Source organism: Streptomyces sp. NPDC127097 (genome assembly GCF_042724075.1).
In the GTDB taxonomy this organism is placed as follows: Bacteria; Actinomycetota; Actinomycetes; order Streptomycetales; family Streptomycetaceae; genus Streptomyces.
This window is the reverse complement of record NZ_JBHXFI010000010.1, coordinates 57,116-111,843: the sequence shown is the minus strand read 5'-3', so window position 1 is coordinate 111,843 and position 54,728 is coordinate 57,116. Positions and strand designations below refer to the sequence as shown.

The 54,728-nt window shown below is 71.4% G+C and carries 55 protein-coding genes and 1 riboswitch (1 of these 56 cut by a window edge); of the genes, 33 read left to right on the top strand and 22 right to left on the bottom strand.

Translation table 11 applies throughout. From position 1 onward, the window contains the following. The first annotated feature begins 319 nt into the window (after positions 1-319). On the top strand, positions 320-1,249 hold the full coding sequence (locus ACFWJW_RS11380) for an SDR family oxidoreductase (protein ID WP_387238181.1): 930 nt from the start codon (positions 320-322) through the stop codon (positions 1,247-1,249). A gap of 256 nt (positions 1,250-1,505) precedes the next feature. On the opposite strand, the gene ACFWJW_RS11375 is transcribed toward ACFWJW_RS11380, so the two are convergent. Both ACFWJW_RS11375 and ctaD read right to left on the bottom strand, forming a co-directional pair. Then, the gene (locus ACFWJW_RS11375) at positions 1,506-1,856 is read right to left on the bottom strand and encodes a hypothetical protein (protein WP_387238091.1); all 351 of its coding nucleotides are present in this window, start codon (positions 1,854-1,856) and stop codon (positions 1,506-1,508) included. A gap of 12 nt (positions 1,857-1,868) precedes the next feature. Further along, a complete protein-coding gene (ctaD, locus tag ACFWJW_RS11370) occupies positions 1,869-3,602 on the bottom strand; it encodes a cytochrome c oxidase subunit I (RefSeq protein ID WP_387238088.1) in 1,734 nt (577 codons plus the stop codon). Positions 3,603-4,181: 579 nt separating this feature from the next. Between ctaD and ACFWJW_RS11365 the strand changes: the two genes are divergently transcribed. Together ACFWJW_RS11365 and ACFWJW_RS11360 are read left to right on the top strand one after the other, a co-directional pair. Further along, positions 4,182-7,637: a PQQ-binding-like beta-propeller repeat protein gene (locus ACFWJW_RS11365; protein ID WP_387238085.1), complete on the top strand. Its 3,456-nt coding sequence runs from the start codon at positions 4,182-4,184 to the stop codon at positions 7,635-7,637. Positions 7,638-7,780: 143 nt separating this feature from the next. Then, positions 7,781-9,121 carry a hypothetical protein gene (locus tag ACFWJW_RS11360; protein ID WP_387238082.1) on the top strand — a complete coding sequence of 447 codons (1,341 nt, stop codon included), beginning with the start codon at positions 7,781-7,783 and terminating at the stop codon, positions 9,119-9,121. 152 nt (positions 9,122-9,273) lie between these two features. Here ACFWJW_RS11360 and ACFWJW_RS11355 read toward each other — a convergent pair whose 3' ends face one another. Further along, positions 9,274-9,447, bottom strand: coding sequence for a CsbD family protein (locus ACFWJW_RS11355; RefSeq protein ID WP_387238079.1), 174 nt, complete (start codon positions 9,445-9,447; stop codon positions 9,274-9,276). Positions 9,448-9,729: 282 nt separating this feature from the next. Next, positions 9,730-9,900 carry a hydrophobic protein gene (locus ACFWJW_RS11350; RefSeq protein ID WP_190141448.1) on the bottom strand — a complete coding sequence of 57 codons (171 nt, stop codon included), beginning with the start codon at positions 9,898-9,900 and terminating at the stop codon, positions 9,730-9,732. Positions 9,901-10,093: 193 nt separating this feature from the next. Between ACFWJW_RS11350 and ACFWJW_RS11345 the strand changes: the two genes are divergently transcribed. The 7 genes from ACFWJW_RS11345 to ACFWJW_RS11315 all read left to right on the top strand — a co-directional run bounded on the left by ACFWJW_RS11345 (position 10,094) and on the right by ACFWJW_RS11315 (position 16,090). Then, entirely contained in the window at positions 10,094-10,981 is an 888-nt protein-coding gene (locus ACFWJW_RS11345; RefSeq protein WP_387238074.1) for a SigB/SigF/SigG family RNA polymerase sigma factor, read from the top strand. A 324-nt stretch (positions 10,982-11,305) separates the two neighbouring features. Continuing rightward, on the top strand, positions 11,306-12,130 hold the full coding sequence (locus ACFWJW_RS11340; RefSeq protein ID WP_387238071.1) for a HipA family kinase: 825 nt from the start codon (positions 11,306-11,308) through the stop codon (positions 12,128-12,130). Further along, a complete protein-coding gene (locus tag ACFWJW_RS11335) occupies positions 12,091-12,522 on the top strand; it encodes a DUF3037 domain-containing protein (RefSeq protein WP_387238068.1) in 432 nt (143 codons plus the stop codon). Before ACFWJW_RS11340 ends, ACFWJW_RS11335 begins: the two co-directional genes overlap by 40 nt. Before the next feature lie 245 nt (positions 12,523-12,767). Continuing rightward, a complete protein-coding gene (gene fabG / locus ACFWJW_RS11330) occupies positions 12,768-13,529 on the top strand; it encodes a 3-oxoacyl-ACP reductase FabG (RefSeq protein WP_042152294.1) in 762 nt (253 codons plus the stop codon). Between the two features lie 28 nt (positions 13,530-13,557). After that, the gene (locus tag ACFWJW_RS11325; protein ID WP_387238065.1) at positions 13,558-14,328 is read left to right on the top strand and encodes an SDR family oxidoreductase; all 771 of its coding nucleotides are present in this window, start codon (positions 13,558-13,560) and stop codon (positions 14,326-14,328) included. Between the two features lie 428 nt (positions 14,329-14,756). Continuing rightward, positions 14,757-15,425 carry a uracil-DNA glycosylase gene (locus ACFWJW_RS11320; protein WP_042153675.1) on the top strand — a complete coding sequence of 223 codons (669 nt, stop codon included), beginning with the start codon at positions 14,757-14,759 and terminating at the stop codon, positions 15,423-15,425. A 125-nt stretch (positions 15,426-15,550) separates the two neighbouring features. Next, a complete protein-coding gene (locus ACFWJW_RS11315) occupies positions 15,551-16,090 on the top strand; it encodes a hypothetical protein (protein WP_387238062.1) in 540 nt (179 codons plus the stop codon). Between the two features lie 37 nt (positions 16,091-16,127). Here ACFWJW_RS11315 and ACFWJW_RS11310 read toward each other — a convergent pair whose 3' ends face one another. Continuing rightward, positions 16,128-16,775 (bottom strand): TetR/AcrR family transcriptional regulator, encoded by a 648-nt coding sequence (locus ACFWJW_RS11310; RefSeq protein WP_387238059.1) that lies wholly within the window; start codon positions 16,773-16,775, stop codon positions 16,128-16,130. 86 nt (positions 16,776-16,861) lie between these two features. Between ACFWJW_RS11310 and ACFWJW_RS11305 the strand changes: the two genes are divergently transcribed. After that, complete coding sequence (locus tag ACFWJW_RS11305; RefSeq protein WP_387238056.1) at positions 16,862-18,106, top strand: FAD-dependent monooxygenase; 1,245 nt, start codon at positions 16,862-16,864, stop codon at positions 18,104-18,106. Then, positions 18,103-19,011 (top strand): Gfo/Idh/MocA family protein, encoded by a 909-nt coding sequence (locus tag ACFWJW_RS11300; protein ID WP_387238053.1) that lies wholly within the window; start codon positions 18,103-18,105, stop codon positions 19,009-19,011. The genes ACFWJW_RS11305 and ACFWJW_RS11300 overlap by 4 nt, the downstream gene beginning before the upstream one ends. Here the strand turns inward: ACFWJW_RS11300 and lnt are convergent. The 4 genes from lnt to ACFWJW_RS11280 form a co-directional block, all read right to left on the bottom strand. Next, positions 18,980-20,512 carry an apolipoprotein N-acyltransferase gene (lnt, locus tag ACFWJW_RS11295; RefSeq protein WP_387238050.1) on the bottom strand — a complete coding sequence of 511 codons (1,533 nt, stop codon included), beginning with the start codon at positions 20,510-20,512 and terminating at the stop codon, positions 18,980-18,982. The two genes, ACFWJW_RS11300 and lnt, sit on opposite strands and share 32 nt — an antisense overlap. A gap of 119 nt (positions 20,513-20,631) precedes the next feature. Continuing rightward, a complete protein-coding gene (locus tag ACFWJW_RS11290) occupies positions 20,632-21,114 on the bottom strand; it encodes a nuclear transport factor 2 family protein (RefSeq protein ID WP_387238047.1) in 483 nt (160 codons plus the stop codon). A gap of 60 nt (positions 21,115-21,174) precedes the next feature. After that, on the bottom strand, positions 21,175-23,121 hold the full coding sequence (locus ACFWJW_RS11285) for an ABC transporter ATP-binding protein (protein ID WP_387238044.1): 1,947 nt from the start codon (positions 23,119-23,121) through the stop codon (positions 21,175-21,177). 109 nt (positions 23,122-23,230) lie between these two features. Beyond that, on the bottom strand, positions 23,231-24,757 hold the full coding sequence (locus ACFWJW_RS11280) for a GAF domain-containing protein (protein WP_387238042.1): 1,527 nt from the start codon (positions 24,755-24,757) through the stop codon (positions 23,231-23,233). A 563-nt stretch (positions 24,758-25,320) separates the two neighbouring features. On the opposite strand from ACFWJW_RS11280, the gene ACFWJW_RS11275 reads away from it, so the two are divergent. Beyond that, complete coding sequence (locus ACFWJW_RS11275) at positions 25,321-25,740, top strand: STAS domain-containing protein (protein ID WP_387238039.1); 420 nt, start codon at positions 25,321-25,323, stop codon at positions 25,738-25,740. 58 nt (positions 25,741-25,798) lie between these two features. On the opposite strand, the gene ACFWJW_RS11270 is transcribed toward ACFWJW_RS11275, so the two are convergent. The 3 genes from ACFWJW_RS11270 to ACFWJW_RS11260 all read right to left on the bottom strand — a co-directional run bounded on the left by ACFWJW_RS11270 (position 25,799) and on the right by ACFWJW_RS11260 (position 28,442). Next, entirely contained in the window at positions 25,799-26,287 is a 489-nt protein-coding gene (locus ACFWJW_RS11270; RefSeq protein ID WP_235465713.1) for a glutathione peroxidase, read from the bottom strand. Beyond that, positions 26,247-26,558, bottom strand: a complete 312-nt coding sequence (locus ACFWJW_RS11265) for a hypothetical protein (RefSeq protein WP_042152329.1) — start codon at positions 26,556-26,558, stop codon at positions 26,247-26,249. The genes ACFWJW_RS11270 and ACFWJW_RS11265 overlap by 41 nt, the downstream gene beginning before the upstream one ends. A gap of 249 nt (positions 26,559-26,807) precedes the next feature. Further along, positions 26,808-28,442, bottom strand: coding sequence for an FAD-dependent oxidoreductase (locus tag ACFWJW_RS11260; RefSeq protein ID WP_387238177.1), 1,635 nt, complete (start codon positions 28,440-28,442; stop codon positions 26,808-26,810). 249 nt (positions 28,443-28,691) lie between these two features. Between ACFWJW_RS11260 and ACFWJW_RS11255 the strand changes: the two genes are divergently transcribed. The 7 genes from ACFWJW_RS11255 (at position 28,692) to ACFWJW_RS11225 (ending at position 33,972) form a co-directional block, all read left to right on the top strand. Then, positions 28,692-29,810, top strand: a complete 1,119-nt coding sequence (locus tag ACFWJW_RS11255) for a SchA/CurD-like domain-containing protein (RefSeq protein WP_387238036.1) — start codon at positions 28,692-28,694, stop codon at positions 29,808-29,810. A 68-nt stretch (positions 29,811-29,878) separates the two neighbouring features. Continuing rightward, positions 29,879-30,313 carry a cupin domain-containing protein gene (locus ACFWJW_RS11250; RefSeq protein WP_387238033.1) on the top strand — a complete coding sequence of 145 codons (435 nt, stop codon included), beginning with the start codon at positions 29,879-29,881 and terminating at the stop codon, positions 30,311-30,313. Then, entirely contained in the window at positions 30,310-31,578 is a 1,269-nt protein-coding gene (locus tag ACFWJW_RS11245; protein WP_387238030.1) for a beta-ketoacyl-[acyl-carrier-protein] synthase family protein, read from the top strand. Before ACFWJW_RS11250 ends, ACFWJW_RS11245 begins: the two co-directional genes overlap by 4 nt. Next, positions 31,575-32,825 (top strand): ketosynthase chain-length factor, encoded by a 1,251-nt coding sequence (locus tag ACFWJW_RS11240; RefSeq protein ID WP_387238027.1) that lies wholly within the window; start codon positions 31,575-31,577, stop codon positions 32,823-32,825. The genes ACFWJW_RS11245 and ACFWJW_RS11240 overlap by 4 nt, the downstream gene beginning before the upstream one ends. 15 nt (positions 32,826-32,840) lie before the next feature. Further along, positions 32,841-33,110: an acyl carrier protein gene (locus ACFWJW_RS11235; RefSeq protein WP_042152343.1), complete on the top strand. Its 270-nt coding sequence runs from the start codon at positions 32,841-32,843 to the stop codon at positions 33,108-33,110. 1 nt (position 33,111) lies between these two features. Beyond that, positions 33,112-33,585, top strand: coding sequence for an SRPBCC family protein (locus ACFWJW_RS11230; protein WP_042152345.1), 474 nt, complete (start codon positions 33,112-33,114; stop codon positions 33,583-33,585). A 54-nt stretch (positions 33,586-33,639) separates the two neighbouring features. Then, positions 33,640-33,972 (top strand): TcmI family type II polyketide cyclase, encoded by a 333-nt coding sequence (locus tag ACFWJW_RS11225; RefSeq protein WP_190841640.1) that lies wholly within the window; start codon positions 33,640-33,642, stop codon positions 33,970-33,972. 113 nt (positions 33,973-34,085) lie between these two features. Here the strand turns inward: ACFWJW_RS11225 and ACFWJW_RS11220 are convergent, their stop codons facing one another. From ACFWJW_RS11220 to ACFWJW_RS11210, 3 genes are all read right to left on the bottom strand, one after another. After that, positions 34,086-35,114, bottom strand: a complete 1,029-nt coding sequence (locus ACFWJW_RS11220) for a methyltransferase (protein WP_387238022.1) — start codon at positions 35,112-35,114, stop codon at positions 34,086-34,088. A gap of 7 nt (positions 35,115-35,121) precedes the next feature. Next, complete coding sequence (locus tag ACFWJW_RS11215; RefSeq protein WP_387238019.1) at positions 35,122-36,225, bottom strand: nitrous oxide reductase family maturation protein NosD; 1,104 nt, start codon at positions 36,223-36,225, stop codon at positions 35,122-35,124. A gap of 478 nt (positions 36,226-36,703) precedes the next feature. Beyond that, complete coding sequence (locus ACFWJW_RS11210; RefSeq protein WP_387238016.1) at positions 36,704-37,504, bottom strand: TetR/AcrR family transcriptional regulator; 801 nt, start codon at positions 37,502-37,504, stop codon at positions 36,704-36,706. 80 nt (positions 37,505-37,584) lie between these two features. Between ACFWJW_RS11210 and ACFWJW_RS11205 the strand changes: the two genes are divergently transcribed. After that, positions 37,585-39,894, top strand: a complete 2,310-nt coding sequence (locus tag ACFWJW_RS11205) for an ATP-binding cassette domain-containing protein (protein ID WP_387238174.1) — start codon at positions 37,585-37,587, stop codon at positions 39,892-39,894. Positions 39,895-39,932: 38 nt separating this feature from the next. Continuing rightward, positions 39,933-40,796, top strand: a complete 864-nt coding sequence (locus tag ACFWJW_RS11200) for a siderophore-interacting protein (protein WP_387238013.1) — start codon at positions 39,933-39,935, stop codon at positions 40,794-40,796. A gap of 7 nt (positions 40,797-40,803) precedes the next feature. On the opposite strand, the gene ACFWJW_RS11195 is transcribed toward ACFWJW_RS11200, so the two are convergent. Then, positions 40,804-41,178 carry a VOC family protein gene (locus ACFWJW_RS11195; RefSeq protein WP_387238010.1) on the bottom strand — a complete coding sequence of 125 codons (375 nt, stop codon included), beginning with the start codon at positions 41,176-41,178 and terminating at the stop codon, positions 40,804-40,806. Between the two features lie 423 nt (positions 41,179-41,601). On the opposite strand from ACFWJW_RS11195, the gene ACFWJW_RS11190 reads away from it, so the two are divergent. Together ACFWJW_RS11190 and ACFWJW_RS11185 are read left to right on the top strand one after the other, a co-directional pair. Further along, positions 41,602-42,000 (top strand): ArsR/SmtB family transcription factor, encoded by a 399-nt coding sequence (locus ACFWJW_RS11190; RefSeq protein ID WP_387238007.1) that lies wholly within the window; start codon positions 41,602-41,604, stop codon positions 41,998-42,000. A gap of 77 nt (positions 42,001-42,077) precedes the next feature. Continuing rightward, positions 42,078-42,473 (top strand): DUF6126 family protein, encoded by a 396-nt coding sequence (locus tag ACFWJW_RS11185; protein WP_387238004.1) that lies wholly within the window; start codon positions 42,078-42,080, stop codon positions 42,471-42,473. Here the strand turns inward: ACFWJW_RS11185 and ACFWJW_RS11180 are convergent. Next, positions 42,442-43,257, bottom strand: coding sequence for a CDP-alcohol phosphatidyltransferase family protein (locus tag ACFWJW_RS11180; RefSeq protein ID WP_387238171.1), 816 nt, complete (start codon positions 43,255-43,257; stop codon positions 42,442-42,444). The two genes, ACFWJW_RS11185 and ACFWJW_RS11180, sit on opposite strands and share 32 nt — an antisense overlap. Before the next feature lie 109 nt (positions 43,258-43,366). Between ACFWJW_RS11180 and ACFWJW_RS11175 the strand changes: the two genes are divergently transcribed. The 5 genes from ACFWJW_RS11175 (at position 43,367) to ACFWJW_RS11155 (ending at position 47,945) form a co-directional block, all read left to right on the top strand. Further along, positions 43,367-44,353: a zinc-binding alcohol dehydrogenase gene (locus ACFWJW_RS11175; protein ID WP_387238001.1), complete on the top strand. Its 987-nt coding sequence runs from the start codon at positions 43,367-43,369 to the stop codon at positions 44,351-44,353. 76 nt (positions 44,354-44,429) lie between these two features. Next, the gene (locus ACFWJW_RS11170; protein WP_387237998.1) at positions 44,430-44,828 is read left to right on the top strand and encodes a 6-pyruvoyl tetrahydropterin synthase family protein; all 399 of its coding nucleotides are present in this window, start codon (positions 44,430-44,432) and stop codon (positions 44,826-44,828) included. Further along, positions 44,825-45,943, top strand: coding sequence for a glycosyltransferase family 4 protein (locus ACFWJW_RS11165; protein ID WP_387237995.1), 1,119 nt, complete (start codon positions 44,825-44,827; stop codon positions 45,941-45,943). The genes ACFWJW_RS11170 and ACFWJW_RS11165 overlap by 4 nt, the downstream gene beginning before the upstream one ends. Then, positions 45,940-46,815, top strand: a complete 876-nt coding sequence (locus tag ACFWJW_RS11160) for an SAM-dependent methyltransferase (RefSeq protein WP_387237992.1) — start codon at positions 45,940-45,942, stop codon at positions 46,813-46,815. Before ACFWJW_RS11165 ends, ACFWJW_RS11160 begins: the two co-directional genes overlap by 4 nt. Further along, positions 46,815-47,945 (top strand): lysylphosphatidylglycerol synthase transmembrane domain-containing protein, encoded by a 1,131-nt coding sequence (locus tag ACFWJW_RS11155; RefSeq protein WP_387237989.1) that lies wholly within the window; start codon positions 46,815-46,817, stop codon positions 47,943-47,945. Before ACFWJW_RS11160 ends, ACFWJW_RS11155 begins: the two co-directional genes overlap by 1 nt. Positions 47,946-47,973: 28 nt before the next feature. Here the strand turns inward: ACFWJW_RS11155 and ACFWJW_RS11150 are convergent, their stop codons facing one another. Both ACFWJW_RS11150 and ACFWJW_RS11145 read right to left on the bottom strand, forming a co-directional pair. Beyond that, positions 47,974-48,813 carry a RibD family protein gene (locus ACFWJW_RS11150; RefSeq protein ID WP_387237986.1) on the bottom strand — a complete coding sequence of 280 codons (840 nt, stop codon included), beginning with the start codon at positions 48,811-48,813 and terminating at the stop codon, positions 47,974-47,976. Further along, complete coding sequence (locus ACFWJW_RS11145; RefSeq protein WP_387237983.1) at positions 48,806-49,561, bottom strand: creatininase family protein; 756 nt, start codon at positions 49,559-49,561, stop codon at positions 48,806-48,808. Before ACFWJW_RS11145 ends, ACFWJW_RS11150 begins: the two co-directional genes overlap by 8 nt. 140 nt (positions 49,562-49,701) lie before the next feature. On the opposite strand from ACFWJW_RS11145, the gene ribA reads away from it, so the two are divergent. Next, complete coding sequence (ribA, locus tag ACFWJW_RS11140; RefSeq protein ID WP_387238168.1) at positions 49,702-50,382, top strand: GTP cyclohydrolase II; 681 nt, start codon at positions 49,702-49,704, stop codon at positions 50,380-50,382. Between the two features lie 106 nt (positions 50,383-50,488). Here the strand turns inward: ribA and ACFWJW_RS11135 are convergent, their stop codons facing one another. Both ACFWJW_RS11135 and ACFWJW_RS11130 read right to left on the bottom strand, forming a co-directional pair. Continuing rightward, the gene (locus ACFWJW_RS11135) at positions 50,489-51,238 is read right to left on the bottom strand and encodes a CbtA family protein (RefSeq protein ID WP_387237980.1); all 750 of its coding nucleotides are present in this window, start codon (positions 51,236-51,238) and stop codon (positions 50,489-50,491) included. 15 nt (positions 51,239-51,253) lie between these two features. Next, on the bottom strand, positions 51,254-51,472 hold the full coding sequence (locus tag ACFWJW_RS11130; RefSeq protein WP_387237977.1) for a CbtB-domain containing protein: 219 nt from the start codon (positions 51,470-51,472) through the stop codon (positions 51,254-51,256). 64 nt (positions 51,473-51,536) lie between these two features. Beyond that, a riboswitch (cobalamin riboswitch) is annotated at positions 51,537-51,623 on the bottom strand. Positions 51,624-51,780: 157 nt separating this feature from the next. Between ACFWJW_RS11130 and ACFWJW_RS11125 the strand changes: the two genes are divergently transcribed. Beyond that, entirely contained in the window at positions 51,781-52,353 is a 573-nt protein-coding gene (locus ACFWJW_RS11125; protein ID WP_387237974.1) for a histidine phosphatase family protein, read from the top strand. Between the two features lie 136 nt (positions 52,354-52,489). Next, a complete protein-coding gene (locus ACFWJW_RS11120) occupies positions 52,490-52,930 on the top strand; it encodes an SPW repeat protein (RefSeq protein WP_387237971.1) in 441 nt (146 codons plus the stop codon). Between the two features lie 139 nt (positions 52,931-53,069). Here ACFWJW_RS11120 and ACFWJW_RS11115 read toward each other — a convergent pair whose 3' ends face one another. Continuing rightward, a complete protein-coding gene (locus tag ACFWJW_RS11115; RefSeq protein WP_387237968.1) occupies positions 53,070-53,366 on the bottom strand; it encodes a hypothetical protein in 297 nt (98 codons plus the stop codon). A 272-nt stretch (positions 53,367-53,638) separates the two neighbouring features. On the opposite strand from ACFWJW_RS11115, the gene ACFWJW_RS11110 reads away from it, so the two are divergent. After that, a protein-coding gene (locus ACFWJW_RS11110) for an alkyl/aryl-sulfatase (protein WP_387237966.1) crosses the window boundary here: on the top strand, positions 53,639-54,728 show its 5' portion. The gene runs 737 nt beyond the window's last position; only the first 1,090 of its 1,827 coding nucleotides appear in the window; the start codon lies at positions 53,639-53,641; the stop codon falls past the right edge of the window.

Here is a 54,728-nt window from a genome sequence, read left to right as displayed (position 1 = left end):
ACTCGGCGCGAATGCAGGGGGCTTCGGGGGTGGGGGCTTGCGGCCACCGAGCGACGGTGCGGGGGCGCTGGGCTCGGTGGCATCCGGACACGATCGTCTTGCCGGACCCGGACCCGGACCCGGACCCGGACCCGGACCCGGACCCGGACCCGGACCCGGACCCGGACCCGGACCCGGACCCGGACCCGGCCTCCCGCCGAGGGCGACTCGCGAGACCGTTGCCCGTACGTTCGCGGTCACACGAGCGGGGCTGACGTACGGTGGCCGTGGGCTTGGCCGCGTGCGGTGGCCGTGACCGAGGAGGTGGCTGGTGACGGCGATGTGGTCCCCCCGGCGCGACGCCCTTCGTGGCCGTGTCGCGCTGGTGGCCGGAGCGACGCGGGGAGCCGGCCGTGGAATCGCTGCCGCACTGGGGGAAGCCGGCGCCACCGTGATCTGTACGGGGCGCAGCAGTAGCACGGGCACCGCCGCGATCCAGTCGGACTACGCGCGTACCGAAACCATCGAGCAGACGGCCGGGCTGGTGAGCGGCCTGGGTGGGGTGGGGATCGCGGTCCAGGTGGACCACCTGGATTCCGCGCAGGTCGCACGTCTGGCGAAGCAGGTCCGCGATGAACACGGTCGCCTCGATGTGCTGGTGAACGACATCTGGGGCGGCGAGATCCTCAAGGGCCCGCCACCCGAGTGGAACACGCCCGTCTGGCAACACGACCTGGACAAGGGCCTGCGCATCCTGCGGCTGGCGGTCGAGACCCACCTGGTCACCTCGCATCACCTCCTGCCCCTATTGATCGACCGACCCGGCGGCCTGCTCGTCGAGGTCACCGACGGCACCACGGCCTTCAACGCGGACCACTACCGGATCTCGGTGTACTACGACTTGGCGAAGGTCGCCGTGAACCGCCTGGCCTTCTCCCAGGGCCACGAACTCGAACCCCATGGCGCGACCGCAGTGGCCCTCACCCCGGGATGGCTGCGCTCGGAAATGATGCTCGACAATTTCGGGGTCACCGAGGCCAATTGGCGGGACGCCCTCCAGGGCACGGTCGAGGGATACCCCGCCGCCCCCGCCGGATTCGCGCACTCCGAGTCACCCCGATACATCGGCCGCGCCATCGCGGCACTGGCCACAGACCCCGCCCGATCCCGCTGGAACCAGCACTCACTGACCTCCGCCGAACTCGCCCGCGAATACGGCTTTACCGACATCGACGGCTCCCAGCCCGACAGTTGGGCCCACCAGGCGTGACCGGACGCCCCACGCGCAGCTAGCTTCTGGAGCCGTGGTCATGGCGGAGCACCTCATTCGGCCACGGAATTTGCTCACGAGGAAGGTGAGCTTCATTCGGTTCGCCCGGCAAACGATGAGAAAAGCGACAGGCGTCGAGCGGGGGACTCTGCTCGTCGCGTCCAAGAACGCCACGCAGGCCCGCCGTGGTACGGCCACGTCTGTAATGCACTGCTGCGGCCGCTGCCGGCTTCGCGCCCGCGTATGAGGACACCGCTCAGCCCGCCAGCAGCAGTGCGTTCAGCAGCACCAGGGCGGTCAGCAGGGCCAACACGGTTGCCAGCGCACGGAGTTTGAGGACGTTATAGCGCTGCTGGTACTCCCCGCGGAGCTGGTGGGCGCGGGCGGCGATACGGGTGATGGCCATCCGTGAGACGTCGAGCTGACGGCGGGCCAAGAGGTCCACCAGCTCTTCCCGTTGGGCGGTGGTCGGCCAGTCGAGGGCGTCGACGGCGGCTTCGGCGTCGGCGCGGGCGCAGTCGACTTCCGCCTGCCACAGCAGATATCCCTCCATTCTGGCGATACCCGCCTGGACGGTGCGACTGTCCGGCGTTCGGCTCTCGGTCATCGCTCCACCCACTCAGCCCGGCTGGTCCCCTGAAGGGCGGTCGGTGCGACCTGGCTCTTCGGGTTCGACCGTATCGCGCCGTGCGCCCTTCCTGGCGAGCTCCAGGGCGGCGACGTCGGGGTGATGCAGGTCGAAGGCGGGCGACTCGGAGCGGATACGGGGCAGCGTGGTGAAGTTGTGCCGCGGTGGCGGGCACGAGGTGGTCCACTCGAGGGAACGCCCAAAGCCCCACGGGTCGTTGGCCGCTTCCTTCGGGGCGTACTTGGCCGTTTTCCAGACGTTGTAGAGGAACGGCAGCGCCGAGAGGCCCAGCAGGAACGCGCCGATGCTGGAGATCGTGTTCAGCGCGGTGAAGCCATCGGATGCCAAATAGTCCGCGTAGCGGCGCGGCATGCCTTCGACGCCGAGCCAGTGCTGGATGAGAAAGGTGAGGTGGAATCCGATGAACAGGGTCCAGAAGTGGATTTTTCCGAGACGCTCGTCGAGCATTCTGCCGGTGAACTTGGGCCACCAGAAGTAGAACCCGGCGAACATCGCGAAGACCACGGTGCCGAACACGGTGTAGTGGAAGTGGGCGACGACGAAGTACGAGTCGGAGACATGGAAATCCATCGGCGGCGAGGCCAGCAGAACACCGGTCAGCCCGCCGAAGAGGAAGGTCACCAGGAACCCGATCGACCAGAGCATGGGGGTTTCGAAGGACAGCGAACCGTGCCACATCGTGCCGACCCAGTTGAAGAACTTCACCCCCGTGGGGACCGCGATGAGGAAGGACATGAAGGAGAAGAACGGCAGCAGCACCGCGCCCGTCACGAACATGTGGTGCGCCCAGACCGTCACCGAGAGCCCCGCGATGGAGATCGTCGCCGCGATGAGCCCGATGTAGCCGAAGATGGGTTTACGGCTGAAGACGGGGAAGATTTCCGTGACGATGCCGAAGAAGGGCAGCGCGATGATGTACACCTCGGGGTGGCCGAAGAACCAGAAGAGGTGCTGCCACAACAACGAGCCCCCGTACGCGGGGTCGAAGACATGTGCACCGAATTTCCGGTCCGCCTCCAGCACCAGTAGCGCGGCCGCCAGCACGGGAAAGGCGAGCAGTACGAGCACGGCCGTCAGCAGGATGTTCCAGGTGAAGATCGGCATCCGGAACATCGTCATGCCGGGCGCCCGCATGCAGATGATCGTCGTGATGAAATTGACCGACCCCAGGATGGTCCCGAAACCGGAAAAGGCCAGGCCCATCACCCACAGGTCGCCGCCGATGCCGGGGGTATGGAGGGGACCCGAGAGCGGGGTGTACGCGGTCCAGCCGAAGTCGGCGGCCCCGTCCGGTGTGACGAAGGCGGAGACCGCGATCAGGGAGCCGAAGAGATAGAGCCAGTAGGCGAACATGTTGAGCCGCGGGAATGCCACATCGGGTGCGCCGATCTGCAACGGCATGATCCAGTTCGCGAAACCGGCGAACAACGGCGTCGCGAACATCAGCAGCATGATCGTGCCGTGCATCGTGAACGCCTGATTGAACTGCTCGTTCGAGAGGATCTGCACCCCCGGGCGGGCAAGCTCCGCCCGAATGGCGAGCGCCAGAATTCCGCCGACCATGAAGAACCCGAACGAAGTGCTCAGATAAAGCGTGCCGATGGTTTTGTGGTCAGTGGTCGTCAGCCAATCCACCACCACCCGTCCGGCATGCCGTCGCCGCTTGACTGGTTGCAGCGCTTCCGTCTGCTGAACGGCTGTCACGGTCCGAACTCCTCATCGCACGTGGTCGCCCCCTCGCCGGCTGACGGTACCGACACCTCCGAAAACGCCAAAGAGGCTCGCCGCCGCACACCATCAGTCACATCAAGGCCGCGGCAAAAGAATTTCCATTCAGGGTCGGGGCGGCAGCTGCCTGGTGTGCTCGGGTTCCTGCTCCGTCTCCGGCGCGATGCTGTGGCGCACTCAGCGCCCCGCGAACCGGTCCACCAGGACGTCGAGCCGTCGTGACGCTTCCTTCCGGGGGAGCCGGCCCGAGCGGGTGAGGGTGACCAGGCCGTGCAGGGCCGACCAGAAGACTCGACGAACAGGGCCGGTTCGGCGTCGCCCGCGATGTCGCCGAGCGTGTCCAGCAGCTGCGCGCCGGGGGGGGGCGCCTCTGGGGGCCGACTAGCGTGCTCCGGCCCCCACGGAGGTGAAGCATCCGCCGACAATACTCCACATCGTAACCATTTGCGCCGCCTGCCCCGTGTCTGCCGGTGACGAACCTGTTAGGTGTAGTGAGGCGGAACTTTCACGGATCGTTTCACTGTCGGCCTTGTGACGCCGACAGCGTTCCAGCGCATGAAACCAATTCGCGCAGCAGCCAGAGCCACTCTGGTGCTGCTGTTCTTCGTCCTGGGATTTGGCGCGCAGTCCGCGTCGGCGCATGTGTCGCCGCACCACGCCGAACTCGTCGTCTCCACCAAGAAGAACGTCACCAGCGGCAGGCTGATCGTCCACCGTGACGTGGTCTCGCCCGACAAGGCGGGCGCTTGGGCGTCGCGTCTTCTGGCCGCCTCCTGTCCGGCCGGCGGCTCCGGTGTCGCCGGCGACAGCGGCGGAGTGCCCGGGGGAGTGGTGGTCGAGCTGGCGTGGAGCTGTCAGGTCGGCGAACTCGACCTGACCGGGATGCTGAAGGAGGGCGGACTGACCCAGGCCGTCGTCGAGTTCGACGGCACTACGGTCAATGCGACCGCGGCGGCCCCGGTCGTCGATGCCCGGGGTGCCCATGAGGGCCCCGCGCACAGTGCCTTCCCGTGGCGCACCGTGCTGCTCGGCGCAGCCCTTGCCGTCGTGGCGCTCCAAGCCATCCGCTGGGCGCTCCGGCGCCGTTCACAGCACGGGCAGCACGGGCTGCACCAGCCCGCACACCCGCACCCGTGGCAGTCGCTGCGCCGCGCCCCTCGGCGCCGTAAGCAGCTGATCGCGGCCGGTGCCGCTGTGGTGGCGGGTCTGGTGCCGTCCGTCACCGCCGGTACGTCGTTCGCCGCGGACGAGACGGTCGCGGCGGCGACGGACGGCGACCCGGTGTCGGTCCAGGGCACGGTCTTCAAGGACGTCAACCGCAATGGCGTACGGGACGGGGGCGAGGCGCCGATGCCCGGCGTCGATGTCACCGACGGTGCCGTCTGGACGACGACCGGCGCCGACGGGTCGTACACCCTGCGGATGGATCCGAGTCGCCGGGAGACCGATCTCGTCAGCGTGGTCTCCCCCAACGGCTACACCCCCGCCTTGCGCAAGGACTTCATCCCGCAGTTCTTCCACAAGGTGCCCAACGGCGAAGGTCCGCACAACGGCATCGACTTCGCCCTGGTGCCGGACGAGAACGCCGCCAACCCCACCGAGAAGTGGGTGATGAACTCCGACGTCGAGGTGTCCAACACCTCGGACGAGGCGGCGCGCAGAACGCTGCCGCAGTGGACCGGCCAGGTTGAGGCGATGTCCGAGGTCGACGGCGCGACGATGGCCATCGCGACCGGCGATCTGACCGTCACCGACTACGCCCAGGAGCCGCGCCGTCAGGCCGGCTACGACATCCTGCGCAAGGGCTTGACCGACGGAAAACTCGGGATGCCCTTCTACCCGACGGTCGGCAACCATGACGTCGGCGGCACCGCCACTTCCCAGGGATACGGCGGCAGCATGGAGTACTACCGCCGGAATCTGGGTCCCGAGTGGTACAGCTTCGACCGCAACGGCCGGCACATCGTCGTCCTTGAGGACAACTACGACGCGAGTGGCCTCAAGCCGCAGCTGGAGTGGCTCCGGGAGGACCTGCGGCGCCACGCGGCCGGCAAGCAGGTGCTCCTCTTCGCGCACCGGTCACTGTTCACGCAGTGGGGACCGGGCGCCGGTATGCAGCCGACCATCGACGAACTCGCGAAGTACGACGTGCGGATGTTCGCCGCCGGCCACAACCAGCAGGCCGAGTACCGCCGTGGCGCCTTCGACCGCTCGGTCGAGATCAACAACCAGGGCACATACGGCATCGACGGCTCCCACCCGGACTACAAGATCCTGAGCTTCAAGGACATCACCGACAACCCGCGCACCCGCCGCAATGAAGACACCGGCTATGTGAGAGGTACGCACCGGCAGTTCGATATCGATGACGACGCGGCACTGGTCAGCCCCGCGCCAGGCAGTGTCCACAGAACCGGCGCCGCCCTCCCCGTCGAGCTGTACGCCGAGGACGACGGCCGCACACCGGCCACCGCAACCCTCACCATCCGCGACGGTCAGGGCCGTACGGTACGGCGCGAGAGCGGTCTGAAGTTCGGCGCCGGCAACGACCGGACGGGCAAGGAGAACTGCTACACGCCGCCCGGCGGCACACCGGAGCCCTGTCCTGACGCCCGGATCTCCTGGACCCGGGTCAGCGACCGGATCGACGGGCTGCGGCCGGGAACGTACACGGCGCAGATGACCGCCGTCGACACCCAGGGCAAGGCATGGCCCACTCTCAAGAACCCCTTCAAGGTCGTGCCCGACAAGGAGGCGGCGAAGCCGAAGAGCGGTCAGGACTGGACCCGTCAGGGCCGCGACGAAGCGGGGCGCGGCGCGAGTGCGGACAACCCGGGCACCGCTCTGGACCTGCGCTGGGCCGCGAGCACCGGTGAGCAGTTCAATCTCAATGGCTCCGTGATCGCCGACGGCCGGGTCATCGTCTCCTCCCGGGCGTTCGACTCCCCGTACAGCATGATGCTCGCCTACGACCTCGCCTCCGGCCGCGAGATCTGGCGCACCTACCTGGACGGCGACGCCGAATCGGCACCCACCCTCCACAACGGCAAGGTCTATCTGACCACCGCCGTCGGCCGGATCTACGCTCTCGACGCCAGGGACGGCCATGTCGTCTGGCAGACGATCGAGAACGAGGAGCGGCACGGCAACACCGTGCGCCGCTACGGCCGGGCCGGCGGTCCGGTCAGCGTCTTCGACATCAAGGGCGTGGACCGTACCGTCGCCGTCTACCAGGACTGGAACAAGATCCAGTGCCGCGATGCCAAGAGCGGTGACCTGCTGGGCGGCTTCAACGCGGCGACCAACTGGGGCCAGTTCCACAGCACGGCCGTGCGTCAGCCCGGCTCCAACACCGCTTACCTGCACACGGACTCCAGCAACACGCTCGTCGCCATGGACCTGGCAAGCTGCGGCCAACTATGGGTCCAGGACACCCAGGGCGGCATCGACAGCCACTCCTCGCCCGCGCTCACCGATCCGGCCCAGGGGGACCCGAAGCTGATCACCATGACCCAGAGCGGCGCCCGCGGTCATGACCTCAAGACCGGTGCGGTCAAGTGGCAGTCCCCGGTGGGCGGCAGCAGCACCTGCGAACCCGGGCAGGCTCCGCTGACCAGTCCCGCCGTCTGGGGCGACATCGCGTATATCGCCGGCCGTGACGGTGTCATCCGCGCCTACGACACCCGCGCGGCCGAGCCGGGCAAGCCGCTGTGGGAGACCCCCGCCGGACATCTGCCCGGGGAGAGCCCCCTGGACGACAAATGGCGGGTGGCCATGGGGTGCACCAGCGCGGGGAAGGGCTCGCCCACGATGCACGCCGTGGTGACCAAGGACCGTGTGTACGCGGGCACATGGGACGGGCGCCTGCTCGTCCTGGACCGCGCCACCGGCAAGCGGCTGACCGAGTACGACCTCGGCGGCGGAGTGGCCTCGGCACTGTCCATCAGCGGCGACTGGGTCATCGCCCTCACCGACGACGGGACGGTCCACGCACTGGCGGCCAGGCGCTGACCGGGGTGTGACCGGCGCCCGGCCGGCGCCTGACCGGCAACGGTCGCCGCAGCCGGCGGCCGGCCGGTACCTCTCTCCCGCCCTGCGGGTGCTTCCCCGGACAAGGGAGGCACCCGCAGGGCACTCGTGATCGGAACACCACTGTGCACACCCTCAGTCACGCCTGCGCCAAGGCGGCCCGCCTGCTCCTCATCGGCGTCCTGACGACGCTGGCGCTGCTCGGACTCGCGGGCACGGCGGACGCCCACCCCTTTGGAGCGCCTCCCGCTGCCCGGGTCACGGCCCATGGCAAGACCGCCGAGGTCATCTGGTCGGCCGCGAAGGACGATCTGGCCGTACTCCGCAAGGAAGCCCACGCTGCCGACGCGTCCGAAGCGCGATACCTCGGCTCGCACATCCGGCTGAGCCAGGACGGCCGCCCCTGTCGGCTGCGCCACACGGACACCGGGCGCCTCGTCCAAGACGGCGCCCGCCTCCGCTACCTCTGCCCCCGACAGGTGACCGCGCTCGCCGTCACCATCACCGCGCTCAACGACATCGACCCGAAATACCGCACCGTCTCCGTCTCACAGTCGGGCAGCGGCGGTCTGCACACGGCCGAAGAGCCGACGCAGACGCTTACGCTCGCCCCGTCCGGCAGTGGCGCCTCGGGTGCGGCGGCCGGGCCGCGGGGGCCTTTCAGCGTCTGGACGACGGACCTGTCCGGACTGCTCGCACACCGCGTCGTACTGCCCCTGGCGCTCCTCGTCGCGGCGGCCGTGGGAGCCTTCCACGCCTGCGCCCCCGGACACGGGAAAACCCTCGCCGCCGGCTTCCTCGTAGGCGGCCGGGGGAGGGCACGGGACGCCGTATGGCTGGGCGTCATTGTCGCCGTGATGCACACCGCATCCGTCGCCGCACTCGCCGTCGCATGGTGGCTCGCCGCGGACAACGCCCCGGACATCGCGGAACTGACCGGCTGGCTACAACTGGTCGCCGCCCTGGTCGTGGTCGCGGTCGGTCTCGGGCTGCTACGACGGCATCTGACCCACCGAGGTCATACGCACGGCCACGGTCATGAGCACGATCCCGGCCACGACAGTCACGGGCACGGGCACGGGCATCACCATGGGCGCGGCCACTCCCACTCCCACCCCCTCCCCGGCACCTCCCTGCTCACCTGGCGCGGCATCGCCCTCCTCGGCACGTCCGGCGGACTGCTCCCGTCCCCCTCAGCGTTCCTCGTCCTCCTCAGCGGACTGCTCACGGGCCGGGTGGGCGCCGCGGTGCTGATGGTGGCGGCGTTCGGACTCGGAATGGCCGTGACCCTGACCGGCGTCGGCCTCGTCGTGCTCCGGGGACGTGACGCGCTGCTGACCCGCGCCACCAACTCCCCGAAACTGCGCGCATGGACCCTGCGAGCCCCCGTCATCGGCGCCTCGGCCGTTGTGCTCGGCGGCGGACTGGCCTCGGCATTCGCCCTCACCCGCGTCCTGGCTCCGTAGGGGGCGTATCGCCTTCGTCTCTTCCGGCCCGGCGGGGCTGAGGGACAGCCGCGGCCGCGGTGTCGTCGGGGCCCTCGAAGTGGCGCCGGCGGACGGCCTCGCCGCCCACCGGCGCCGGCAGATGTGCGGCGCACTGCCCAAGGGCCACGCCGTCATTCCTTGAAGGCGTCCTTGGCCTTTTCCTTGGCGTCGCGCAGATCGCCCTTGGCCTCCTTGGACGACCCTTCTGCTTCCATACGTTCATTGCCCACGGCGCGGCCCACCGACTTCTCCGCCTTACCGGTGATCTGCTCGGTCTTGGCCTTCGCCTTTTCGTTGGCACTCATGGTGAAATCCTTTCGTCGCTTCATGAAGGGTTGATTCATGAAGAAGGGCTGATTCATGCAGGAGGCGGGGAGGGAATCCATCCGTATGGGGAGGGAACCCGCCCGTGTGCTGCCTTCCGTGGTCCTTCAGCTCGCGAGCCGGAGGGACGCCGGGAGGGGCCGACCGTGGGCCGCGCACGGTACGTCCTCTCTCGGGGAGCTCGGCACGGAGGTGCCGCTTACCGCCGATGATTGATGCAACGCCACGTCTCATCCATCCTTTCCGGCCGGTGGTTTCTGCGGTCACCAGCGGTACCAGCGGCCTCGCTTGCCGCTGGGGCCTGCCGAACGCAGTACAAAACCCAGCAGCCATGCGGCGAGTACGATCACCGCTACGACCCACAGTGCCTTGAGTGCGAATCCGGCACCGAAAAGAATCAGGGCGAGAAGAAGAACGAGAAGCAGGGGAACCATAGTTATCAACCTCCGACCACCGTGTGCCCGCACGCCCTTCCGGCACACCCCCGCTTTTCTGTGATTCTGCCGCGGCGGGCGGAGCGCGTCGATTCCCGAAGGGGCGGGGCCAGGCTTCAATCGGCGTGCATACCTCACTGGGGTGCGGGTACCGGACCTCGCGACCGGGGAAGACACAGGAGGGAGCACAACTATGCGTGCCGGCCTTGCGACATCCGCAGTCCACGCTCAGGATTCCGCTGCTGACGCTCGCACGGCTCAGGCTCCGGCTTCGTCGCCGGAGGACCTGCCGCACATCGAAGACCCGCAGAGCATCGCACCCCGGGACGCCCGGGAGCTGACGCAGCTGTTCTTCCGGCGACTGGAGACGCTCGAAGAGGGCACCCACGCCTACCAGTACGCGCGCAACACCCTCATCGAGATGAACCTCTCCCTGGTCCGCTACGCGGCCCGGCGCTTCCGCAATCGAGGCGACGAGATGGATGACATCCTCCAGGTCGGCACGATCGGTCTGATCAAGGCCATCGACCGCTACGACATCTCCCGTGACGTCGAGTTCACCACCCTCGCCATCCCCTACATCACCGGGGAAATGAGGCGGTTCTTCCGCGACACCACCTGGGACGTGCGGGTGCCGCGCCGTCTCCAGGAACTACGCGTCGACCTCGCCCGGGCCCATGAGAAGCTCTCCGGCCGGCTCGGGCGGGACCCGAAGATCAGTGAACTCGCGGCCGAATTGGGCATCAGCGAGGACGAGGTCGTCGAAGGACAGGTGGCCGCCAACGGCTACAACGCTTCCTCCATCGATGCCACCTTCAACGATGACGGCAATGACACCCCGCTCGCCGACCTGATCGGCGAACGCGACGCCGAGATGGACCTCATCGAGGATTTGCACGCCCTCGCGCCCCTCCTGCATCAGCTCGAAGAGCGTGACAGGCACATCCTCGAAATGCGCTTCGGCCAGGAGATGACCCAGGCGCAGATCGGCAAGGAACTGGGCGTCTCACAGATGCACGTCTCCCGCCTTCTGACCCGCGCCCTTGCTCGGCTACGCGCCGGAATGCTCAACGAGGAGTAGCCACGACCGCGTACGCCGGGATTCACTCCAAGACCACCCACACCAACGGCGGCGTCGAGTTCACGTTCCTCATCGGGGGCATCGGTACCCCCGCCCCGAACCCGGCGCGCGGCTCCACCGGATATTATGCCCACTTTATGCCGTAGGCCGGAGCCGGAAGTAAGGGCGCACGGCCGGCGACGGGATGCTGGGAATGGAGGGGGAGCAGCATGCCCGTCGAGACTCCCCAAATGCTTCCCAGGGCTGATCGCGACTGTCCCTTGGGTTGCATCTGCGCGGGTTGACCATTGGTTGCAAGGCAGAATAACCGTGGAGCCTTGAAAAATGCTGACAGAAGTCATCGCGACTCGTTATGTCACGCCGTTGCGTGAGGGCGGGTCGCTGCCGGGGATCGTCGAGGGGGACGACCTCGGTACCTACATCATGAAATTCACCGGTGCCGGGCAGGGGCGCAAGACGCTCGTGGCCGAGATCATTTGTGGCCAGCTCGGGCGCCGGCTCGGGCTGCGGGTGCCGGAGCTGGTGCAGATGCAGCTCGACCCCGTCATCGGGCTGAGCGAGCCCGACGAGGAGGTTCAGGATCTGCTGAAGAGCAGTGGCGGGCTCAACCTGGGCATGGATTACCTTCCCGGATCGCTGGGCTTCGACCCGCTGGCCTTCGAGGTGAGTGCCCGCGAGGCGGGGCGTGTGGTGTGGTTCGACGCGCTGATCAACAACGTCGACCGGTCCTGGCGCAATCCCAATCTGCTGGTGTGGCACGGCGAATTGTGGCTGATCGACCATGGTGCGGCGATGATCTGGCACCACAACTGGCCCACTGCGGAGAAGGCTTCGGTCCGCCCGTACAACGCCTCCGACCATGTGCTCGCCACCTTCGGGCCGGATGTCGCCGCGGCGGCCGAGGAGTTCGCGCCGCAGATCACCGAAGAGCTGCTGACCGAGATCGCGGCGGACGTCCCGGACGAATGGCTGGCCGACGAGCCGGGCTTCGACTCCCCGGACGTGCTGCGCCAGGCGTATGTGCGTACCCTGCTGGCCCGCTCCCGGACGGTGAGCGAGCACATCACGCTGGGGGAGCCCTCCGGGGGCAAGCCCTCGCAGGCACCGGAATGGCTGGCGGCGAAGCTGCCGCGGAGGGCAGTGAAGTGACCGGACCGCACAACGGCCGCGATGTTTTCGAGTACGCCCTGCTGAAGGTCGTGCCCCGGGTGGAGCGCGGCGAGATGATCAATGCCGGGGTGGTCGTCTACTGCCGCGCCCGGCGCTTCGTCGAGGCCCGGACCTATCTGGACGAGGCCCGGCTGCTGGCCCTCGACCCCACGGTCGATGTGGCCGGAGTACGGGCCGCGCTCGGCGCCGTCGAGGGGATCTGCGAGGGCGGCGAGCGGGCCGGACAGGCGGCGGGGGATGACGCGGGACGCCGCTTCCGCTGGCTGATCGCACCGCGCAGCACCATCGTGCAGCCGGGCCCGGTGCACACCGGACTGACCGCCGATCCCGCCGCCGAGGCCGAGCGGTTGGTGGAGCTGCTGGTGCGCTGAGGATCACCGGGGCCGTCGTTCGGGCGCCCGGCGCCGCCTGCGGGCGGGCCGGGCGCTTCGTCATGGAGCGCCCCGGGCCCCGGCCGGTCTCACAGGTGAGGTGGGCAACGGCGCGGTGGTGGGGCGTTGACAGCGGGTGGCCGGGCTTCTAGCGTCAGCCCTGCTCAGGCTACTAAGCGGTTGCTCACCCACGGGATCGGTGCGGCGGACCGCTTGTCGAGGTTTCGAGGGTGAGGAGAACCCGCATGTCCACCACCGAGCAGCGCGTCGCCATCGTCACGGGCGCGGCCCGCGGTATCGGCGCGGCCACCGCCGTACGCCTGGCCGCCGAGGGCCGTGCCGTCGCCGTACTCGACCTCGACGAGGCGGCCTGCAAGGACACCGTCGAGAAGATCACCGCGGCTGGTGGCAAGGCCATCGCGGTCGGCTGTGATGTCTCGGACGCGGAGCAGGTCGAGACGGCGGTCGCCCGGGTCGTCTCCGAGCTCGGTGCGCCGACCGTCCTCGTCAACAACGCCGGTGTGCTCCGCGACAACCTGCTGTTCAAGATGAGCGAGAGCGACTGGGACACGGTCATGAACGTGCATCTGCGCGGCGCGTTCCTGATGTCCCGCGCCTGCCAGAAGCACATGGTGGACGCCAAGTTCGGGCGGATCGTCAACCTCTCCTCCAGTTCGGCGCTCGGCAACCGCGGACAGGTCAACTACTCGGCGGCCAAGGCCGGTCTCCAGGGCTTCACCAAGACCCTCGCCTTCGAACTCGGCAAGTTCGGCGTGACCGCCAACGCCGTCGCCCCCGGCTTCATCGTCACCGACATGACGGCGGCCACCGCCGAGCGCGTCGGTATGGGCTTCGAGGAGTTCCAGGCCGCGGCAGCCACCCAGATCCCGGTGCAGCGCGTGGGCCGGCCGGACGACATCGCCAACGCGATCGCCTTCTTCACCGGCGACGCGGCCGGCTTTGTCTCCGGCCAGGTCATGTACGTCGCCGGCGGCCCGCTCAACTGACCGCCCCACGACCTCAGGAGTTCTGGACATGACCGAGCAGGACAGCGGGCTCCCCGAGCCCACCGGCAAGGTGGCGCTGGTCACCGGCGCCAGCCGCGGTATCGGCTACGGCATCGCCGAGGCCCTGGTGGCCCGCGGCGACCGGGTCGTCATCACCGGCCGCAACGAGGACGCGCTCAAGGAGGCCGCCGAGAAGCTGGGCGCCGACCGGGTGCTCGGCGTCGCCGGCAAGGCGCATGACGAGGCCCACCAGGCCAGTGCCGTCGAGCGCGCGATGGAGACCTTCGGCCGCGTCGACTACCTCGTCAACAACGCCGGAACGAACCCGGTGTTCGGCCCCATCGCGGACCTCGACCTGGGCGTGGCGCGCAAGGTGTTCGAGACCAATGTCGTCTCGGCGCTCGGCTTCGCGCAGCGCACCTGGCACGCCTGGCAGAAGGACAACGGCGGCGCCATCGTCAACATCGCCTCGATCGCCGGCCTCGCGCCCTCACCGTTCATCGGTGCCTACGGCATGAGCAAGGCCGCGATGGTGAATCTGACGCTTCAGCTCGCCCACGAGTTCGCGCCCGGCGTGCGGGTCAACTCCATCGCGCCCGCCGTGGTCAAGACCAAGTTCGCGGCCGCGCTCTACGAGAACCGCGAGGAGGAGGCGGCGGCCGGCTACCCCATGGCGCGGCTCGGCGTCCCGGAGGACATCGGCGGGGCGGCGGCCTTCCTGCTGTCCGACGCCTCGGGCTGGATCACCGGCCAGACGCTGGTCGTCGACGGCGGTCTGTTCCTCAACGCCGGGGTCTGACGGCGGCGCCGGCCGGGGCCCTGGGGGTGTCTTTCCGATCTCCCTGGGCCCGGGGTGTCTCGCTTTGGTGCGCGTTCCGAGAGCCGAGTCCGTGGTGCCGGTCCTGTCAGGGGACCGGCACCACGCGCGTCCGGGGCCGGTCAGGGAGGCTCTCCCGGCACCGCGGGTACCCTCGGGGGCCGGTGCCGTCACCGGACCCGTCGGCCCGCCGAGGCCCGGAGCCGGTGGCCGCCACGCCGGGCTTCCCGGCCTTCGCCCCGTCCGGCACGCCCCGCTGGCGCCCGCCCGGGGGCAGACCGCCGGTCCCGGGGCAGACCGCCGGTCCGGGCCGGTCAGGGCGGCCCGCGGACGGCGTTGTCAGTGGTCGCCGGTAGGTTCGGGGACTGAGAACGCAACGCACACCGGAGGTTGTTGACGTGGTGACCGACATGCTGCCCGAGTCCTGGCGCGGGGTCCTCGGCGAGGAGTTGGAGAAGCCCTATTTCAAGGAGCTGACCGACTTCGTCGAGCAGGAGCGGGCCAATGGCCCGGTCTATCCGCCCCGCGAGCAGGTCTTCGCGGCGCTGGAGGCGACGCCGTACGACCAGGTGAAGGTGCTCATCCTGGGCCAGGACCCGTACCACGGTGCGGGGCAGGGCCATGGCCTGTGCTTCTCCGTGCAGCCCGGTGTGAAGACGCCGCCGTCGCTGCGGAACATCTACAAGGAGATGAAGGAGGAGCTGGGCCACCCGGTCCCGGACAACGGCTATCTGATGCCGTGGGCCCAGCAGGGTGTGCTGTTGCTGAACGCCGTCCTGACGGTCCGCGAGGCCGAGGCCAATTCCCACAAGGGCAAGGGGTGGGAGAAGGTCACCGACGCGGTGATCCGCGCGGTGGCCTCGCGGCCCGACCCGGCGGTCTTCGTGCTGTGGGGGAATTACGCCAAGAAGAAGCTGCCGCTGATCGATGAGGAGCGGCATGCCGTGGTGCAGGGTGCGCACCCCTCCCCGCTGTCGGCGAAGAAGTTCTTCGGCTCCCGCCCCTTCACCCAGATCAACGCGGCGGTCGCCGCGCAGGGCCATGCCCCGATCGACTGGCGCATCCCTGACCTGGGCTGAGCCCGCGGGCCCGGGTGGCGGGCCGGACCACCCGGTGCGTCGCACACACCGCGCGCAGCTCCCGTCCGGCGGTTAGCGTCAAGGGAACGGCCACCGATGGTGTGAGCGGATACGGGAGTGCAGTGGTGGAAACGCGGCGGGAGGCGGCGCCCGAGGACGGTGTGCTGACCCGGATCGGCCAGGCGATCATGCTGCATCGCGGCGGCGACCGGGAAGAGGCGCGTAACCGTCTCTCGGCGCTGTGGCACGAGATCGGGCCGCACGGAGACGCCTTCCACCGCTGCACCCTCGCCCACTACATGGCCGACACCCAGGACGACCCCCGGGACGAACTCGACTGGGATCTCCGGGCCCTGGAGGCGGCCGAGGGCTTCGTCACCGAGCGGCCCGCGGGCTCCGCCACCACACCGGGGGAGCCCCGGGTCGCCGACGGCCCCGGCCCCCGCCACCCCCTCGTCGCACTCCGCGCGTTCTTCCCCTCTCTGCATCTCAATATCGCGGCCGACTACGCCGCGCTCGACCGGCCGGCCGACGCCCGCGCCCAGCTGCGGCGCGCGCGGGCCTCGGTCAACGCCCTCGCCGACGGCGAATACCGCCAGGGCCTCCGGGACGCGATCGAACGGCTCCAGCTGCGGATCGACCGGGCGGCGGGGCACACGCCGTAGAGGGCGGCGCCGAGGGGTCGGCCACCTCGGAGGCGCGTCACCCACGCAGCATCCCGTCGAGCAGCTCCGCGCAGGAGGTGCGCAGGGCGGCGCGGGTGGGGGCGGCCGCGTGGAACTGCCCCGCGGTGCAGGAGAACAGGATCCCGTCGCACCAGGCCACCATGTTCATCGCATGCCGCTCGGGGTCGGCGGAACCCGCCGCCGCCAGCATCGCCGCCATCGGCTCCCCGAAGGCCCGGCCGGCCCGGTCGTAGACCGCCCGCAGTTCGGGCCGGCGGGTGGCCTCCAGGGCCAGTTCGTACCGGGCGACGAGCAGCTCCCGGTGCCGGGAGAGATAGCGGTGCAGCGCCAGCGAGAGCACCTCGGCGACCGCCGCCCCGGAGCCCGCCCCGGCGCCCGCCACCCCGGCATCCGTGGCCCCGGCCCCCGCCCCGGGCCGCTCCCGTGCGGTCAGCACCGCCGCCTCCCGCTCCGCCAGCCGCCGCACCGCGGCCTCCAGCAGCGCCGCCCGGGTGCGCGCGACATTCGAGGTGGAGCCCTGCGGCAGCCCGGCCGCCTCGTCCACGGCCCGGTGGGTCAGCCCGCGCATCCCGCGCTCGGCGAGCAGCGTCAGCGCCGCGTCGGCGATCAGCTCATGGCGGGGGACGGCGGCGGGCGCCGGAGTGCGGTCGCTGCGGGCGTTCATACCGGGAGCCTAGCCGCCGACTACAGGTGTAGTCTCCATGGCAAGGGCGACTACACCTGTAGTGGAACCGGGATTCGGGAGGCAGCATGCGGCAGCGCACCGCGCTCGTCATCGGCGGCGGAATCGGCGGGCTCACCGCCGCACTGGCACTGGACCGCCGCGGCTGGTCGGTCACCGTCCTGGAGCGGGCCGCCGCCCTGGAACCCGTAGGCGCGGGTATCGGGCTCGCCCCCAACGCGCAGCGCGCCCTGGACACCCTGGGCGCGGGCGACGGCATCCGCGCCCTGGCCCCCGCGCAGACCGCGGCGGAGCTCCGGCTGCCCGGCGGCCGCCGGCTGGCCCGTATGGACCAGGCCGCGGCCGTCCGGCGGTACGGCGGCCCGGTCGTGGTCGCCCACCGCGCCGAGGTGGTCGCACTGCTCGCCGGCCGGCTGCCCGAGGGCGCGGTACGCACCGCCGCCGCGGCCACCCTCGCCGACCCGGGGGACGCCGGGCCGGACGGCCGTCCGGCGCGGGTGCGGATCCAAGGGGCGGCCGGTGACGAGGAGCTCACCGCGGACCTGGTCGTCGCCGCCGACGGCATCCACTCCGCCGTCCGCCGCACCCTCTTCCCCCACCACCCCGAACCCCGCTACGCCGGCTTCACCGCCTGGCGCCTCGTCGCCCCCGCGCCCGACCGCCCCTTCGCCGCACACGAGACCTGGGGCCCCGGCGGCATATGGGGCACCCAGCCACTGCACGACGGACGGGTCTACGCCTACGCCACCGCGGCCGTCCCGCCCGGCGGCCGGGCCCCGGACGGCGAACGGGCCGAACTCCTGCGCCGCTTCGGCCCCTGGCACCACCCCATCCCGGACCTCCTCGACGCCGTCGACCCCGCCGTGGTGCTCCGCAATGACGTGTACACCGCGGCCGCCGCGCCGCCCGCCTTCCACCGGGGCCGGGTCGCCCTGCTCGGCGACGCCGTCCATCCGATGACCCCGAACCTCGGCCAGGGCGGCTGCCAGGCCATCGAGGACGCCGTCGTGCTGGCCCACCTGGCCGCACCGGATGCCGAGCTCGCCGGCGCCCTCGCCGCGTACACCCGGCAGCGGCTGCCGCGCACCATGGACGTGGTCCGCCGGGCCGAGCGGATCGGCCGGCTGACCACCTGGCGCTCCCGGCCGGCCGGCGCGCTGCGCGCCGCCCTGATGGCCGCCACCGCCCGCCTCGCACCGGAACTGGCGCTGCGGGCCATGGACGGGATCGCCGACTGGCGGCCGCCGACCGGCACGTATGCTTCCGGCACGCGGGGCACCACCAGCGCGGCACAACCCAAGGAGCATGAGTGAAGGTCGGCTGCATCGGACTCGGCGACATCGCCCAGAAGGCGTACCTCCCCGTCCTGGGCACACAACCGGGGCTCGAACTGCATCTGCACACCCGCACCCCGGCCACCCTGCAACGCGTCGGCGCCACCCACCGGCTGCCCGCGGCACAGCTCCACCCGGACCTGGACTCGCTGCTCGCCGCGGGCCTGGACGCCGCCTTCGTGCACGCCGCCACCTCCGCCCACCCCGAGATCGTGACCCGGCTGATCGAGGCCGGCGTACCGACCTATGTCGACAAGCCGATCGCCTACGAGCTCGCCGAGTCCCAGCGCATCGTCACGCTCGCCGAGGAGCGGGGAGTGGGCCTCACCGTCGGCTTCAACCGCCGCTTCGCGCCCGCCTACGCCCAGTGCCGTGAGCACGCCCGCGATCTGATCCTGATGCAGAAGAACCGCATCGGCCTGCCCGAGGACCCACGCACCCTGGTGCTCGACGACTTCATCCATGTCGTCGACACCCTGCGGTTCCTCGTCCCCGGGGAGGTCGACCACATCGATGTGCGGGCCAGGATCCGCGAGGGGCTGATGCAGCATGTGGTGCTTCAGCTGTCCGGCGACGGCTTCACCGCCATCGGCACCATGAACCGCCTCAGCGGCTCCACGGAGGAGATCCTCGACGTCTCCGGGCAGGACACCAAGCGTCAGGTCGTCAACCTCGCCGAGGTCATCGACCACAAGGGGCAGCCGAGCGTCCGGCGCCGCGGCGACTGGGTGCCGGTCGCCCGCCAGCGCGGTATCGAGCAGATCGTGCTGGCGTTCCTGGACGACGTACGGGCCGGCCGGCAGCCGTCCGCCCAGGACGCGCTGCGCACCCACGAACTGTGCGAACGGGTCGTCACCGAGGCGCTCGCGCAGACCGCCTGCTGAGCGCCCGCAGCCCCGTGTACCCGCCGGCGAGCACCAGCGCGCCGACCGCCCCGTACACCGCCCAGTCGCCGAACCGGGTGTACGGGGTGGTGCCCTCGGCCAGCGGCAGGTCGTAGACGGCCGCCGCGCTGCGGTCGGTGCCGAGCCGCTCGCCGATCCGCTCGCCTCGGGGGCCGTAGACGGCACTGATGCCGGTGAGCGTGGCGTGCACCATCGGCCGCCCGTTCTCCGCGGCGCGCAGCGCGGCCAGCGAGGCGTGCTGCGCGGGCGCCCAGCTCTCCTGGAAGGTCGAGGTCGAGGACTGGGCGATCAGCACCTGCGCACCGTCGCGCACCAGATGGCGGCTCATGTCGGGGAAGGCGCTCTCGAAGCACACCAGGGGTCCGACGCGCAGTCCGCCCGCGGAGGCGACCGGCATCACCACCGTGGTGGTACCGCGCAGCCGGTCGGTCGGGGCGGCCTTGCCCACCCGGGTCGCCCAGCCGAGCACGGACCGGAACGGGATGTACTCGCCGAAGGGCACCAGCCGCATCTTGGCGTAGCGCTCCCCGGTCGGTCCGTCCGGCCCGATCAGGACCGCGCTCTTGGAGATGCCCGGCCGGTCGGCGTGCGCGGAATCGGCGTTGATCAGCAGCTCGGCGCCGGTCTGCCGGGAGAGGGCGGCGAGGCGTTCGGCGAGCGCCGGGCGGTCCGCCGGGTCCTGGGTGAGGCTGCTCTCGCCCCAGACGATCAGGCGCACCCCGCGGCCCGCCAGCGAGCGGGTGAGTGCCTCGCTCCGGGCCAGCCGTTCCGCCGGGGTGCCGGTCAGGTTGGGCTGGACGACGGCGATCCGTACCGTACCGGCGGGGCGGGGGAGCGGTGCCCACAGCCAGGCCGCGGTGACCGCCGGCGCGCACACCAGCAGACCGGCGACGGCGGGCAGCCGGGCCGCCGGGCGGGCGATCAGCTCGGCCAGTGCGGTGTTCACCGCCACGATCAGCAGGCTGACCAGCCACACCCCGCCGACCGAGGCCAGCCGCAGCGCGGGCGGCAGCTGCCACTGGCTGGCGCCCAGCAGCCCCCACGGGCCACCCAAGTACTCCCAGGAACGGACGAGTTCGACCATCAGCCAGCCCGAGGGCACCAGCACCAGCGCGGCGGCGCACCGGCCCGCGCCGGGCGCACCGCCCAGCAGCGCCCGCACCAGCAGCCCCCAGGGCGCCCACAGCGCACCGAGCAGCAGGGCGAGCACGAGGATGAAGACATGCAGGCTCGGCAGCAGCCACTGGTGAACGGCGAGCATGAAGCCGGTGCCGCCCAGCCAGCCGTCCAGCGCCGCCCGCCCGTACGTCGGGGCCGTCCGCACCAGCAGCAGCCAGGGCACCAGGGCGGCATACGCCAGCCACCACCAGGACGGGGCGGGAAAGGTCAGGGCCGGTACCGCTCCGGCGAGCGCGGCGGCCACGCCCCGTGACCAGGGGGAGCCCAGCCACCGCGGCTGCTGGCCGAGCGGTCTGTCCATGCCGGGCTCCCTGGTGCCGGTTTTCGCCGGTCGGACGGCCAGTGTGCGCGGGTGTGCCGATCAAGGAAAGGGGTGTCGCCGCAACGGCCGATACCGGATCGCGGCGGACGGTGCGGCCCTCAGTCCTCCACCGGCTGCACCTGCCGCCACTTCTCGTGGACGACGACTCCGGTCAGCCGCCAGCCGTCGGTGGTGCGGCGGGCGGCGAATTCATAGCGTCCGGCGCAGGTGTAGTTGGGGGCGGTCGGCCCGCCCCCGGCATCCGACGCGGGTCCGGCGAGCCGCATCGGATTGAGGTAGTCGGCCTGGACGGTGGCCGTGTCGCCGGGGGCGCCGTCCCGCCGGGCGAGAGTGACCCGGCGGTTGACGATCAGATGCTGCCGTATCGAGAAGTGCCGCAGCATCTCGGCGAGCCAGGCCGCCATCTCCTCGGCGCCGCCCTCGATGCCGCCCGCTGAGCGGTAGTCGGCCCGGCCGTCCGGGGTGAACAGGGCCAGATAGCCGGGCCAGTCACCGTCGTCCACGGCGATGGCGTACCCGGTGATCAGATCGTCGAGGGCCAGGCGGTCCATGAGCGTGGAGTGTTCCGCGCGCTGCGTCATCGCCTCAGTTTTCGGCATACCGAGGCCCCCGCCAAGAGGCGGGGGCCCACCGGCGCGGCGTCAGTTCACCAGCGCCGACTCCGGCAGGAGATCCTCCGGGCCGGAATCCGTGCGCCCGGTTCCCGCCGCGGCGGCCTGCCGCTCCTCCGAGTCGGCGAACTGGGTCCGGTACAGCTCCGCGTAGCGTCCGTCGGCCGCCAGCAGCGTCTCGTGGGTCCCGCGCTCGACGATCCGCCCGCCCTCGACCACCAGGATCAGATCCGCGGCCCGTACGGTCGACAGCCGGTGGGCGATGACCAGTGCGGTACGGCCCTCCAGCGCCTCGGTGAGCGCCTCCTGCACCGCCGCCTCGGAGGTGTTGTCCAGGTGGGCGGTGGCCTCGTCCAGAATCACCACCCGGGGGTGGGCGAGCAGCAGCCGGGCGATCGTCAGCCGCTGGCGCTCGCCGCCCGACAGGCGGTAGCCGCGCTCGCCGACGACGGTGTCCAGCCCGTCGGGAAGTCCGGAGATCAGCTCCTCCAGACGGGACCGGCGCAGCGCGTCCCACAGCTCCGCCTCGGTCGCCTCCGGCTTGGCCAGCAGCAGGTTCTCGCGGATCGAGTCATGGAAGAGGTGCCCGTCCTGGGTGACCATCCCGAGGACATCGCGCAGTGAGGCGGCGGTCAGATCGCGGACGTCCACTCCGGAGAGCCGGACCGCCCCCGTGTCGGTGTCGTAGAGCCGCGGCAGCAGCTGGGCCACCGTCGACTTCCCGGCGCCCGACGAGCCGACCAGGGCGACCATCTGGCCCGGTTCGGCGCGGAAGGAGATGCCGTGCAGGACCTCTTCGCCGCCGCGGGTGTCGAGGGTGGCGACCTCCTCCAGGGAGGCCAGCGAGACCTTGTCGGCGGACGGATAACCGAAGCGTACGGAGTCGAACTCCACGGACACCGGGCCCTCGGGGACCGCCCGGGCGTCCGGCTTCTCGGTGATCAGCGGCTTGAGGTCGAGCACCTCGAAGACCCGCTCGAAGCTGACCAGCGCGCTCATCACCTCGATATGGGCACCGGACAGCGCGGTCAGCGGGGCGTAGAGCCGGGTGAGCAGCAGGGCGAGCGAGACGATCGCGCCGGGCTCCAGCTGTCCGCGCAGCGCGAGGAAGCCGCCCAGGCCGTAGACGACGGCCAGCGCCAGGGCGGAGACCAGGGTGAGGGCGGTGACGAAGTACGTCTGGACCATGGCCGAACGGACCCCGATGTCACGCACCCGGCGGGCCCGGGTGGCGAACTCGGCGGACTCCCGGGCCGGACGGCCCATCAGCTTGACGAGGGTGGCACCCGGCGCGGAGAACCGCTCGGTCATCTGGGTGCCCATCGCCGCGTTGTGGTCGGCGCCCTCCCGGCGCAGGGCCGCCAGCCGCCGGCCGACCCGGCGGGCGGGCAGTACGAACACCGGCAGCAGCACCAGCGCGATCAGCGTGATCTGCCAGGACAGCCCGATCATCACCCCGAGGGTGAGCAGCAGCGTCACGATATTGCTGACGACTCCGGACAGGGTGTCGCTGAACGCCCGCTGCGCACCGATCACATCGTTGTTGAGCCGGCTGACCAGCGCTCCGGTACGGGTGCGGGTGAAGAAGGCGATCGGCATCCGCTGGACGTGGTCGTACACCGCGGTGCGCAGATCCAGGATCAGGCCCTCGCCGATGCTCGCCGACAGCCAGCGGGTCACCAGCCCCAGGCCCGCCTCGGCGACCGCGATGACGGCGATCAGCCCGGACAGGCGGAGGACAAAGGAGGGTGCGTCGCCGCCCACGATGGCGTCCACCACCCGGCCCGCGAGCAGCGGGGTGGCCACCGCGAGCATCGCGGTCACCGTGCTCAGGACGAGGAACCACACCAGGCGGCGGCGGTGCGGGCGGGCGAATGCCGTGATGCGGCGCAGGGTGCCGCGGGAGAAGCGGCGGCGTCCTTGCTGCGCGGTCATCGAACTGTGCAGGGCGTGCCAGGCGGTGACTTCCATGTCCATCGTGGCCTCCAGGGTGCCGGGGTCGCGTCACGGGATCGCCGTGAGTGACCGGCGACATAAAGGAACCTAGAACCTCAACCAATCTTGAGGTCAAGCGATTCCGGTGCGCTCACCCGTCAGAGTCCGGAGCGGAGTTCCTGCCGAGCGGATGTTCCCACGTCACGGGCGGGTGCGAGCCGTCCGGGGACCGCACCGTGAGCCGTACGCCCGGCCGTCCGTCGGGCAGGGTGACGGTGGTGTCCACGATGACCGACACCCGCGGCGGCGGCGACGGCGGCCCCACCGCCGTCAGCGCTTGTTCGAGTGCGGTCAGCAGCTCCCGGCCGGTCCGCTCGTCGACCCGCGCGTCGACCGGGCCGACGAACCGCACCGACGGTCGGCCGCCGAGCGCTGCGCCGGCCGCCCGCAGCACCCGGGTGCGGAGGCCGGGCGGAGCCTCCGACGGCCCCTGCTGGAGCGCGATGATCGCCGTCCTGATCTCCTGGATCGTCGCGTCCAGCTCATCGATCGCCTCGCCGAGCCCCTCTTGCACCTCCGGCAACAGCGCTTTGCGCCGGACGGTCTCCAGCAGCATTCCGGTGGCGAACAGCCGCTGGATGACCAGATCGTGCAGATCGCGGGCGATACGGTCGCGGTCCTCGAAGACGGCGAGCCGCTCGCGGTCCCGGTGCCGGTCGACGAGCACCAGCGCCACCGCCGCCTGAGCGGCGAACTGGGTCCCCAGCGTGCGTTCGGTGTGGCTGAAGCGGCGGTCGCCGGACATCCGGCACAGCGCCAGGGCGCCCAGCACCCGCCCGTTGCTGCGCAGCGGCAGCAGCATCGTCGGGCCGTAGTGGCGCGACAGCGGGGAGGCCGAGCGGGGGTCGGCGGCGAAGTCGTCGGAGAAGACCGCCAGCCCGGCGTGCAGCTGGTGGAGCACCGGACTCGCCGGCGGTATCCGGCCGCGGAATGCCTCGCTCCGTACGTCATCCGAGAGCACGGTAGAGATCGCCACCACCTCCATACCGCCCTCGGCGTGCGGCAGCAGCACCGCTCCGGTCGCCGCCTCGGCCAGCTCCCGGCCCTGCTCCGCGACGACGGTCAGGGCGTGGGTCGCCGTGGAGCGGGTCTCGGGCCCGGCCAGCAGCGCCGTCGTCACGGAGGCCGCACCCTCGATCCAGCGGCGTCGCTGCCGGGCGGCCGCGTGCATCCGGGCATTGTTCAGGGCCAGCCCGGCCTCGGCGGCCAGCACCCGCACCAGATGCCGGTCCCCGTCACCGAATTCCTCGCCGTCGCCCTTCCCCGCGAGATACAGCGTGCCGCACACCTCGCCCGCCACCTGGATGGGCACCTCCAGCCAGGCTCCGGCGGGCGGCTCGGCCCCGGGCGAGCCGCCGTGGGTGATCAGCTCGCCCGGCCCGCCGCCGTCCGCGTCACGGAGAGCGATCGCGGCATGGTGCGCACCCGTGAGGGAGACGGCGGCCTCGGCGATACGGCCCAGCGCGCGGCCCAGGTCATGGCCGGAGCCGACCGCGCCTCCTTCTTCCCAGAGCTGCGGAAGCCGGGAGACCGGCCCCCCGGCCGGCGCGGACAGGCTCTGCGCGGTCCGATCGGGGAGCTCTCCAGCGGGGTCCGACGGCTTCAGGGCACACCTCACACTTTCCGGCGATTCGGCCAGTCTAATTCGCCCGAAAGTGCGCCAATGGGGCCACCCGGGCGAGGCGCCCGCGGAGGCGTCCGAGCGGGGTGGCCGGACCGCGATCAGGGGCCGGTCGCGGGAGTACCGGGGCGCGCGGTCTGCCCACGGCGGTAACTACGATTTCCGGCCGCAGGGTGTCCGCAGCGCCTCGCGGGTGTACGCGGCGCGCCACCCGGGCGAGTGACCGGCGACGTGCTCGGAACCGCGGTCGGCGGTGGCTTGTCCCGGGGACCAAGCCCTTGGGCACCTATCTCGGCCACACCCGCGAGGGTCGACTTTGAGACAACCTGTAGATGTCCCGGTCGCTGGGACTTGGAGGCCGCGGCCTGCGGGTAAGCCGTAGACAACTACGGACAGCAGCAGAAACGCAGGAACACAGACGACACACCACCACACCACCCGCGACCCGGAAACGGGCCGACCCGCCCGGAATGCGCCGGGCGCCCCCCACACCTACCGAACGTCTCCGCCGCAGACGCGTGGCCATATCCCGCGCCTCGGCACGAAAGTGGGCCGGGCCGATGGATGAAGGTCAGTACTACCCGAGACTTGTGGGACCCAGCTGCGCGGCGGGCGGCACGACCGTGCTGGAACTCCGCGGTGAGCTGGACATCCTCGCCGTGTCGGTGCTGTCCGACCAACTGGACGACCTCACCGGTGTCCAGGGCAGCGACCTCCTGCTCGATGTGCGCGCGGTGACGTTCATCGACTGCGCCGGTCTGTCGCTGCTCAGCCGTGCCCGCTACCGCACCCGGCAGCGCGGCGGCCGGCTGCGGCTCACCGGGGTCACCCACGGCGGAAGCGTCGCGCGGCTGTTGCGCATGACCGGGCTGAACGGCACCTTCGAGATCGTGTCCGACGAGGAGGCCGCCGGGGAACCGGCCGCCGGCACCGCCGGCTCACCCGAGGTCACGGACGGCGCCGGTACGGCCGTTGCCTGACCGGCGCCCTCCGCCACGCCGCCGCCCGCCCCCGCGGACCGGCGGCGCGGTCATCGGATCAGCCCGGCAGGACCGCCTCGATGGCGGTGACCAGCTCCTCGGCCTCCGGCTCGGTCCGCGGCCGGAAGCGGCCCGCGACCTTGCCGTCGGCATCGATCAGAAATTTCTCGAAGTTCCACTGGACGTCGCCGGCCGTCCCCTCGGTGTCCTCGGTGCCCGTCAGCTCCGCGTACAGCGGATGCCGGTCCGCGCCGTTGACCTCGGTCTTCTCGAACAGCGGGAAGCTCACGCCGTACGTCGCGGAGCAGAAGGTCGCGATTTCCTCGGCGGTGCCCGGCTCCTGGCCCGCGAACTGGTTGCTGGGGAAGCCCAGCACGCTGAAGCCACGGTCCCCGTAGCGCTGCTGGAGCCGCTCCAGGCCCGAATACTGCGGGGTCAGCCCGCACTTGGACGCCACATTCACCACCAGCAGGGCCTTGCCCCGGTAGTCGGCGAGTGAAGCGGGCTCACCGGTCAGGGTGCGCAGGGGGATGTCGTACAGACTCACGGTCATGCTCCTCGTCGCGGTTCCGCGGATAGGGACGGCCATCATCCGTCCCAACAGCGGAGCCCGCCCTGATCTTCCCCGGATCGTCCACCGGCCAGGACACCACCGGCCGCAGTTCCCCGGAGCGCCACTCCTTCAGCAGCTGGTCGAAGATCGGCGTCCCCTCCTCGGCCGGGCGGCGCGCCTGTGGAGCGGGGGGCGGCAGCGGCGGCGGCTGGCGGGGGAGCGCGATGCGCTGAAAGGGGTGTGCGGCGGGCTTCTTGGCGTCCATGCCCGGACTCAACCGGAAATCGCTTCCCCGAGTTGCGGGACGCGGCCGGGACGGCACCCAGATGCCCCTGCGGTGGTGACGGACAGAAGATACGTTCGCGCGCCCGCGGGACCGGCCGGACCACCGACCGAGGGGCCGGCGGATGTCCCGCCGGCCCCTCCGCCCTCAGCAGCCTCGGGTGCCCGCGGCCCGGCCCCAGTCCGTCGTACCGGGCCGGGGCCGGACCGGGCCGAGCCCGGTCTGGTCCGATCAGCTCCGGCACAGCAGCGAGGCGAGGACCTCCAGGAGCGCCGCCTCGGGGTCGGCCACCCGGCCCTCGGCCCGCCAGGCGACGAAGCCGTCGGGGCGCACCAGCACCGCGCCCTCGGGCGTCGTCCCGTGCTTCTCGGCCCAGTCGGCGCCCTCTTCGGGGGCCATGTCATCGTTCGGGCCGGTGCCGATCATGTAGCACTTGAGCCCCAGGGCGAACTCCTCATTGGCGCCCTTGGCCGCGGTGCGCCACATCTCGCCGTCGGTGCCGGTCAGCAGGACGAAGGACTTCTCGTACAGATCGAGGGTGGAGCGGCGCTCGCCGGCGGCGTGCAGCCACATGTGCGGGGCGCGGGTGCCCGGTTCACCGGTCAGCCGCATCTGGTCGGGCACCACCGGCAGCTCGGGATCGGCGCCGACGACCGCGCCGTGCGGATAGCAGTACCCGAGGGCCACGGTGAGCACCCCGCGCTGCCGGCCGCCGCCCGCGCCCGGTGCCGGGACGTACCCCGGGTGGCTGTGCTCGGCGGAGCGGGCCGAGGCGCGCGCACTGGTCTCCCGTGCCACCGGCTGCCGCTCCGCCTCGTACGACGCCAGCAGCTCGGGGCCCGCCCAGCCGTTCAGTACGGCGCTGAGCTTCCAGGCGAGGTTGTGCGCGTCCTGGATGCCGGTGTTGGAGCCGAACGCCCCGGTGGGGGACATCTCGTGGGCCGAGTCGCCGGCGAGGAAGACCCGGCCGGCCGCGTACCGCTCGGCGACCCGCTCCGCGGCGTGCCACGGCGCCTTGCCGGTGATCTCAACCGCCATGTCCGGTACGCCCGTTGCCCGGCGGATGTGGTCGATGCACCGCTCGTCGGTGAAGTCCTCCAGGGTCTCGCCCCGGTCCGGGTGCCACGGGGCGTGGAAGACCCACTCGGCCCGGTTGTCCACCGGCAGCAGGGCGCCGTCGGCCTCGGGGTTGGTCAAGTAGCAGGCGATGAAGCGGCGGTCGCCGACGGCGTCGGCGAGGGCCGGGGCGCGGAAGGTGATGCTCACGTTGTGGAACAGGTCGCCGGGCCCCGTCTGGCCGATGCCCAGCCGCTCCCGGACCGGGCTGCGCGGGCCGTCGGCCGCGATCAGGTAGTCCGCGCGGACGGTGCGCTGCTCACCGGTCTCCCGGTTCTTCAGGACCGCGGTCACGCCCTGCGCGTCCTGTTCGAAGGAGCTCAGCTCGGTGGAGAACCGCAGGTCACCGCCGTGCTCACGGGCGCAGCGCAGCAGCTCCGGCTCCAGGTCGTTCTGGCTGCACAGGCACCAGGAGGAGGGGCTGAACTTGGCCAGCCCGCCGCCCGGGTCGATCTCCTTGAACAGCCACTCCTGTTCGTCCCCGGTGAGCGAACGGGCCTGGAGGATGCCGTGGTTGTCGGCCAGCGTGGACGCGGCCTCACGGATCCGCTGCTCCGCGCCGGCCACCCGGTACAGCTCCATGGTGCGGACGTTGTTCCCCCGCCCGCGCGGGTGGCGGGAGGTGTCCGAGTGCTTCTCGACCAGCAGATGTCGGATACCCAGACGTCCCAGGAACAGCGACGCGGACAGGCCGACCAGGGACCCGCCCACGATGAGTACCGGAACCCGGTCTTCGGCGGTGGGATTCATTGCGTGCTCCAGCTCCAGGGGCGTGTACGGCAGATGGAGCACGAATGCCCGGCTGAGGCGGTGTTCGATCACGGTTCACCTGCATGGCTCACAGATCTCGCGCCGCCCGTGGGCTCCGGCCACGATCGAATCCGGGACGCCCGCGGACACCGGGCGGGCCGCCCCCACCATCCGGCTCAGTCACCGGATCGCACCGGAACTGACGACGCACCACTGGGGCCGTCGGGCCCCGAAGGAGATGCGTAGACGATGACAACGCTGTCGGAACGAATATCCCAGTCAGCCTTCGACGGCTCGCGGCTTCGGGTCGTGCTGCTCCTGGATCTCCACGAAGGGGCCCAGCAGGACTTCCTGGAAGCCTACGAGCACCTGCGCAACCAGGTCGCGTCCGTCCCCGGGCACATCACCGACCAGCTGTGCCAGTCCATCGAGAACCCCTCACAGTGGCTCATCACCAGTGAATGGGAGAGCGCGCCGCCGTTCCTGGCCTGGGTCAACAGCGAGGAACACGTCAAGATGGTCCAGCCGCTGCACGGCTGTGTCCGTGACACCCGCTCGCTGCGCTTCAGCGTGCTGCGCGAGACCTCGAACATCGCCAGCCTCGCGCCCGAGCCCCCCAAGGGCCGGCTCCAGGCCAACCCCCGCGTCGGCGACGGAGTGGTCCGGCACGCGCTGACCTTCACCGTGAAGCCGGGCAGCGAATCGATGGTCGCGGAGATCCTCGCCGGGTACACCTCCCCGGAGGCCCGGGTCGACGACACCACCAGGCTCCGCCGCACCTCCCTCTTCATGCACGGCAACCGCGTCGTGCGCGCGGTCGAGGTGCAGGGCGACCTCGTCGCGGCGCTGCGGCACATCTCCCAGCAGCCCGAGGTCCGGGCCGTCGAGGAAGCCATCAACCCGTATCTGGAGCAGGACCGCGACCTCAGCGACCCGAACTCCGCCCGGGTGTTCTTCACCCGTGCCGCGCTGCCCGCGGTGCACCACGTCGCGGCGGGCGGACAGCAGCCCGACGGCATCCGCCGGCACGCGCTGTACTACCCCGCCAAAGAGGGCTGCGGCATGGCGCTGGCCCGGATGCTGGCCCGCCAGGACGAACTGGCCGCCGACGACGCGTCCTGCCCGGTCGCCGGCAGCACCATCTTCCAGCGCGACGACGTCGTGGTCCGGATGGTCGACCTCCGTATCCCCGTCGACAGCGACCCCATGCTGTCGCTCGGTGTGCGCGGCCCCCGCAAGACGGCCGTGCTGCGGCGCCTCATCGACACCGATGTGGCCGGCGGTCTGTCGAACGACCGCGAGATCGCGCACTTCCTGGAGCGCGCCGACATGGCTCTCATCACCGACCGCCGGGCACCGGGCGCCTGACGCCCCCGGCCGCAGGCAGGCCGCTCACCCCAATCAACCGCCGGTACCACGCCCATGGAGGAACAGCCATGACCACGCACCGCCCACGCATCGTGGACCTCAGCGAGACCCAGCCCAACCGCCGGCGCGGAGGTGATCTGCGCGCCATGCTGACACCCAGCGCGGTGGGCGCCACGAGCGGCTTCATGGGCATGGCACTCGTGCAGCCCGGCGAGCGCATCGGCGAGCACTACCACCCGTACTCCGAGGAGTTCGTGTACGTCGTGCAGGGCCTGCTCGAAGTCGACCTCGACGGGGAGCCGCACCCGCTGCGCCCGGACCAGGGCCTGCTGATCCCCCCGTACATGCGGCACCGCTTCCGCAATGTCGGGGACGAAGAGGCCCGGATGGTCTTCCACCTCGGCCCGCTGGCACCGCGCCCCGAGCTCGGCCACGTCGACACCGAGGGCACGGAGGAGAGCACCCCGGCCGCGCCACCGGAACGCACGGAGCCGGTGTCATGACCCGCCGCGTGGCGGTCACCGGCGTCGGTATCGTCGCTCCGGGCGGCGTGGGTGTGCCCGCCTTCTGGGACCTGCTGTCCTCCGGACGTACGGCGACCCGTGGCATCACCCTCTTCAACCCCGAGGGTTTCCGTTCACGTATCGCCGCCGAGTGCGACTTCGATCCCGCGGCGCACGGTCTGAGCGGGGAGCAGGTGGCCCGCTCGGACCGGTACATCCAGTTCGCGATGGTCGCCGCGGACGAGGCGCTGCGCAGCGCCGGCCTGGACACCGAGGCGGAGGACCCCTGGCGGGTCGGGGTGTCCCTGGGCACCGCGGTCGGCGGCACCACGCGGCTGGAGCACGACTATGTCGCCGTCAGCAGTCACGGTGCCCGCTGGGACGTCGATCACCGGCCGGCCGGCCGCCACCTGGAGCGGGCGTTCTCCCCGAGTTCGCTCGCCTCCGCAGTGGCGGAACAGATCGGCGCCCACGGTCCGGTGCAGACCGTCTCGACGGGCTGCACCTCCGGTCTCGACGCCATCGGGTACGCCTTCCAGTCCATCGAGGAGGGCCGGGTCGATGTGTGTATCGCCGGCGCCTCGGACTCGCCGATCTCCCCGATCACCGTGGCCTGCTTCGATGCGATCAAGGCGACCTCGGCGAACAACGACGATCCCGCGCACGCCTCCCGCCCGTTCGACGCCCACCGCGACGGATTCGTGATGGGCGAGGGCGGCGCCGTGCTCGTCCTGGAGGAGCTGGAACACGCCCGCGCCCGCGGAGCGACCATCCATTGTGAGATACGTGGCTATGCCACCTTCGGCAACGCGTACCACATGACCGGCCTCACCCAGGAGGGCCTGGAGATGGCCGAGGCGATCAACCGCGCACTCGGCCACGCCAGGATCGACGCCACCCAGGTGGACTACGTCAACGCGCACGGCTCGGGCACCCAGCAGAACGACCGGCACGAAACGGCCGCCGTCAAGCGGTCGTTGGGCGCCCATGCCCACAAGGTGCCGATGAGTTCCATCAAATCCATGGTGGGCCACTCGCTCGGCGCGATCGGCGCCATCGAGATCGTGGCCTGTGTGCTGGCACTCACCCACCAGGTGGTGCCGCCGACGGCCAACTACGAGACTCCGGACCCGGAGTGTGACCTCGACTACGTGCCCAAGACGGCCCGGGAGCTGCCGCTGCGTTCGGTGCTCTCGGTCGGCAGCGGCTTCGGTGGATTCCAGTCAGCGGTGGTACTGACCCGACAGGGTGGGAGGGCATCATGAGCTCCCCGAAAGAACGTCGTTCCGTCGTCACCGGCATCGGTGTCATCGCCCCCAACGGGGTGAGCACCGAGACCTTCTGGAAGGCGACGGTGGAGGGCATCAGTGTCCTCGACCGCGTCACCCGTGAGGGGTGTGAGCATCTGCCCCTCAAGGTCGCCGGTGAGGTCCGGGGCTTCGATCCGGCGGATCTGATCGAGGAGCGCTACCTCGTCCAGACCGACCGGTTCACCCACTTCGCCATGGCGGCGGCCAACCTCGCGCTGGACGACGCCCGGCTCGGCCGTGCCGACTACAACGACTCACCGTTCGCGGTGGGAGTCGTCACGGCCGCCGGTTCGGGCGGTGGCGAGTTCGGCCAGCGGGAGCTGCAACGGCTCTGGGGCCAGGGCTCCCGCCATGTCGGCCCGTACCAGTCCATCGCCTGGTTCTACGCGGCGAGCACCGGACAGATCTCCATCCGCGGCGGCTTCAAGGGGCCGTGCGGAGTCGTGGCCAGCGACGAGGCGGGCGGTCTGGACGCCCTGGCGCACGCCGCCCGCACCATCCGGCGCGGCACCGACGCCGTCGTCGTGGGTGCCGCCGAGGCACCACTGGCCCCCTACTCGGTCGTCTGCCAGCTCGGCTACGACGATCTGAGCAAGCTCGACGATCCGGTCCGCGCCTACCGCCCGTTCACCAGCGGCGCGTGCGGATTCGTGCCCGCCGAGGGCGGCGCGATGCTGATCGTCGAGGAGGAGGCGGCGGCCGAGAGCCGCGGGGCGAGTGTCCGGGCCGTGCTGGCCGGACATGCCGCGACCTTCACCGGGGCCTCCCTGTGGGAGGAGTCCCGGGAGGGGCTCGCCCATGCGATCCGCGGCGCGCTGGAGGATGCGCGGTGCGCCCCGGAGGAGATCGATGTGGTGTTCGCGGACGCGCTCGGCGTTCCTGCGGCCGACCGGGCCGAGGCGCTGGCGCTGGCGGACGCCCTGGGCCGGCACGCCTCGCAGGTCCCGGTGACCGCACCCAAGACGGGCACCGGCCGGGCGTATTGCGGCGCCCCCGTCCTGGACACCGCGGCCGCGGTGCTCGCGATGGAGTACGGCGTCGTGCCGCCCACCCCCAACGTCGTCGACGTCTGCCACGACCTTGACGTGGTGACCGGCCGGGCCCGCCCGGCCGAGTTGCGGACGGCGCTGGTGCTGAGCCGGGGACTGATGGGCTCGAACGCGGCGATGGTGCTGCGGAAGGGCTCCGGGTCCCCCTCATGAGAAGGAGAACCTCAGATGACCGCTCAACTGACGCTCAATGAGCTGGCCGCGCTGATGAAGTCCGCGGCCGGCCTCACCGTCGACCCCAAGGAGCTGGCGAACCGGCAGGACGCGACCTTCGCGGACTTCGGCCTCGACTCGCTCGGCCTCCTCGGCATCGTGGGCGAGCTGGAGAACCGTCAGGGCCGGCCGATGCCGACCGACGCGGAGCGCTGCAAGACGCCGCGCGACTTCCTCGCCCTCGTCAACACCGCCAACGACACCGTGCCTACGACAGGAGCATGACATGCCCGGCCACACCGAGAACGACATCACCATCGCGGCGCCCCTCGACCTCGTCTGGGACATCACCAACGACATCGAGAACTGGCCGCAGCTGTTCAGCGAGTACGCCTCGGTCGAGGTGCTGTCCAGGGAAGGCGACAAGACCACCTTCCGGCTGACGATGCACCCGGACGACAACGGCACGGTCTGGAGCTGGGTCTCCGAGCGGGTCGTCGACCGGCAGAACCGCTCGGTCCGCGCCCGCCGCGTCGAGACCGGTCCGTTCGAGCACATGGACATCCACTGGAAGTACGCCGAGATCCCGGGCGGCACCTCGATGCACTGGACCCAGGACTTCGCGATGAAGCCCGACGCGCCGGTCGACGACAAGGGCATGACCGAGATGATCAACCGCAACTCCCGGATCCAGATGGAGCTCATCCGGGACCGGATCGAGCAGCGGGACCGCGAGCTCCGCTCCGCCACCGTCAGCTGACGGCCCTCCAGGCCGCGTTCGGACCGCCTCCTGGCGGCAACGAAGGGACCCCTGATGCATCACGCTCTGATCGTCGCGCGCATGAAACCCGGTTCGGCTCCGGACATCGCCGAGGTCTTCAAGGCATCCGACCGTACGGAACTGCCGCACCTGGTCGGCGTCTCGCGGCGGACCCTCTTCCAGTTCGGTGACGTGTATCTGCACCTCATCGAATCCGACCGGCCGCCCGGCCCGGAGATCGCGAAGGTGACGGAGCACCCCGAATTCCGCGCCGTCAGCGACAAGCTGTCCGCCTTCGTCAGCGCCTATGACCCGGAGACCTGGCGGAGCCCCAAGGACGCGATGGCCCAGCAGTTCTACAGCTGGCAGCGCGACGGCAGCAGCTGACGCGCACGCGGAGCCGGGGCGATCCCCCGGCTCTCGCGCTTCCCCGGGCAGGGGCGCGGCCGCCCGGCGAGGAGCAGTCTCCTCACCGGGCGGCCTGCCGTGCCCGGACCCGCTCATTCAGGGACGCTGCACTCGAAGGCGTGCAGATACGGGTTGACGACCAGGATCTCGCCGACCTTCAGGCCGGCCTCGGCCATCCGGCTGACCAGGCTCGCCTTGGTGTGCTTGGCGCCACCGACATTGAGCAGCAGCAGCAGATCCATGGCGGTGGTGAACTTCATGGAGGGGCTGTCGTCGACGAGGTTCTCGATGATGACGACCCGGGCGCCGGGACGGGCGGCCCGGACGACGTTCCGCAGTGTTCTGCGGGTGCTCTCGTCGTCCCACTCCAGGATGTTCTTGATGATGTAGACATCGGCCTGGACCGGGATGTCCTCGCGGCAGTCGCCGGGCACGATCCGTACCCGCGGGGCCAGCGCCCCGCCGTCCGCCAGCCGCGGGTCCGGGTTCGCCACGACCTTGGGCAGATCGAGCAGCGTGCCTTCGAGCGTGGGGTGCTTCTCCAGCAGGCTGGCGAGGACATGGCCCTGGCCACCGCCGATGTCCGCCACCGAGGACGCCCCGGTCAGATCGAGCAGCCCCGCGATGTCCTGCGCCGACTGCTTGCTGGACGTGGTCATCGCCCGGTTGAAGACCTCGGCGGACTCCCGTGCGTCCTCGTGCAGGTAGTCGAAGAACCCCTTGCCGTACAGCTCGTCGAAGACGCTGCGGCCGGAGCGCACCGCGTCGTCCAGCCGCGGCCAGGCTTCCCAGGTCCACGGCTCGGTGCACCACAGGGAGATGTAGCGCAGGCTGTTCGGGGTGTCCTCCCGCAGCAGCCGGGACATCTCCGTGTGGACGTACTTCCCGTCGTCGGTCTCGGCGAAGATCCCGTAGCAGGCCAGCGTGCGCAGCAGCCGGTCCAGCGGCCGCGGCTCGGCCTGCACCGCGGCGGCCAGCTCCTCCGCGGTGGCGGGCTGCTCACCGAGGGCATCGGCGACGCCGAGGCGCGCCGCCGCCCGTACGGCCGCCGCACAAGCGGCCCCGAAGATCAGCTCCCGGAGCCGCATCGCGGGTGGGGGAGTGGGACTTACGGTGGTCATTGCGCCTCTATTCTCCCGTTGCCGACGGGTTCAGCCCGTCCCGGTGCAGCCGGTGGCACAGTCCGGCCGGCTCCGAGGTCCGGCAGACGTTGTGGATGAACCGGTTGCCCTTGCCGGGGAGGTCCCGGTTGGCCAGGTCCACGGGCTTGTTGTGCAGCACGATGTTGTGGCTGATGACGTTGTGGTGGGTGAGCACCTTCACGAAGCTGTGGAAGAGCACGACACCACCGGAGAGCGGAGACTTGCCGTGGTGGTCCCGGATCACGTTGCGCCGTACGAGGACGTGCTCGGCGCCGGTGAGCACGACGCCGGAGCCCTGGATGTCCGGCAGCCGGCTGTTGCCGCGGCAGAACTTGTTGTTCTTGTAGATGGAGTTGTTCCGTACCGTCAGCGCGCCGGCCTGGGGACGGGACTCGTCACCGACGACGAACACCCCACCGCAGTTCCTGGTGATGGTGTTGTAGCCGACCGTCAGGTTCCTGACCCGCCGGATCGTGACGCCGATCCGGTTTCCCGCGAGGTAGTTGTCGCTGATCACGGCGCCCCGGAGGTTGGCGCCGCCGGCCTCTTCCCGGGCCTTGTTCGCGAGGAAGATGCCCGCGTCGCCGTTGTCGATGGCGGAGTTGTCGCGGAACACACCCCGGATGGACTTGTCCTGCGCGATGCCCCACACGCCGTTCTTCCGCGCGGTCACGTGGATCACCGAGAGCCGGTCGGTCCCGGAGGCCCAGATCCCGTTCTTCTTGAAGCCCCGGACGGTCAGCGAGCGGATCGTGACGTCCCGCAGCGGCCTGTCCCTTCCGATGACGCAGATGCCGTTGCCTTCCTTCCCGCAGGCGTTCGCGGCCCGTCTGCCCGACGGAGTGATCACCGTCTTGCGGCCCGCGCCGACCAGGCGCAGCCGTGACTTGTTGATCAGCACGCTCTCCCGGTAGATGCCGGGCCGGACGACGATGGTGTCGCCCGGTCTCGCCTTGTTCACCGCGCGCTGGATGGATTCGCCTGCGTGGACGACATGGCGTCCCGCCGCGTCGCACGGTGACGCGGCACCCAGGCCGCCGATCATCATCGCGGCGACGCAGCCCATGTATTTCATCTGTCGTAGCACCATGAGGCGAAGCTATGGGTGATCACTCCGGCTCGCCACACGTGGTGAGCCGATCGTCACGGTGTGTGCGGCCGCCAGCTTTCGACACGCCGTCAGGTCCATTGCCCGGCCTGCCACCCGACCCGCCATCAGGGCCGGTCAGCGGGCCTGTCCGGGGTCCGGCCGGAGGTTCCGGGGATGTCCGGGCGCGAGGGGCGATCGGTCGGCCCGGACTCAGCTGACCGGGTAGCGGACGGCGTGTCCGACGGTCCGTCGGGTCCGGTGTCGGGCCGGGCATCCGACGGGTCATCAGCCGGCCCGTCCGGCCACGCCTCCGTCAGGAAGGCCGCGAGGCTGGTCGGCAGAAACCACGGACGGGCGCGGAAAACGGTCACGGAAGACCAACGCGCCAAGCCCGGCCGACGACACCGGCCCGGGTGCAGCGAGCCCCCTTGATCACCCCAACGGCCGCGGGAAAGCGGGCCGCCGGGGTGGCGACCGCTCAGCGGCCCTGGTGAATGGCCGCCTCGATCCCGTCCAGGATGACGGTGAGTCCGATGTCGAAGGTGCTTCGCGCCTCGCGTTCCAGATAGGGGACCGAGTCGCCCGGGTCCGGGGCGGCGCCCTCGGTCTCCAGCCGGACCAGCAGCGGAAAGCGCTCCGCGAAGTCGGGGACCATCTCGGTCAGCAGGCCGGAACGGGCCTGCCACCACTCCTCGTCGGACACCCCCGTCGAGGCCGCGGCCTGCCGCGATTCCGTCACGGTCTGCGCGGCGCCGCGGATGAAGTGGAACAGCGCCCCGACCACCCGCCGCAGCACCGCCGAGCTCAGCTCCGTCGCGTACAGCAGGCGGAGCAGCGTCTCCAGGGCGCGGTATTCGTTGGGGCCGAGCACCGGACGTGCCTGGGAGACCTGGAGGACCCAGGGGTGGCGGAGGTAGAACTCCCAGGTGTCCTCGGCCCAGGAGGTCACCGCGGCGCGCCAGCCCGGCGCCAGGTCGTAGTCGGTGGGCAGCTCGGCCAGCACCTGGTCATACATCAGGTCCACCAGCTCGCTCTTGCCGGGGACGTAGGTGTAGAGCGCCATCGCGGTACGGCCCAGCCGCTCGCCGACCGCGCGCATGGACAGCGCCGCCATGCCGTCGGCGTCCGCGACCGCCACCCCGGCGTCGACGATCGCCGGCACGCTCAGCGCCGGCTTGGGCCCCGGCCAGCGCCTCGTCCGTGCTCCGGCGGGGCCTTCCGCACGCCACAGCAGCGCCATCGAACGACGGGCGTCGCCCTGGCCCGCGAAAACCACCACTTGCGACTCCTTACGCCATAAAGTAACGTCCCCGACCGAACTCTTTACGGCGTAAAGATAGCAGAGGGGTGGCAGCACACATGGGGGACCGGCAGACCCGCCGAGGGCCGGGCAACGGGGAAACATCCGCCGCGGACAGTCACGGCATGATCCAGGTGCGCGGCGCCAGGGAGAACAATCTCGCCGATATCTCGCTCGACATTCCCAAGCGCCGGCTCACCGTCTTCACCGGTGTCTCCGGCTCCGGGAAGTCCTCGCTGGTATTCGGCACCATCGCCGCCGAATCCCAGCGGCTCATCAACGAGACCTATACGGCCTTCATCCAGTCCTTCATGCCGAGCCAGGGCCGGCCCGATGTCGACGCGCTGCGCAATCTGAGCGCGGCGATCGTCGTGGACCAGGAGCGGATGGGCGCCAACTCCCGCTCCACGGTCGGCACCGCGACCGATGCGCAGACCATGCTGCGGATCATCTTCAGCCGCCTCGGCACCCCGCACGCGGGTACCTCCACCGCCTTCAGCTTCAACAGCGCCGAGGGCATGTGCCAGGAATGCGAGGGGCTCGGCCAGGTCTCGGCGATCGACACCGGCGAGCTGCTGGACACCGAACTCTCCCTCAACGAGGGGGCGATCACCGCTCCCGGCTTCACCGTCGGCTCGTGGTACTGGCAGACCCTCGCCCACTCCGGATTCTTCGACCCGGACGTCAAGCTCAAGGACTTCACCCCCGCCCAGTGGGACGACTTCCTGCACAAGCCCCCCACCAAGATCAAGGTGGGCACCTCCACCATCAACTACGAAGGTCTGCTGGTACGGGTGCAGCGCACCTACCTCGCCAAGGACCGGGCCGCCATGCAGCCGCACATCCGGGCCTTCGTCGACCGGGCGGTGACCTTCACCGCCTGCGGGGCCTGCGGCGGGGCCCGCCTCAACCCCGCCGCCCTCGGCTCCCGGATCGCCGGCCGCAATATCGCCGAATGCGCCGCGCTCCAGATCAGCGACCTGGTCACCTTCGTCCGGGGCATCGACGACCCCGCCGTGGCCCCGCTGGTCGCCACCCTCTGCCACACCCTCGACTCGCTCGTCGAGATCGGTCTGGGCTATCTGAGCCTGGACCGGGAATCCGCCACGCTCTCCGGCGGTGAGGCCCAGCGGGTGAAGATGGTCCGGCACCTCGGCTCCAGCCTGACCGATGTCACCTATGTCTTCGACGAGCCGACCGTGGGCCTGCACCCGCATGACATCCAGCGGATGAACGATCTGCTGCTGCGGCTGCGCGACAAGGGCAACACGGTCCTGGTCGTCGAGCACAAGCCGGAGACGATCGCGATCGCCGACCATGTCGTCGATCTCGGCCCGGGGGCCGGCTCCGCCGGGGGCGAGATCTGCTTCACCGGCGACGTCGCCGCGCTCCGCGCCTCCGGCACCCTGACCGGGCGTCACCTCGACCACCGCGCCACGCTGCGCGCCCAGGTCCGACGGCCCGTGGGGGAGCTGTCGATCAGCGGCGCCAACACCCACAACCTCAAGGACGTCAGCGTCGGCATCCCGCTCGGGGTGCTCACCGTCGTCACCGGCGTCGCGGGCTCGGGCAAGAGTTCGCTGATCCACGGGTCACTGCCCGGACGGGACGGCGTGATCGTCGCCGACCAGTCCCCGATCCGGGGTTCCCGGCGGTCCAACCCGGCCACCTACACGGGGCTGCTCGGTCCGATCCGTACGGCGTTCGCCAAGGCCAACGGCGTCAAGGCCGCCCTGTTCAGCGCGAACTCCGCAGGGGCGTGCCCCACCTGCAAGGGCATCGGCCTGGTGTACACCGACCTCGCGATGATGGCGGGGGTGGCCTCCGTGTGCGAGGAGTGCGAGGGCAAGCGGTTCACTCCCAAGGTCCTCACCTACACCCTGCGCGGCAAGAACATCAGCGAGGTCCTCGCCATGTCGGTGGCCGAGGCCCGGGAGTTCTTCCCCACCGGGCAGGCCCGCACCGTCCTCGACCGCCTCGCCGAGGTGGGCCTGGGCTATCTCGGCCTGGGCCAGCCGCTCACCACCCTCTCCGGCGGCGAACGCCAGCGGCTCAAACTCGCCCTCCACATGGCGGAGCGGGGCGCCGTCTACGTCCTCGACGAGCCGACCACCGGACTGCATCTCGCCGATGTGGACCAGCTGCTGGGCCTGCTGGACCGGCTGGTCGACGACGGCAACACCGTCCTCGTCATCGAGCACCACCAAGCCGTGATGGCGCACGCCGACTGGATCATCGACCTCGGCCCCGGCGCCGGCCAGGACGGCGGGCAGGTGGTCTTCACCGGCACCCCCGCCGATCTCGTCGCCACCGGCGACTCGCTGACGGCCCGCCACCTGCGGAGCTACCTCACGACGCACACCGCATAAGACACCGCCCGCACCCCTGCTGCCCCATGGAGGACCCGATGACGGCCGTGCCCGTCGCGCTCATAGAGGTCACCGACGTCCGGCGGATCACCCCGCACATGGTCCGGATCACCTTCGCCGGTGCCGGCCTCGACGACTTCCCGACCTGGCCCGACCAGCAGCTCAAGCTGCTCTTCCCCAAGCCGGGCCGGCGCGCGCCCCGGCTGCCCGACGCCGCGGCGGCCGGCGACGCGATGAGCTGGTACCAGGCGTTCCTCGCCCTCCCCGAAGACGAACGGCCGTGGATGCGCAGCTATACGGTGCGCTCCCACGACCCCGTCCGGCACCGGATCACCGTCGACTTCGTGCTGCACGGCACGCCGTCCACGGCCGGCCCGGCGACCCGGTGGGCGGCCTCCGCCGCCGTGGGCGACCTCCTCGCCCGGTACGGCCCGGCCGCCGAGTACGCCAAGGAGCTGCCGCTCGACCGGGCCGGCTGGCTGCTGCTGGCCGGCGACGCGACCGCCCTGCCGGCCATCGGTTCCCTGGTCGAGGCACTGCCGGCCGGCGCCCGCGCGCTGGCCTGCATCGAGGTGGCCGGCCCGGCCGACGAGCAGCACTTCACGACCCGCGCGGAACTCACCGTGCGGTGGGCGCACGCGGACGGACGCCCGGACGCCCTGCCGGCCGCCGTACGCGCCCTCACCTTCCCGCCCGGCCCGGTCTTCGCCTGGCTGGCCGGGGAGGCGGGCGCGGTCCGGGCGCTCCGGCGCCATCTGGTCGACGAGCGCGGTATCGACAAGGGCCGGATCGACTTCAGCGGCTACTGGCGCCGCACGCTCACCCAGGACGACGCCCCGACCGAGGAGGACCTCGCCGAGGCACAGGAGCGGCTCGCGGCCGCCCGGCCCCCGCAGGACTGAGGCGGGTTCAGCCCGCCCGCTCCGCCGCGCTGCGCTCCACACAGAACTCATTGCCCTCGATATCGGCCAGCGTCACCCACCCGGTCCCGTCCGTGCGCCGGTGGTCGGCGACCAGGGTCGCGCCGAGTGCCAGCAGCCGCTCGACCTCCTCGTCCCGGCCCCGGTCCTGCGGCTGGAGATCCAGGTGCACCCGGTTCTTCCCGGCCTTGGCCTCGGGCACCGTGACGAACAGCAGCGCACTGCCCGCGGCCGTGACCGTGGCCTCCGGATCGCCCGGCAGATCGTCCCCGGCCAGCGAGCCGTCCAGCACCTCCGCCCAGAAGCTCGCCAGGCGATAGGCGTCGGCGCAGTCGATGGTGAGGTGACGTACCAGTGAAGTCATGGGCGTCACTATGTGGTTGGGGGGTGCGGCTGTCCACCGGAATGGGTGTGGGTGGGGCAGGGCCATTCCGGCACCCGCGGCCGGTGCGGGCCCGGCGTCGATGGACAGCCCTTAGGCACACCCGGCAACTGCGCGCGGCTGCCGCAGAGTTCGCCAGGGAAGCGGCGGGCCGGGTGGTGAGCGGGCGGACGACGGCGCACCCCGGGCCGCCCCCGTACCGCGCCCGCCCCCATTTTGTCCGCGACACCCATTCAAGTCGCCCGCCCCGGTCGTCTACAGTTGCAGAATTCCGCAATTCAACAGATGACGCGATGGCCGTGCGGCCTGAACGCGGAGGACATGCGTGGGCGGTTTCGCCGAATCGGCAGGGGAACGGGTGCGTGCGGCGTGGTCCGCGGCCGGTCCCGGGAGCGGGGCGCGGACATGAACGGTGCGTGGCTTCCGGTCTGTCAGGCCAAGGCCGATTTCTTCCGGATGCTGGGCCATCCGGTCCGTATCCGGGTGCTGGAACTGCTCCAGAGCGGACCGATGCCGGTGAGCGGTCTGCTCGCCGCGATCGGGGTGGAGCCCTCCGCGCTCTCCCAGCAGCTGGCGGTGCTGCGCCGCTCGGGCATGGTGACGGCCACCCGCAGCGGTTCCACCGTCGTCTACGAGCTGGCCGGCGGCGAGGTCACCGAGCTGCTGCGGGTCGCCCGCCGGGCCCTCACCGAGGTGCTCGCCGGGCAGCATGCCCTGCTCACCGAACTCCGGCAGGCCGAGCCCGGCGCACGGCCGGCCGCCGCCGGGGTGCCGGCACCCGGTGCGGTGGGGGCGGTCTCATGATCCGCCCGCCGCGCTCCGTGCCCGCCGGCCGGACGGGCACGGTCCGTATGAGCCCCACCGGAACAGGGTGATCGCGGATGTCCGGCGCACCACGGCGTAAGGGGCCGCCGCCCTGGCGGGCGGTCCGCTCCCGCACCTGCATACCCACCCCCTCCGGCCCGGGCACCGTACGGCCCTGCCGGGGGCGCCCGCCCGGCGGCGGGACGGTCCGTACGGCCCGCGGACACGGCGGGGTCTGCCCGGAGGGCGCCGCCCGCCCGCACACCTCGGCGCGCTGCGGCGTCCGGCGGCCCCGGGCGACCGCGATCCGCCCCGGGACCCAGCTGGCGCGGCTGCCGGGCGCGGTCCTGTTCACCCACCGGGCTCCCCGGCGCAGCCTGTGGCGACGGGTGTTCCTCTACTTCGTCGTCAGCCATCTGCTGCTGGTCTTCCTGGCGCTCGTCATCTATCTGGGCCGGCACGCCGGGACATAGCGGGCAGGCCGGCCCCGGCCCGGTCCCGGCCACCCGCCGCAGCGGGGCCGCCGGTCAGCCCCCGGACCCGCCACAGCCAGCCGACATCACGCCCGAAGGACCACACGAGCAGCGCCAGCGCCCCGCTCACCGCGAGCGCCGCGGCGGCGTGCGGCAGCACCCCGGCACCGGCCACGACCAGCACGACGCCTTGCAGCGCCGCCACGGTCTTGCGGGCCATGCTGTGCGGCAGTGCGCCGCTCAGCCACGGCCACACCCAGGACGCCGCGACGAAGACGTACCGCATCAGGCCGATGCACAGCACCCATGGGCCCAGCGGCACCACGAGATACACACAGAGCACCAGGATGAGGAAGGCGTCGACCTCCATGTCGAAGCGCGCCCCCAGCGGTGTCGCGGTGCCGGTGCGCCGGGCCACCTGGCCGTCCACCGCGTCCAGGACCAGCGCCACGGCGGCCAGCGCGACCAGCACCGCGACCGGCGTCCGCCGCTCGAAGGAGTCCGCGACCAGCGCCGTCACCCCGCCGACCAGGATCGTGCGGGCCAGGGTGACGCGGTTGGCCATGCCGAACGACGCCATGCCGAACGACCGGGGCCACGACCGGCGCAGCGCGACGGTGAGCAGCACCCAGGTGGCCACGGCGAACACGCAGCCCGTCAGCCACCCCACGGTGCTCAGACCGACCACCCGGCGGAGCGCTTCCAGCATGAGCAGCTGCACTCCCGTGCCCGCCGTAATGTCCGGTCCGAACGGCCTTGTGTCGTAACGCTCTTGTACGGCCACCATGCCTCCCGGGATGTGTGGCGGAGTCGAGAGGTGCCGCGTATGGTGACGGCGTTCTCATGATCCCCAGCATCGACGAATCATCGCCGGAGCGTCCAGGAGGATTCCGATGCCGCGCGTTGCTTGTGCGTTTTGGCTAAACGCTCCAGGTCACGGAGAAATCCGGACGGTACCGTTGCCGGACCCCGGCCCGGATGAGGTTTTGGTGCGCACACTCTGTTCCGGAGTGAGCCGCGGAACGGAGACCCTGGTCTTCCGTGGCGGCGTCCCCGTGAGCCAGCATTCCGTGATGCGGGCGCCCTTCCAGGAAGGCGATTTCCCCGGGCCCCTCAAATACGGCTACCTCAATGTCGGTGTCGTCGAGGAAGGGCCGCCCGCCCTGCTGGGCCGCACGGTCTTCTGCCTCTACCCGCACCAGACGCACTATGTCGTCCCGGCGAGCGCGGTCACTCCGGTACCCGACTCGGTGCCCGCCCCGCGGGCCGTACTGGCGGGCACGGTCGAGACCGCGGTGAACGCCCTGTGGGACGCCGCGCCGCTGGTCGGCGACCGGATCGCGGTGATCGGCGCGGGCATGGTGGGCTGCGGTGTCGCCGCGGTCCTCGCCCGCTACCCCGCGGTCCGGGTACAGCTGGTGGACGCCGACCCCGCGCGGGCGGCGACCGCCAAGGCCCTGGGCGTGGACTTCGCCCTGCCGCAGGACGCCCTGGGCGACTGCGACCTCGTCGTCCACGCCAGCGCCACCGAGGAGGGGCTGGCGCGCTCGCTCGAACTGCTCGCCCCGGAAGGCACCGTCATCGAGCTGAGCTGGTACGGAGACCGGCAGGTCAGCCTTCCGCTGGGGGAGGCATTCCACTCCCGCCGGCTGGTCGTCCGCAGCAGTCAGGTGGGCGCGGTCTCCCCGGCCCGCCGCGCCCGCCGTACCTTCGCCGACCGGCTCGCGCTCGCCCTGGACCTGCTCGCCGACCCCGCCTTCGACGCGCTGATCACCGGCGAGTCCGCCTTCGAGGAGCTGCCGGAGGTCCTGCCCCGGCTCGTCTCCGGCGAGCTGCCGGCGCTGTGCCACCGCATCCGCTACGCGCCGGCGGACGGCTGACCGCCCCGCGAAACCGCCCTGAATTCGTCCCCGGCGACCCCGCCACTGAGACCGACATCACACCGGAGGAACGGCCTTGTTCAGCATCACCGTCCGCGATCACCTGATGGTCGCCCACAGCTTCCGTGGCGCGGTCTTCGGCCCCGCGCAGCGTCTGCACGGCGCGACCTTCATCGTGGACGCGACCTTCCGCCGTGCGGAGCTCGACGCCGACAACATCGTCGTGGACATCGGCCTGGCCACCCAGGAACTCGGCGGTGTGATCGGGGAGCTCAACTACCGCAACCTCGACGACGAGCCCGCCTTCGCCGGTATCAACACCTCGACGGAGGCCCTGGCCAAGGTCATCGCCGACCGGCTCGCCGACCGCATCGAGGCGGGCAACCTCGGCGAGGGCGCCCGCGAGCTGGCCGGGATATCGGTCACCTTGCACGAGTCACACATCGCCTGGGCGACGTACGAGCGCACTCTGTGACCCGCACCGGCGCCACCCCGGCGGAGCGGGTGGTGCACTTCGTCCTGCCCGGTGACATCGACGACCCGGCGGCGCCCAGCGGCGGCAACACCTATGACCGCCGGGTGTGCCGCGACCTCCCGGCCGCGGGCTGGCAGGTACGCCCGTACGCGCTGCCCGGCAGCTGGCCGCGCCCCGACGCCACCGCCTGCGCGGAGCTGGCGAAGCGGCTGGCGGCGCTGCCGGACGGTGCCGTGGTCCTCCTCGACGGCCTGGTCGCCTGCGGCGTCCCCGACATCCTCGCCCCCGAGGCGGAACGGCTGCGGCTCGTCGTCCTGGTGCATCTCCCGCTGGGCGACGAGACCGGCCTCGATCCCGCCCTGGCCGCGGAGCTGGACGCCCGCGAACACCGCACCCTGCACGCCGTCGCGGCCGTCGTGGCCACCAGCGACTGGGCCGCCCACCGGCTCGTCACCCACCACAAACTGGCGCCCGATCGGGTCCACGCCGTCCGGCCCGGCGCCGACCCGGCGCCCCTCGCCCCCGGCACCGACGGCGCCACCGGGCTGCTGTGCGTCGCCGCGGTCACCCCGCGCAAGGGACAGCACCGCCTGGTCGAGGCGCTGGCGACGGTCACAGACCTGCCGTGGAGCTGCGCATGCGTCGGCGGGCTCGTCCGCGACCCCGGATACGTCGCCCAACTCCGCGACGCGGTGGCCGGGTTCGGCCTCGACGACCGGATCACCTTCACCGGGCCACGCGCGGGCGCGGACCTGGAGGCGAGCTATGCCGCCGCCGACCTGCTGGTGCTCACCTCGTACGCCGAGACCTACGGCATGGTCGTCACCGAGGCGCTGGCCCGCGGGATCCCGGTGCTCGCGACGGCGGTGGACGGCGTACCCGAAGCGGTCGGGCAGGCTCCCGACGGCAGTGTGCCCGGCCTGCTCGTACCGCCCGGCCGGCCGGCGGCGCTCGCCGAGGCACTGCGCGGCTGGCTCGGCGATCCACAACTGCGTGACGGGGTCAGAGGTTCGGCGCGCGCCCGGCGTGCCATGCTGGAGAGGTGGGAGATGACGTCGCACAGTCTGGCCGGAGTGCTGGAACGGGTTCGGCACAAGCCCCGGAGCACGCGATGAGCGCGCCCGAGAGACCCCGATTCGCCCCGCGGTGGCTGGAGTTGCGGGAGCGCGCCGACGCCGCGGCCCGGGCTCCCGAGCTGCTGCGCCCGCTGCTGGCGTGGCTCGAAGCGCAGCCCGCCCCCGAGGGTCCGCCCGGCGGCCCGCGCGGTCTGGTGATCCGCGATCTCGGCTGTGGCATCGGCTCCATGGGGCGCTGGCTCGGCGTCCGGCTGCCCGGCCCGCAGCGGTGGGTCCTGCACGACCTGGACCCCGCGCTGCTCGCCCTCGCCGGGGCGCGGATGCCGGTAACGGCCGCCGATGGCACGCCCGTTGCCGCCACGACCGTGCGCGGTGATCTGGCCGCCCTCACCGCCGACGATCTCGCCGGCACCTCGCTGGTCACCGCCTCCGCACTGCTGGATCTGCTCACCCACGACGAGGTGGAGGACCTCGCCGAGGCATGTATGGGCGCGGGCAGTCCGGTGCTGCTGGCCCTCTCCGTCGCCGGACGGGTCGAGCTGACCCCGGCCGACCCGTTCGACGCCGAGATCGCCGACGCCTTCAACGACCATCAGCGCCGTACGGACCAGGACCGCGCACTGCTCGGTCCGGACGCGATCGCGGCGGCGGTCGCGGCCTTCGAACGGCGTGGCGCGACGGTCCTGGTGCAGCCCAGCCCGTGGCGGCTCGGCTGTGCCGAATCCGCGCTGACCGCCGAATGGCTGCGCGGCTGGGTCGGTGCCGCGCACGCCCAGCGGCCGGAGCTGGCGCCCGAGGCCGTCGCCTATCTCCGTCGCCGGCTGGAGGAGTGCGCGGCGGGGGAGCTGACCGTCGCGGTGCACCACACCGATCTGCTGGCGCTGCCCCGGCAGCGGTCCGGGAGCGTGTGATGACGCGGTCCCGCTGGGCGGCATGGCTCAGGATGCTCGCAGGGCTGGGCATCCTGGTGGCGCTGGTCTGGCATCTGGGCTCGCAGGCATTCCTGGACGGGCTGCGCCGGATCGACGCCGCCACCCTGCTGGCGGCGCTCGCCATCGGCGTGCTGACCACGGTCTTCAGTGCCTGGCGCTGGTGTCTGGTGGCCCGCGGCCTCGGCCTGCGGCTGCCGCTCGGCCGGGCCGTCGCCGACTACTACCGGGCGCTGTTCCTCAACGCGGCGCTGCCCGGCGGCGTGCTGGGCGATGTGCACCGCGCCGTGGACCACGGCCGCACCTCCGGCAACCTCGGCCGGGGCGTCCGCGCGGTGGCCCTGGAACGGACCGCCGGCCAGGTGGTGCTGCTGGTCACCGGGGCGGTGGTGCTGCTCGTCCGGCCGTCGCCGGTCCTGGCACCGGTCGCCCGCTTCCTCGCCTCACCCGCCGTGGCGCTGGCCGTCGCGGTGGCGGGCCTGCTGGTGGTGGCGGTCGCCGTCCGGCTGCGCCGCCGCCGGGGCGCCTCCCGCGGGGAACGCGCCCTGCGCACCGTAGTGGCCGAAGCCCGCCAGGGCCTGCTGGCCCGCGGCGTCTGGCCCGGGGTCGCGCTCTCGTCGGTGGCGGTCCTGGCGGGCTACCTCGGGATGTTCGTCCTGGCCGCCCGGGTCGCGGGCGTCACCGCACCGACCGCCGAGCTGGTGCCGCTGGTGGTGCTGGCGCTGCTCGCGATGGCGCTGCCGTTGAACGTCGGCGGCTGGGGACCGCGGGAAGGCGTCGCCGCCTGGGCCTTCGGCGCCGCCGGACTGGGCGCGACGCAGGGACTCACCACCGCGGTCATCTATGGCGTCCTCGCCTTCGTCGCCGGCCTCCCCGGGGCCGCGGTACTGCTGGCACCCGCCCTGCGACGGGCCGCTCCGCTCCCCGCGGAGCAGCCGGCGGTGTCCGGTGCCGTGCCCCGCCCGGCGGACGGGCATCCCCGCACCGGGAGCACGGGGATGGTCCGCCAGCGCGGTGCGGAGGTCCCGTCGGCGGTGGGCGGCGGAGCCCGGTCCCAGGCGCGGACGCACGGCGAGCGGAGAGAGACGCCCTGGTCCGCCGGTCCGCCCTGATGACCGGCGGTGCCGCTTGACCACGTCGTTAGCGCGCCGGGCCGCCGGAGGGCCCACCGGCCGGCCGCAGGGCGAACTCAAAGAGGGTGTCCTCGCCGAGCAGGGCGCGCCGCAGCGGCGGGCGCAGCGCCTCCCGCATCACCGGCGTCCCGGGAAAACGGAGGCCGGGGATGCCGTCGCCGAGCAGGACCGGGGCGACGGTGACATACAGCCGGTGCAGCGCCCGTTCCTGAAGAAACCGCGACACGGTGACCCCGCCGCCCTCGATCAGCACCCGGCCCAGCCCGCGCCGCGCCAGCACCGCCAGCAGACGCTCCGGGGCGAACGCGGCCGCATCCGGCAGCACCAGGACCTCGGCCCCGGCGCCCGGATCCGCGGGGGCGGCATCCGGTCCCACCACCCACAGGGTCGGCGCGGCGCCGTCCGTGAACACCCCGCTGCTCAGCGGCACCCGGCCGCGCGGATCGAGCACCACCCGTACCGGGTTGTCGCCCGCACAGGCGCGTACGGTCAGCCGCGGATCGTCCGCCACAGCGGTGCCGGCCCCGACGAGCACCGCATCGGACAGGGCGCGCAGCCGGTGCAGATGGCAGCGGTCCTCCGCGCCGGTGACGAAGTCGGCATCGCCGGTACGGGTCGCGATGAAGCCGTCCAGGCTCTGCCCGAGCTGGGCGAACGCGACCTCTGGCCCGGCCAGGCAGAGCGGCAGATAGCGGCCGGCGAGCTCCTCCGCCTCGGGTGTGGCGGGCCGCCCCCAGCGCAGTGCGCCGGCTCCGTCCGGCACCATCCCGGCGGCCATCGCCTCGTCCGGGGTACGGATGCGCCGCAGCAGGTCCCAGGCGGCCGACGCGTCGAGCGGCTCAGGCATCGGCTGCCGCCCGGCCGCCGAACAGCGCGGCGTATTCACCGAATGCCTCGGCGAGCCCGGCCAGCAATTCCCGCCCCTTGCGGGCGGATGCCAGCGACGGCCGCCCGATGACGCCGGATTCGGTATAGGCCGACATGCCGAGCGTCAGCAGCTGCTTCCGGTCATCGGCGACGCAATCCGCCGATTCATAGCCTTCCTTGACCAATTCGGGATGGGCATACAGCAGAATGGACGTCTCGACCTCTCCCGCATGCATATCGGTGTGCGACGGTGTCTCCACCCCGGCCCGGGTGCGCGCCGCGTCCCAGTCGGCCGAGCCGGGGAACAGCGCCATCCGCACCCCGCGCCCGGCGGATTCCTGAACGACATTGCGCAGGACGTAATTTCCGCCGTGTCCGTTGATGAGAATCAGGGTGTCGATACCGGACCGGTGCAGCGAATCGGCGATGTCCGTGACGACCGCGTGCAGGGTGCGGGCGGAAATGCTCACGGTCCCCGGCCAGTCGGCGTGCTCGTGCGAACAGGACACCGTCAGCGGCGGCAGTACCTGGACGGGACGGCCGGCGGCGACCTCCCGGGCGATGGTGCAGGCGATGACGGTATCGGTGGTCAACGGCAGGTGGGCGCCGTGCTGTTCGAAGCTGCCGATGGGCAGCACGGCCATCGCCGGCCGCCGTGCCCGGACGTCCTCCGTGGTGTCCGCCGGCAGCGGGCCGGTGGCCGAAGTCGGGTGTCCCGAAGCGGTCATGGGATGCTGCGGCCTTTCGTCGCCGACTCGCGGAGTCGTGGTTGTCACGGCATCGTTTGTCACGGCGTCGCAGCATACTTGTTGTCATGGTGAGTGAGTTCTGCCGATCATTTACCCGCGCGGGTACGATCGCGCCCATGATGGACCCCGAGGACTCCGCCGGCCCCGACCTCCGTGTCGCAATCGATGACGCCTTCGGCCAACGGCCGGGCGTGGAACAGGTGGTGACGGTCAGGCTGCCCACGACCTACGGTGAATTTCTCGCCGTGGGCTATCTGGACCGCCGTAGCGGTATCGAGCAAGTGGCCCTGGTCCATGGCGATGTCGTGGGGGAGTCGGTGCTGACCCGGGTGCATTCGGAATGCCTGACCGGTGATGCCTTCGCGTCCACCCACTGTGAATGCGGCGACCAATTGTCCGAGGCGCTGCGCGCGATCGTGGCGGAAGGCCGCGGCATTCTGGTGTATCTCCAGGGCCATGAGGGCCGCGGTATCGGTTTGCTGGGCAAGCTCCGCGCGATGAAGCTCCAGGAGGGCGGGCTGGACACCGTCGAGGCGAATATCGCGCTCGGACTGCCGGTCGACGCCCGTGACTACGGCGCCGCGGCGGAGATCCTCCAGGACCTCGGCGTCCGGTCCGTACGGCTGCTGTCGAACAATCCGCGGAAGCGCGAGGCCCTGCTGCGGCATGGGATCCCGGTCGACGAACAGGTCCCGCTGCTGATGCCGCCCCGTGCGGAGAACATCCGCTACCTCCGCGCCAAGCGGGAGCGCCTGGAGCACGATCTGCCGCATCTGGACAGCGTCCCCGGGCTGTCCTGAGGCCGGTACGCGGCCGGACCGCGCACCTCCCCCGCCCGCCACGCGGCGAGGGAGGGCCCGCGACGCGAAGTCGCGGACCCTCCCTCGGTGGTTGCGGCCGGCCGGATCAGGAGACGGCGGGTGCCGCCTCGGCCGCGGGGGCTTCCTGCCGGGCCGGCAGAACGCGCTCCGCGAGGTGGCCGAAGAGCAGCCCGAAGGCGGTCCACAGCACCAGTTGGATGGCGAGCGCCGACAGCCGGAACTGCCAGAGCAGCGTGCCGGGGAAGCCCTCGGGCACATTGTCGTAGGCCGGCAGGAACGCATAGGCGAGACCGATGGCGACCACGAACGCGGCACCGGCCGCGACCGTGGCGTTCCAGTTGCCCAGCTTCGGAGCCAGCCGCCGGCCGAGGAGCGTGGCGGCGACGGCCAGCAGGATGCCGAGCAGCATCATCAGGAAGAACAGGGCGGTGCGGGTGCCGATCGTGTCGGGGTCACCGACGGCGGGCGGGTTGGCCGGGTACTTCAGGAACGGTACGAGGTACACGGCCACCAGGGCCGCGCCGGAGAGCAGCGCCGACGTGGTGCGGGCACCGAACCGGCCGATCCGCCCCAGGGCGAAGCAGAAGACCAGTGCGGCGATCCCGCCGAGTGCCACGCCGTAGACCAGTACGCCGGTCGCCAGCCCCGCCGTGGACTGCACACCGCGGCTGACGACCTCCATCCCGTGTTCGTGGCTGTGTGCGTCCTCGAACGCGATGGCGGCATCCACCTTCGGTTCGCCCAGCAGGTAGGCGACGACGAGGGCCAGGACACCGGCGGCCAGACCGGCGAGCATCCCGCGCACCAGAAGGGTTCTGATGGTGAGGGAGTTCATGGGTGCGGGGTCCGATCAGTGGCAGGGGAAGCCGAGCAGGTGGCGTCCGTCGTGGACCCACTCGTGGACCTCCGTGCCCGAGAGCAGCGAGGTGGCGCCCTGCTCGGCGCCGATGAAGTACAGCAGAACCAGCATCAGGACGCCGAAGAACAGCGCCCACGGAGCGATGGCCTTGAGGGGGATCGGAGCCGGGGTGACGGCGCCGGCGGCCGGGGGTGCGATGGTCTGAGCCATGGCAGGACCTCCTGTGCGGGGGAACTCGCGTCCCTGTTCGTTGGAGTGCGTAACGACATGCCGGGTCTGGCTCGCCCGGTCCCGGCCCTGGGGGGCTGGTAAACAACCGGACATACAGTGGCGCGACCGCGCCGGGATCCCACCGGCTTCCGTCATGTCGTCGTCAATATCATCGGGAAGGTACCGCGAACCGACCCCCCGGCCAAGACCACGGAGGGGGCGGAGAGGCGCAGGGCAGGGCGCGTCGTCCGGGCAACTCCCTTGAGCGGGCGAGGCGTTGCCGCCCGTACGGAGCGAGAGAAGAGGACATGACAACTCGGGTGATGTTGGTCTCACCGGCCGCCGGCGAGGCGCAGCGCGAAGTGCGTTTCGATGACGACGGCCCGCTGAGCGAGGCCGGGCTGCGCCGCGTCCGGGCCGCCGCCGGAGCGCTGCCGGCCGCCGACCGGGCCTTCGCCTCGCCCTCCGTCCGGTGCCGCCGCACGGCCGAGGAGCTCGGGCTGTCGGTGCTGCCCGCGGGGGAGCTGGCGGGCTGCGGGATGGGCGGCTGGCGTGGGCGGACCCTGGCCGAGGTGGCCGACGCCGAGCCGGTCGCGGTGTCGGCCTGGCTCTCGGACCCGGACTTCACCGGGCACGGCGGGGAGTCGCTGCGGCAGCTGTGCGACCGGATCGCGGGCTGGCTGGCGCGGATGGCGCTGGACGCGGGCCGGGTGCTGGCCGTCGTCGAGCCGGATGTCGTGCGGGCCGCGGCGGTGTGCGCCCTGCGGGGCACCCCGGACGTGTTCTGGCGGCTGGATGTGCCGCCGCTGACCGTGACCGAGCTGAGCGGCCGCGGCGGGCGCTGGAATCTGGGGCTGGGGCGGGAGCTGGGCCGCAGGTGAGGGCGCCGGAACGGCAAAGCTTTAAAATTCACCTGGTCCCCCATCTACACATAAAGGCGACATAAGCGCAGAATAAAGATGCGTGGTCGGATGCCACGTGGAACGGCCGGACTTGCGAACGAAGGAGGCGAGTCGCATGGCCGACGTCTCACACCCCAGGGGAGATCTCGCAGGTCACCCCGACGCTTCTGAGATGCAGGCACGGTATGAGCGCGTGCTCGGCGGGCGGGATGTCGTACTCGTCGACGGCCCGGTGCTCCTGGTCGGCCTGTATTGCGCCGTCTCACCGTGGATCGTCCACTTCTTCGCCGCGCAGCCGGCGCTGATGGTGCACAACCTCATCCTCGGTCTGGCGATCGCCCTGATGGCGGTCGGGTTCACCGTGGCCCCTGGCCGGATGTACGGCCTGAGCGGCGCGATGTGCGCGATCGGTGTGTGGATGATCATCTCGCCATGGATCGTCGGCAGCTCTCCGGACGCCGGCGTGATCTGGAACAACATCGTCATCGGCGCCCTGACCTTCCTGCTCGGTGCCATGTGTGTCGCCGCGGCGTCGAAGAGCCGCCGTGCCACCTGACCGCGCCCCCACGGGGGCGTGAAAAAGCCGCCGGCCGCTGGCCTCCCATGGGGGCACGTGCCCGGCGGCTCACTTGTCGGGGCGTGGGCGTGGCGTACGGAAATGCAGGCCGGTCCGGCGCCGCGGGGCCCGGCGCTCCCTAACGCTGCCGGTCGCGGCCGTACGAGGAGAGCTGTCCCAGCAGCCCGGCCAGCACCAGCCCGCTCGCGAGGAGCAGGCCATGGGCCAGCACGACGCCGGCGGCCAGGATGCCCGCCGCGGCGGCCGGTGCCAGCCAGGCGAAGCGGTGGTGCGGACGGGGGCGGGCCGGCTCGCGTAAGGCCGGGCGGGGACGGTGGCGGCGGGTGGCACCGAACAGCTCGGTGAGCTCGCCGAAGGCACGGTCGTCATGTGGGGACAGGGGTGTCCCTCCTCTCCCGGTCGTACGGACGGCCACGCCGCGGAGGCAGGGCGAAGGGCCGGGGCGCCGCTCCGGTGACCGCACGACGTCAGGGCTGCCTGACCAAGGCGTCAAGGGCGCAGTGCCGCCTGCGTTGTTGTGCCCTCTCGCGCCCGGCCCGTAACGCCGTTGAGCGGAGCGGCCGGTGACGGCGGGCGCGGGCGGGGCCCGGCGGGCGCCCGCACGCATGCGGCAACCCGGCACATTGGGTTAAATCGGTGACATGGGTCTTCCGACTGTGGCCCGCCGCCCCGGAGAGGTAGCGCCCCGTGACCGCTGTACCCGTGGATGACCACGAAGACTTCGCCGACGCCGACCGTGGCTTCATCGCCGCGCTCGATCCGCCCCAGGTCACCGCGGACGACGGCCGGGTGATCTGGGACGCCGAGGCATATGCCTTCCTGGCCGGGAACTGCCCCGACACCGCGCACGAGGGCCTGTGGCGGCAGGGCCGGCTGGTGAGCCGGCAGGGCCTGTACGAGGTCACCGACGGTATCTACCAGGCGCGTGGTCTGGACCTCTCCCATATGACGCTGGTCGAGGGCGACCACGGCGTCATCGTCATCGACCCGCTGCTCTCCACCGAGACCGCCGCCGCGGCCCTGGAGCTCTACCGCAAATACCGCGGCGACCGGCCCGTCACCGGCCTGATCTACACCCACTCGCACGGCGCGCACTTCGGCGGCGGCCGCGGGGTGCTGCCGCCCGGCCACCACCCCGTGCCGGTGCTCGCACCGGCCGGCTTCCTGGGGCACGCGGTCAGCGAGGGTGTCTATGCCCGTACGGCGATGACCCGGCGCGCCGTCTACATGTACGGCGCGGAGCTCCCCAAGGGGCCGGACGGCCAGATCGGCTGCGGCCTGGGCGCCGCCCGCTCCACCGGCACCATGACCCTCATCCCGCCGACCGTCGACATCACCCGCACCGGCCAGGAGGAGATCGTCGACGGCATCCGCCTCGTCTTCCAGCTGACCCCGGGCACCGAGGCACCCGCGGAGATGAACTTCTGCTTCCCGGCGCACCAGGCCCTCTGCCTGGCCGAGAACGTCACCCACACCATGCACAGCATCCTGACGCTGCGCGGCGGTGCCGTCCGCGACGCCCGGGCCTGGTCCCACCACCTGGGCGAGGCGCTGGCCCTCTTCGGCGACGAGGCCGAGGTCGCCTTCGCCTCCCACCACTGGCCGACCTGGGGCAAGGACCGCGTCAAGACCCTGCTGGCCGACCAGCGTGATCTGTACGCCTATCTGCACGACCAGACGGTCCGGCTGCTCAACGAGGGGCTCTCCGGCGCCGAGATCGCCGAGGAGCTGCGGCTGCCGCCGGGCCTGGAGCAGACCTGGGCCCACCACGGCTACT

Bases quoted from the DNA above. Each gene is read 5' to 3' on its own strand.
- ACFWJW_RS11380 (WP_387238181.1), top strand. From the start codon at position 320: ATGTGGTCCCCCCGGCGCGACGCCCTTCGTGGCCGTGTCGCGCTGGTG.
- ACFWJW_RS11375 (WP_387238091.1), bottom strand. From the start codon at position 1,856: ATGACCGAGAGCCGAACGCCGGACAGTCGCACCGTCCAGGCGGGTATC.
- ACFWJW_RS11365 (WP_387238085.1), top strand. From the start codon at position 4,182: ATGAAACCAATTCGCGCAGCAGCCAGAGCCACTCTGGTGCTGCTGTTC.
- ACFWJW_RS11355 (WP_387238079.1), bottom strand. From the start codon at position 9,447: ATGAGTGCCAACGAAAAGGCGAAGGCCAAGACCGAGCAGATCACCGGT.
- ACFWJW_RS11350 (WP_190141448.1), bottom strand. From the start codon at position 9,900: ATGGTTCCCCTGCTTCTCGTTCTTCTTCTCGCCCTGATTCTTTTCGGT.
- ACFWJW_RS11345 (WP_387238074.1), top strand. From the start codon at position 10,094: ATGCGTGCCGGCCTTGCGACATCCGCAGTCCACGCTCAGGATTCCGCT.
- ACFWJW_RS11340 (WP_387238071.1), top strand. From the start codon at position 11,306: ATGCTGACAGAAGTCATCGCGACTCGTTATGTCACGCCGTTGCGTGAG.
- ACFWJW_RS11335 (WP_387238068.1), top strand. From the start codon at position 12,091: ATGGCTGGCGGCGAAGCTGCCGCGGAGGGCAGTGAAGTGACCGGACCG.
- fabG (WP_042152294.1), top strand. From the start codon at position 12,768: ATGTCCACCACCGAGCAGCGCGTCGCCATCGTCACGGGCGCGGCCCGC.
- ACFWJW_RS11325 (WP_387238065.1), top strand. From the start codon at position 13,558: ATGACCGAGCAGGACAGCGGGCTCCCCGAGCCCACCGGCAAGGTGGCG.
- ACFWJW_RS11320 (WP_042153675.1), top strand. From the start codon at position 14,757: ATGCTGCCCGAGTCCTGGCGCGGGGTCCTCGGCGAGGAGTTGGAGAAG.
- ACFWJW_RS11310 (WP_387238059.1), bottom strand. From the start codon at position 16,775: ATGAACGCCCGCAGCGACCGCACTCCGGCGCCCGCCGCCGTCCCCCGC.
- ACFWJW_RS11305 (WP_387238056.1), top strand. From the start codon at position 16,862: ATGCGGCAGCGCACCGCGCTCGTCATCGGCGGCGGAATCGGCGGGCTC.
- lnt (WP_387238050.1), bottom strand. From the start codon at position 20,512: ATGGACAGACCGCTCGGCCAGCAGCCGCGGTGGCTGGGCTCCCCCTGG.
- ACFWJW_RS11290 (WP_387238047.1), bottom strand. From the start codon at position 21,114: ATGACGCAGCGCGCGGAACACTCCACGCTCATGGACCGCCTGGCCCTC.
- ACFWJW_RS11285 (WP_387238044.1), bottom strand. From the start codon at position 23,121: ATGGACATGGAAGTCACCGCCTGGCACGCCCTGCACAGTTCGATGACC.
- ACFWJW_RS11275 (WP_387238039.1), top strand. From the start codon at position 25,321: ATGGATGAAGGTCAGTACTACCCGAGACTTGTGGGACCCAGCTGCGCG.
- ACFWJW_RS11265 (WP_042152329.1), bottom strand. From the start codon at position 26,558: ATGGACGCCAAGAAGCCCGCCGCACACCCCTTTCAGCGCATCGCGCTC.
- ACFWJW_RS11260 (WP_387238177.1), bottom strand. From the start codon at position 28,442: ATGAATCCCACCGCCGAAGACCGGGTTCCGGTACTCATCGTGGGCGGG.
- ACFWJW_RS11255 (WP_387238036.1), top strand. From the start codon at position 28,692: ATGACAACGCTGTCGGAACGAATATCCCAGTCAGCCTTCGACGGCTCG.
- ACFWJW_RS11250 (WP_387238033.1), top strand. From the start codon at position 29,879: ATGACCACGCACCGCCCACGCATCGTGGACCTCAGCGAGACCCAGCCC.
- ACFWJW_RS11245 (WP_387238030.1), top strand. From the start codon at position 30,310: ATGACCCGCCGCGTGGCGGTCACCGGCGTCGGTATCGTCGCTCCGGGC.
- ACFWJW_RS11240 (WP_387238027.1), top strand. From the start codon at position 31,575: ATGAGCTCCCCGAAAGAACGTCGTTCCGTCGTCACCGGCATCGGTGTC.
- ACFWJW_RS11235 (WP_042152343.1), top strand. From the start codon at position 32,841: ATGACCGCTCAACTGACGCTCAATGAGCTGGCCGCGCTGATGAAGTCC.
- ACFWJW_RS11230 (WP_042152345.1), top strand. From the start codon at position 33,112: ATGCCCGGCCACACCGAGAACGACATCACCATCGCGGCGCCCCTCGAC.
- ACFWJW_RS11225 (WP_190841640.1), top strand. From the start codon at position 33,640: ATGCATCACGCTCTGATCGTCGCGCGCATGAAACCCGGTTCGGCTCCG.
- ACFWJW_RS11220 (WP_387238022.1), bottom strand. From the start codon at position 35,114: ATGACCACCGTAAGTCCCACTCCCCCACCCGCGATGCGGCTCCGGGAG.
- ACFWJW_RS11215 (WP_387238019.1), bottom strand. From the start codon at position 36,225: ATGGTGCTACGACAGATGAAATACATGGGCTGCGTCGCCGCGATGATG.
- ACFWJW_RS11205 (WP_387238174.1), top strand. From the start codon at position 37,585: ATGGGGGACCGGCAGACCCGCCGAGGGCCGGGCAACGGGGAAACATCC.
- ACFWJW_RS11200 (WP_387238013.1), top strand. From the start codon at position 39,933: ATGACGGCCGTGCCCGTCGCGCTCATAGAGGTCACCGACGTCCGGCGG.
- ACFWJW_RS11195 (WP_387238010.1), bottom strand. From the start codon at position 41,178: ATGACTTCACTGGTACGTCACCTCACCATCGACTGCGCCGACGCCTAT.
- ACFWJW_RS11190 (WP_387238007.1), top strand. From the start codon at position 41,602: ATGAACGGTGCGTGGCTTCCGGTCTGTCAGGCCAAGGCCGATTTCTTC.
- ACFWJW_RS11185 (WP_387238004.1), top strand. From the start codon at position 42,078: ATGTCCGGCGCACCACGGCGTAAGGGGCCGCCGCCCTGGCGGGCGGTC.
- ACFWJW_RS11175 (WP_387238001.1), top strand. From the start codon at position 43,367: ATGCCGCGCGTTGCTTGTGCGTTTTGGCTAAACGCTCCAGGTCACGGA.
- ACFWJW_RS11160 (WP_387237992.1), top strand. From the start codon at position 45,940: ATGAGCGCGCCCGAGAGACCCCGATTCGCCCCGCGGTGGCTGGAGTTG.
- ACFWJW_RS11155 (WP_387237989.1), top strand. From the start codon at position 46,815: ATGACGCGGTCCCGCTGGGCGGCATGGCTCAGGATGCTCGCAGGGCTG.
- ACFWJW_RS11150 (WP_387237986.1), bottom strand. From the start codon at position 48,813: ATGCCTGAGCCGCTCGACGCGTCGGCCGCCTGGGACCTGCTGCGGCGC.
- ACFWJW_RS11145 (WP_387237983.1), bottom strand. From the start codon at position 49,561: ATGACCGCTTCGGGACACCCGACTTCGGCCACCGGCCCGCTGCCGGCG.
- ribA (WP_387238168.1), top strand. From the start codon at position 49,702: ATGGACCCCGAGGACTCCGCCGGCCCCGACCTCCGTGTCGCAATCGAT.
- ACFWJW_RS11135 (WP_387237980.1), bottom strand. From the start codon at position 51,238: ATGAACTCCCTCACCATCAGAACCCTTCTGGTGCGCGGGATGCTCGCC.
- ACFWJW_RS11130 (WP_387237977.1), bottom strand. From the start codon at position 51,472: ATGGCTCAGACCATCGCACCCCCGGCCGCCGGCGCCGTCACCCCGGCT.
- ACFWJW_RS11125 (WP_387237974.1), top strand. From the start codon at position 51,781: ATGACAACTCGGGTGATGTTGGTCTCACCGGCCGCCGGCGAGGCGCAG.
- ACFWJW_RS11120 (WP_387237971.1), top strand. From the start codon at position 52,490: ATGGCCGACGTCTCACACCCCAGGGGAGATCTCGCAGGTCACCCCGAC.